We start from the raw sequence: 57,575 nt of genomic DNA, 5'->3' as shown, positions 1-57,575 counted from the left end.
TCTCTCGTAAGAGGAGCCGCCATTCAATCGAGCTACTGCATAAAGACCCTCAACGGCCATTGAGGGTGGGCCTCCAATTTACCCTAAAATGGAACAGGATTAACCATACAATCTGTTTAAGATTGATTCGCAACGTGTGGCATTTTTACTATGCGTTGCGTTTAGTTTAGTGTTTAAGGTGGTATGCAGGGGCTTCGATATTGCGTTGCTCTCACCTTAATGCTGCGTTAGCACATAGAAATATTAACCCTAGCTAATATAGAGAGCTAAAGTTCTAATCCGGAAATATCCAAAAAAACTGGTGCATCCATACACTGCACCTGCCGCCAAGCAATTAAAAACTATAAAGCATTGGTCTTCAGCAAGCTTGACTCTATCACAACTCAAATACCTATGCTTACCAAACGCGGGGAAATCGAAGAGAGATAATAACCCAGTGTAGATATGGCTGAGGATATCGAAAACATGGATGTTTTCGTTAAGCGGCCATGGATGGCGCAAAGCGTCCCGAAGCCGTATCTGCACATAAGCGAGCCGCAGGCTATTCATAACAATGAGGGTTAAAGCTTCAAACACACCAAATCAATGACAATTCAGCCAAACGCTACAACCAAAAAATATTACCCAATTTGTTATTCGACAAATCCCCTCCCCCTCTGGTTTAACGCCCCCTTTTAGGTGTAGAATTCTCTCTTTCGTCAACGCCTAGCCATACTCGAGCAACATAGAGCCAGATAATGCCTAACGCCTTGTTTTATTTGATGCCACAAGCAGCTTCTGCCGCAACCGATGTTGCAAAGGCAGAGCGAGAGAATGTCTATCTGTTTGCCTGTCGGCTCGCCGAGCAGGCATATCGCGATCAACAACTGGTCTATATCCACTGTAATGATCAACAGCAGGCCTATGAGATTGACGAAATATTATGGCAATTTGAACCCACAGCATTTGTGCCCCACAACCTCAAAGGTGAAGGGCCAACGGGTGGTGCGCCAGTAGAGATAGGCTTTGATAAACTGGGCCCCAATAAAAATCGTCATCTTCTGATTAATCTTGCAGACCAAGCGCCGCAATTTGCGGTAAACTTTGGCCAGATTATCGACTTCGTTGCCAACGATGCTGCTATGAAAGCGACCGCGCGCGATCGCTATCGCCAGTATCGCGAGTTAGGGATCCCCCTGACGACCCAACAACCAATTAATTAGTTTGAGAAGCACACGCTCCTATGGAAAAGACATACAACCCACAGTCAATCGAACAGGCTCTGTACCAGAACTGGGAAGAGAAAGGTTACTTTAAGCCGCACGGCGATGAGTCGAAGGGCAATTACTGCATCATGATCCCGCCGCCAAACGTGACTGGTAGCCTGCACATGGGTCATGCCTTCCAAGACACCATCATGGATACCCTGACCCGTTACCACCGCATGAAGGGTAAGAACACCCTGTGGCAAGTGGGTACCGACCACGCGGGTATCGCCACTCAGATGTTGGTGGAGCGCAAAGTCGAAGCCGAAGAGGGCAAGAGCCGTCACGACCTGGGCCGTGAGACCTTTATCGACCGTATCTGGGATTGGAAAAACCAATCTGGTGGCACCATCACCAAGCAGCTGCGTCGCCTAGGCGCCTCGGTCGATTGGGATCGTGAGCGTTTCACCATGGACGAAGGCATGTCTGCCGCGGTGCAAGAGGTGTTTGTGCGTCTGTACAACGACGAGCTCATCTACCGTGGTAAGCGCCTGGTTAACTGGGATCCTAAGCTACACACAGCCATCTCTGATCTCGAAGTCGAAAACAAAGAGAAGCAGGGCAGCATGTGGCACTTCCGCTACCCGCTGGCCGACGGCGAACTGACCGCCGACGGTAAAGACTATCTGGAAGTGGCGACGACTCGTCCCGAGACCATGCTGGGCGACAGCGCGGTTGCGGTGCACCCAGACGATGAGCGCTATCAGTCGCTGATCGGCAAGTTCATCCTGCTGCCTATCGTTAACCGTCGCATCCCTATCGTGGCCGACGACTATGTGGACATGGAGTTCGGTACCGGCTGCGTGAAGATCACCCCGGCCCACGACTTCAACGACTATGAGGTAGGTAAGCGTCACAGCCTGCCTATGTTCAACATTCTGACCATAGATGCGGCCATCCGCAGCCAGGCAGAGGTGGTTAATTCAGATGGCACCGCCAACGACGAGCTAGACGGTAGCCTACCAGAGCGCTTCGCCGGCATGGACCGTTTCAAGGCGCGCACCGCCATCGTCGAAGAGTTCGAGTCACTCGGCCTGCTGGGCAAGATTGACCCACACGCCCTCAAGGTGCCTTACGGCGACCGCTCTGGCGTGGTGATCGAGCCGCTACTGACAGACCAATGGTATGTGGCCGTGGCCCCTATGGCCAAGACCGCCATCGAAGCGGTTGAGAACGGCGACATCAAGTTTGTGCCGCAGCAGTATGAAAACATGTACTTCTCTTGGATGCGCGACATTCAAGACTGGTGTATCTCGCGTCAGCTGTGGTGGGGTCACCGTATCCCAGCCTGGTACGACGAAGCCGGTAAGGTATATGTAGGCCGCGACGAAGCCGAAGTACGCGCCAAGCATAACCTGGATGATTCTGTCGTGCTGCGCCAAGACCCAGACGTACTGGATACCTGGTTCAGCTCGGCGCTGTGGACCTTCTCAACCCTAGGCTGGCCAGACGATACCGAGGCGCTCAAGACCTTCCACCCAACCGATGTGTTGGTGACAGGTTTCGACATCATCTTCTTCTGGGTGGCGCGCATGATCATGATGACCATGCACTTCATCAAGGATGAAGATGGCAAGCCGCAGGTGCCGTTCAAGACGGTTTATGTAACCGGTCTTATCCGTGACGAGCAGGGCAACAAGATGTCCAAGTCTAAGGGTAACGTACTGGATCCGCTGGATATGATCGACGGTATCGATCTCGAGGCCCTGGTTGAGAAGCGCACCGGCAACATGATGCAGCCTCAGCTGGCCGCCAAAATTGAGAAGAGCACTCGCAAAGAGTTTAGCGAAGGCATCGAGGCCCACGGCACCGACGCCCTGCGTTTCACCCTGGCTGCCATGGCCTCTACCGGCCGTGACATCAACTGGGACATGAAGCGTCTGGACGGTTACCGCAGCTTCTGTAACAAGATCTGGAACGCGTCGCGCTATGTGCTGATGAACACAGAAGATCAAGATTGTGGTCCTCAGTCGCCTAAGGGCGCAGCCTATGGCGAGATGCAGCTGTCGCTGGCGGATCGCTGGATTATCGGCCTGTTCAACCAGACGGTTAAGGCCTTTGACGAGCACATGGAGAACTACCGTTTCGACCTGGCTGCCAACACCCTGTACGAGTTCACCTGGAACCAGTTCTGTGACTGGTATCTGGAGCTGACCAAGCCGGTACTGCAAAACGGCTCCGAAGCCGAGCAGCGCGGTACCCGTCATACTCTGGTTACCGTACTGGAAGCCATGCAACGTCTGCTGCATCCTATGATGCCATACCTGACAGAGACCATCTGGCAGCGCGTTAAGCCGCTGGCGGGCGTCGAGGGTGACACCCTGATGTTGATGCCTTTCCCTGAATATCAGGCAGACAAGGTAGACGAAGCCGCCATGGCGGATCTGGAGTGGGTCAAGCAGGTGATCGTTGCCGTGCGTAACATCCGCGCCGAGCTGAATATCGCGCCGAGCAAGCCGCTTAACGCCCTGCTACGCAGCGTCAGCGAGCAAGACAAGGCCCGCGTCGAAGCCAACCAGACCTTCTTCGCGACCCTGGCCAAGCTGGAATCTATGACGATTCTTGCCGACGATGAGACGGCGCCTATGTCGACCACCCAACTGGTGGGCGAGATGGAGCTGCTGATCCCTATGGCGGGTCTTATCGATGTGGCCGCCGAGATGGCCCGTATCGACAAGCAGCTGGAGAAGCTTGCGGGTGAAGCCAAGCGTATCGAAGGCAAGCTCAATAACCAGGGCTTCGTCGCCAAGGCGCCAGAAGCGGTTATCGAGAAGGAGCGCGCCAAGCTGGCCGAGTTCCAACGGGATATGGACAAGCTAGGCGAGCAGAAGGCCGAGCTGGCCAAGCTGGAAGGCTAAAGCTAGAAGGCTAAGCTAGAAGGCTAAGCTAGAAGGCTAAGCTAGAAGCGTAAGTGCTTATCTAGAAAAATGAAAAAGGCAGTCAATCGACTGCCTTTTTTATTGCCTCATTTTATTAGGCTGGGACTACACCTTATAGTGGGCGATATCTGCCTCCATGGACTCCGCCAGCCTGGCGAGATCTTCGGTGGCATCGCTGCTCTGTCTGGCGCCCTCGGCGGTCTGATCAGAGATCTCGCTGATGTTGGTGATATTGATGTTGATCTCCTCGGTCACCGAACTCTGCTCCTCAGAGGCGGTGGCGATCTGCGCGTTAAGCGCGTTGATCTCCTCGATGCTGTTTAAGATCTGCTGCAGGGCATCGCGCACCATCAAGGATTTATCCACGCTCAGTTGTACCTGATCTGTGCCGCTCTGCATCATCTGCATCGAGTCTCGCGCCCCCTGCTGCAGGCGTTGAATCGTCTTCTGGATCTCCTCGGTCGAATCCTGAGTACGTTTGGCCAAGGAGCGCACCTCATCGGCCACCACCGCAAAGCCTCTGCCCTGTTCGCCCGCCCGCGCCGCCTCGATGGCCGCGTTGAGCGCCAGCAGGTTAGTCTGCTCCGAGATCCCCTGGATCACATCCACCACAGTGCCTATCTCATTTGAGTGCTGCGCCAGCAGGGTCATCGCATCACTGGCACGGCTTAGTTCCTGCGCCAGCGCCTGGATAACGGTGATACTCTCATCCACTACATCCTGAGCACCGTGGGCGGCACCGTTGGCATCCTCTGAGGCACTGGCCGCGGCCGCGGCGCTCTGGGCGACCTCGCGCACCGTCGCGGTAAACTCATGAATGGCGGTGGCAATCAGCTGGGTCTGCTGCTGTTGATCCAGCACGTTACGCTGGGTCTGGGTCGACACCACTGCATTCTCTTCGGCCGCGCTGGCCAGGCGTGAGGTAGACGCATGGGTGTTGGTCACCGCCTGCTGGAAATCCGCCGCGATGCGATTCACATGCTCGGCGATATGGGCAAACTCGTCATGGCCGCCGAGACGAATGCGTTTGGTGAGATCGCCCGCGGCAATATCCACCGCCGTCTCTTCGAGCTGCACAACTGACAGGCTCACCCGGCGAATGATAAATACCGAGCTGACACTGATGCCAAGCATGGCGACGCCGGAGAAGATGGCCACCAGCCAGATATAGAGAGAGACGGTTTCCTGGGAGGCCTCATAGCTCTCCTTGGCCTCACCTATCTGCATATCCAGGAAGGCCTGGGCCTGGCTGGTAATATCCTTAAACAGCGGGTTGATCTTCTCCAGCAAGAGCTGGTTAGAGCGCTTGTATTCCCCCTGACTCAAGGCATCAATGGCAGGGTTAAAGCCTTGCTCTGTCACCTTATCCAGCAGCGACACTAGACGGTCGACCTGAGCACGCTCATCATCGGCAAGGTCTGATGCCAGGATCTGATTGTCGATGATCTCATGCAGCGCCTTTATTGAGGCACGACTGGCATCGATGTGGAAACTCAAGGGATGATTGTGCATATCGGCGAAGGCGTTGGCGGGGTCATGCTGAAACCCGAGCAAGAGGCCGCTTCTGGCTTTTTCGAGCTCGTTGAGCACCTTACCGGCCCTGATGCTATGCTGCATCCCCTGTCCGTAGAGTTCACCTATGGCATCTCCCGCATCCAGCATGCCAGTGATCCCCTTGTAGCCGAGGAAGATAAAGGCAAAGATGATCAGAAACACGTTGAGTCTTAGTTGAAATCGTACCGACTTGATCCGCTCCATCAAGCCCGCCTCCTGCTCGGATGCTCCCGTCATCGCCAGTACCTCCTGGCGGTTTTGTTCAGACATATTCGCTTCCTTTTATGGCCAATTCACTAGATCCGGGTCGACAGGCATCAAAGCACCTGGATTAAAGCACCCAGATAAAAATCCTGAACCAATTTGGGCTCAGGTAAAATCAGTTAAGCTGATAATACTTAAACTAATAACCCTTAATACACCAGAGTGCCATCAGATATGATTACCTATTTAGTAGTAGATCACAATTAACCAATCTTTTTAACCGATCTTCACGTTAACGCCTCGCCCAAGAGCTCAGAAATAGCTGGTAATCGGCATTAGCAAGCTACCATGGCTCGAAATGTTACTTCTAGGTCGATTTCCTGGCGTTAAATCGCTTGGTCATCTCACCGTCAAAAAGTTGCAGGCGTCAAAATACCGTCTTAACCATTGTTTTTATTGAATAATTTTTTTATTTTCATTTGCATTCGGCGACGATTGCTATCAGAATGTCGCAAAATGGAAATGAGGTGTTAACAATGAAACCATGGATACTCCCCGCCTGTATCGCCCTAGGGCTCACGGCCTGCGGCGGTTCAGAGGATAACAATACGGATACGGGTAACGGCGGCACCGTTACGCCCCCCTTGGCCCAAGCCCCGAGTGTCGAACTCGGTCCGGATCAGCAAACCTGGAATCATGAAACCCTCTCCCTCAAGGCAAGCGTTACCCTGTTTAACCCGGGCGATGCCAGCTACCAGTGGCAACAGACCAGTGGGCCGAGCGTTAAACTCAGCGGTTTGAGCAGTGATACCATCACCCTGGATGCCAGTGAACTGCTGCAGGATGAAGAGGTCGTCCTCTCCCTCAAGGTCACCGACGGCGCCGGCCTGAGCAGCGAGGACAGCCTCACCCTCAAGCTGAAGGATAAGATCAGCGCCGCCAGCCAGAGCGGCGATGTCAGCCTGATTAAGGACCTGGAGCCTCAAGTGATCGCCCGTGGCCTCACGCTTATCCAAGACTATCGCAGCGCGCAGAAGAGCTTCTTAAACACCATCTATCAGGCAGACAGAGTCAGCTACGACTCGGGTCAACACTCACAGATGATCCAGATGCCCCTGGCCAGCAAGGGCTTCCCACTCAACCAGAGTTTCGAGCTGGTGCGAGGCAACCAGGGCCGCTTGTTTGCCGCGGCGAGTGACCTGCAGGGCCAGCGCAATGCCGCCTTCGGCACCGACATCATCGCCAGCATGCAGAGCGGCAATAACCTGGCCTTCGAGCCTAGCATGATGCGCCTGCTAGCCTGGCTGACGGGTGAAGCACAAGAAAACCTGGCGGCGACCAAGCAGGTCCGCCTCTTCCTTATCAGCGACTGGAGCAAGAGTCGGGTCACCGACTGGCTCACCGGCCACTACCCCAACTGGCAGGTGAGTCGCTGTGATGTCGCCAGCGAATTGGCGAGCTGCCTGGATGAGGCCGAGCTGGTGATCGCCGGCTCCATCGAGGCCTTCGATGACGCCGAGGTCGCGGCAAGGTTGGCGGCGCTTAAGCAAACCAAGACCCCACTGCTCTATCTTCACAGCCATAGCTGGAACAGCGTACCGCTCACTCAAACCGTACTGGGGACCATGGGCTTTGCCATGCAGGGCCCAGGTGGCCCGGGCAATTACTTCAGCCCGGATAAGGCGGATTGGAGCGACTACCTCGCCATGCAGGCGGCTAACCCGGCGCTGAGCCACGAGGCGCTCTGGCTGGAACTGCTGCAAAGCGAAAGCCCAAGCTTTGATCTGGCCAAGTGTAGCGATACCTGTGATCCCGTCTTTAGCGAGGAATACCGCAGCGCCCTGGCGCATATTCGCAGCAGCATCAACCGTCTGGACACAGAGAAGACGGCCATCTTCGACAGCGCCGAGTATCAGCTATATAAGTATCTGATTTTGCTTGGCGATAACTATCGCAGAGAGATCCAATACCCCATGGATGTCAGCAGCACGGCGCCGATGAGCTACCTCAAGGCGCTCTTCGCCGACAGCAGCGTGTATAACACCCGGTCCATCAACCCTGTGCCTGTCGATCTCGGCAATTTCAGCCGCACCGATTTTTCCCATGTCACTCCGGTAGACAAGACGATATCACTCAGCAGCAAGGCGCCGTTTCGCGCCGCAGGCGTCTATGCCCTGCCGGGACAGACCTTTAGCGTGAAACGCACCGACAGCAGCGCGGTGGAGACCAAGGTGTTTATCAATACCCAGCGCTCTGGCTCGACTCACGAGTATGCCAGCCAGGGCTATAACCGGCCTAAGTACCTGCAATCACCCGCCATAGCGATAAAACCGGGGGAAACTATCACCCTCACCTCTCCCTATGGTGGCCCGGTGCAGATAAGATTTAGCGCCAACGATCAGCCGGTGGAGTTCGCCTTTAGTAAGGTTGGCCTGCACCCCTTCTGGCGCAGCGACAAGGATGACCAAAGCTTTACCCAGGCACTAGCCAAGGGAGATTATGACTGGGCCGAGCTGGCGACCGAACACTTTGAGGTGCACTCCAGGCTCACCAAGATGCGAGAGACCATGAGCCACGAGCCCAGATGGGACACGCCGCAGAAGATGAGCCAGGCCATTAGCCAGTATGTACACAATTATCCGCACCTCTTGGCTGGCTTTCAGGGGCCGGAGATCGACAGCGTCGATGAGATCACCAACTTTGCCGCCAGTAAGGGCTGGCAGCTGGATCAACTCGACATGGTCAAACATATGAACGCCGACCAACCCACCTGTGGGTCGGGCTGCTCGGGCAACCCTTACGACGCCTCCTGGTCATTTAGCCCAACCGGCCACGGCGACATCCACGAGCTGGGCCATGGCCTGGAGCGGGGACGCCTGAGATTCGACGGCCACGAGGGACACGCCTCCACCAATCCTTACTCCTATTACACTAAGTCGCGCGCCTACATAGAGACGGGCAAGCTGCCTCAGTGTCAGGGCCTGTCGATTCAAGATGAGTTTGAGGTATTACAGGCCAGTCAGCGCCAGGCCGATCCCTTTGCCTACGTGCAGGCCGCCAACCTGACCAGCTGGTCGAGCGGCATGGCCACCATGTTACAGACCATGGTGGCCGCCCAGAAACAGGGGGCGCTGCAAAACGGCTGGCATCTTCTGGCCAGGCTGCACATCTTACTGCGCGAATTCGAGCGCGCCCAGGCCGACGAGGCCAGCTGGCTGGCCAAGCGCGACCAACTGGGCTTTGGCCGCTTCGATTTAGCCTCGGCCAAGGCGATGAGCAACAACGATTTTCTGATGATCGCCATGAGCTTCTCCACAGGGCTCGACTATCGCGACTTCTACCAGATGTGGGGACTGGCAACCTCAGATGCCGCCAAGGCACAGGTCGCCAGTTTCGCCTACCCCGCCGTGCCTAAGGCGATTTATGTCTATGCCCCTGGGGATTACTGTTTTGGTTTAGATCTGCAATCGGTTGCCGTCGACGGCGAGCAGGCCTGGCCACTATAACCCTGAAAAAAACATTGTTGTCACACCCTTTTTGGCGGGCCGGAGTGCTCGCTTTTTTTTACCTGCTGATCACACCAGTGCCACCCAATGTGAATGGTTTTGGTCTTTAGGGTCATTTTTAGGTAAAGTGTGCTGTCAAATGACGAGCTATCACCCCTATAGCGAGCGCTTGTCACTAACCAAGACGAGATGTTGCCAATAAGCAGCACAACAAAAAGATAAAATTAAGGAAGGGTATGAGCGACGCCAATGATGCTTACGCAGAAAATGATCTGCGTGAAGTTAAGCAGCTGGGAATGTGGGCCTCCATTGCTAGCCTAAGTTATATTTTCTGGATCGTCGGCGGCATGGAGCTGGTCGAACGTATCGCCTACTACGGCGTGAAAGCCAGTGCCGGCCTCTACGCCAAGGCGCCTGTATCACAGGGCGGCCTGGGGATCAGCCTGCACGACTATGGCATTATCATCTCCGTCTGGGCCTTGATGCAGACCTTTATCCCTGTATTTACCGGCGGCATCTCAGACCGTGTCGGCTACAAGGAGACCATCTTCGCCTCGACGATCATCAAGATCTCCGGTTACCTGATAATGGCCTTCTTCCCCAACTTCTGGGGTTTCCTCTTCGGCGCCATCCTGCTGGCGGGCGGCACGGGTATCTTCAAACCTGGGATCCAGGGTACGCTGGTGCTCTCCACCGGCCGTCAAAATACCTCTATGGCCTGGGGGATCTTCTATCAGGTGGTCAACATAGGTGGCTTCCTCGGTCCACTGGTCGCCGTGCATATGCGTCAGCTCTCCTGGGACAACGTCTTCTACGCGTGCGCCGCCATCATCTCGCTCAACTTCCTCTTCCTGCTGGCCTACAAGGAGCCGGGCAAGGAGGAACGTATCGAACGTAACCGTAAGATCAAGAGCGGCGAGCTCACCCAGGAAGCCCTGTGGAAAGATGCCCTGCATGAGCTGAAGAAGCCTGTGGTGATCTACTACATGCTGGTGTTCGCCGGCTTCTGGTTCCTGTTTAACTCATTGTTCGATGTCTTGCCGATCCATATCGCCGAGTGGGTCGATACCAGCGTGATCGTCACCAGCCTGTTCGGCCCGGAAGGCACCTCCAACGGCATCTTGCAGTTCTGGCTCGGCCTGGATAATTCGGGCACTAAGGTGATGCCAGAGGGGATGCTAAACCTCAACGCCGGCATGATCATGACCAGCTGCTTCCTGGTGGCGGCGCTGACCGCCAAATACCGCATCACCACCGCCATGCTGGCGGGCTGTCTACTGAGTATCATCGCCTTCGTCCTCATCGGCGCCACCAACGCAGCCTGGATGATAGTGTTGGCGATTGCCATGTTCTCCTTCGGCGAGATGATGATCAGCCCCAAGAAGAATGAGTTCATGGGTAACATCGCCCCTAAGGGCAAGAAGGCCATGTACCTGGGCTTCGTGATGCTGCCTCAAGGGATAGGCTGGGGACTGGAAGGCTACTTTGGTCCTAAGCTGTATGAGATGTTTGCCTCGAAAGAGATCTTCTCGCGCGAGCTATTGCTTGAGCGCGGCATGAGCGCCAGCGATATCGCCGCTATTCCCCAGGGGGAAGCCTTTACTACCCTGGTAAGCTTCACCGGCGAGTCGGCGCAGTCGCTAACCACCCTGCTCTATAACAGCCACAACATAGGCATGGCCTGGTATATCATCGCGGCCATAGGCACCATCTCTGCCGTGGGGATCTTCATCTACGGCAAGTGGTTGCTGACCCTGCAACGGGCGCGCGCCTAATAGTGACAGAGGGAGCCTATGGCTCCCTTTTCATTTCCGCCTCGCCAGCCTCTTGGCTAGCGCGCCCTTGTAACAGGGCATACTGTCTGGCCTCATCGGCAGGCAATGCCTTGGCATATAGCCAGCCCTGTACCGTCGATACCCCAGCCGAGGCAACGAAGGCCTCCTCCTCTGGGGTTTCTACCCCTTCGGCCACCAGATTAAAACCTAGGCTGCGACACAGCATGCAGGTATGGCGATAAAGCACCTGCCCCTTACGATACTTGATGTTCTCCAAGATAGATCTGTCTAGCTTGACCCCCTCTATGGTGATCTTACTCAGCAGGCTAATACTGGAAAACCCGGTACCGAAATCATCGAGCACGAAGGAGAAACCAAACTGGCGAAGGTGAGCCATGCTCGCCTCGACGGCGTTAAGGTCTGCCACAAACATAGACTCGAGCACCTCGATATCGACTCTGTCGGCTATATCCCCCAAATGTTCGATCAACATAGACTGAATATCCTGGCTCAGGACGCTGTTGGGATTGAGGTTAATGCTGACCCTGGGCCGGAAACCTTGTCGGGCCCAGGCCTGCATATCGTCTCGTACACGTTTAATCACGAAGGTATCGATGAGATTGAAGTAACCCGCCTGATCGAAGGCTGGAATAAAATAGGGGCCTTCCAGCTGACCACGCTCATTTCTCAGCCTCAGCAACGCCTCAAAACCCACCACCTGTCGGTCACTCAGGCGCACCTTAGGTTGATAGTGAAGTAGTAACTCGCCATTGAGCACCTCCTTGATGGTCTTCTCCAGGTTGAGGTTGGCCGCCAGATCCTCAGACTGCTGGCGGGCATAGTTTCGCTCGCTGATCTTGTCGATATCCTGCTGCAGCTGCACCCGTTTAATCAGATCTCGCTCGAAGCCCTTATTGCCCACCAACAGGCTGTAGCGTCTAACGAAGGGAAGATAGACAAATACCCCAAGGCAGACCAGCAAGAGTTGCACCAGGGGCAGTGCCAGGCTACCACCCGCCACGTAGCCGTTGAGAAAGATGGGGGTGATCCAGGGAAAGTCATTGCCACTGAAACTGACCCAGCCGCTAACGATCAACAAGGTGCCTATCATGGTATTTAGCAGGGGCACCAACACGAAGGGCAGTATCAGCCTGGGATTAAAGATGATCGGCAGGCCGTAGATGAGGATCTCATTGATATTAAACAGAGCGAAGGGCAAGGCGAGCTTGGCCACATTGACGGCATTCTTATCTTTCGAGGCGATAAACAGGGCGAACAATAGCGAGTGTGTAGCCCCGCTGCCACCAAGTAACACAAAGAGATCGGTAAACTGCGACAGCGTCAGGTTAAGTGCCACCGGCTGCAGCCCGTTATCGACGCCAAGCACCAGCATATAGGCGATATCACCATGAACACCGAAACACCAAAGCAGATGGGTGGCCAACACCCTGACAAATAGCTGAAACAGGGGACTGCTCGCGGCTAAGGAGTCGATCAGCGGGCTCAGCACTAGCCCCAGGAGCTCGCCAACCCAATAGATGCCAGTGGTGACCAGAAAGAAGCATAAGATCAATGGAATAAGCAGGTTAAGGTGCAGTTTGAGGTAGCTGCTCAGGCTGCTACTCTGCAGCAGATTAAGCGCCTTAATCGCCATCAGGCGTTGCAGCAGGTAGGCAACCAGGATCGGCGTGATGATGGCCCTGGCATCGCCAAACAGAAAATCGAAGCCATGGCTGAGATCGATAGCCTCACTCCCATGAATATGCAGGGCAATTTGACTGCCGATAGAGAGGGACGCCACCACGACCGCCGACACATGGAGATACTTGGCAAAATGAAAGGATAGCGAGAGCAGTGCCAACAGGGGAAAGAAGCTGAACAACAGGCGGCTAAACTGACTCAGCCAGCCATAGGCCTCACTGCCATGCCAGCTGGGTTGCCACACATCGACCAGGGCAACAACCAGAGCCAGCAAGGAGTTAACGAAAATAAAGGGCAGGAGGGCAATAAAAGACTCTTTTATCGCAATGAGAAACAGGCTGGATGAGGTGTCTTTAACCGCCAACTTATGGCCCCAATGTTTGCAGATTGAATCTATTTAACTTAGACCAAGATACTGAAAACGGACAATGAACTGCGGGAGTCTGGGCAAACTCCGCCCATAAAAAAGGGGAACCTGGTCAGGTTCCCCAAGATTATTGCTATCTCAATGGGCATTTAGCAGGGGTATGCCCACTTAGCGAGAGTTATTATTGTTGGCGTCTAGTGACCACCACCGGCGTGAACTTTATCAACACCGTATGTCTTGCCTTCGGCGTGACAGGTTGCACAAGACTCGACAGGTAGGTCTGCAGTTGTATCAGGATTACCGTTCACGGTCGCACCATTGCTCTCGAAGTGAGCGAGTGCAGAGGCGCTGATGTGACATGAGCGGCAAGTTTCGGCTACAGGTGAGATGAACTCAGTTGCAGAAACTTGAACTGAACGCTTACCAGAAGTCAAACCACCATCGGCTGCGAAGAAGGTCGCACCATCTTTGTGACAAGCTTCACAGTCAGTCGCTAGCGCTGGGTAACCTACAGTTTCCAGGTTCTTATCTAGATAGATACCACCACCGTAAGTACCAGAGTGGAAACGGTGAGCCGCAGTCATCAGATCTTTGTGCGCGAAGGTTACACCTTCTATTGGCGCAGTGATTGGAGCACCGCTTTCGTCAACTTCACCAGTTTGATACTTGGCTTGTGGGTAGTAAGTACCAGGATTTTTATCGTTGTGACAATCCATACACTGAGTAAACTCGGTCACACCATGGTGTCCTTCCTTAGGATAAGTCAGGCTACCGTGACAGCTGTTACACTTAGCTTCGCTCACAGTGACACGAGCAGGGTCGCTCATGCGGGCTTGCATTGGTGCAACCGCAGGGTCATCCAGGTTGAAGTACTTAATAGGTGAGCTTACGGCCACTTTCGAAGGTCGATCTTCGTCAGCACACTTAATAACCTCACCACTAGCCGCACAAACCAACATATCAGCGGTTACGTAGATAGAACCTGTCAGACGTGCAGAGTCGAAGCTCTTAGTCGTGGTCAGGATACCGCCTGTAATTGCCACACCTTTAACCGACATACCTAATCCAGTAATCGGAGCTCCTTTACTATCAACATTACCAATTAACAACTTGCCAGCCATAGTAATATATGGATCTAACATAGTACCATCGACAGGTGCTGCACCGTTGATAGTGACCTTAGTCTTCACTGTCAATGCGCTAGTACCATCGCCATTGTCAGTCACAGTCACACCTTGGAATTCAAATACAAGCTGTTCCTGTTCAATCGCTCTGTTACCTACCTTATGCACTATTTCTGGGCTCAGGTTACCTATGTGACAGTTCATACATTGTGAATCGTCAGCCTGTGGCAACTGGAAGTCAGAGTGACCTTCACCAGTTTCGAAATTAACCGTTACGTGACAACCTACACAGGCCTCACGATAAACGTTCTCTTTCCACTGATTGCCATTGTCGTGACAGGTCTTACACTCGTTGAGCTCAGCTGGGAAGTGAACGCCAGCAAACTCTTCTAATGCTTCACCTTTCAGCACACCCCACTCTGCAAGATGACCACCCGCGTGAATGGTATGGATCATAGCGTTGAAGTTAGGGTTAAAGCCTTTTTCAGGATCATTTTGATCGGCGGCATAAGCAGGGTTATGACACGCGATACAGTTTTCCACTTTCTGATAGTTGTGGTGAGCACCGATATTAGCAATACGCTTATCGTCATCACCATAGCCCATCAACTCGCTGTGACACTGAATACATGCGGCGCTTGATACCGAATCTTTGGCCGATACGGCCATCTCACCCGTTGCAGGAATGAAATCGAGCGGAGTAGAGAGTAATTTATCGGAAATCGATTCACCGTTGGCATCGGTCACGTTGTAGGTACGCACCATGACGCGGAACATGCTGTTAGGATCACCAGCCGCGGCCACTACAGGGGCATTACCGTCATGCTCCCAAGTACCTGTGTATGTACCTGGATTTTCAGGATCTTCCACCAGAGTACAGGCATTAACTTCGGCGCCGCCACGGGCAGTTGCCTTACCGGTAGGTGTACAGTACATGCTAGAGCCAAACTCGTTTGCGATCGCATTGTTTGACCAGAGCATAGGTGCGCCACTGTCAGTAGCGTTAGCGACCTGGTTGGTAACATAGAGGGCAACCTTGTCCAGGCCAGTGAACGGAACATCATCTCCTTTACTATTTTTACCTGTCGCGGTGAACTTAATAGAGAAGTCATCAGCTCCTACTACTACGATATCGGCAGGTTGTAGAGTCAGTTTGAAGTCTGCGGCTGTGGCTACAGCATCAACAGTCGATCCCGCGGGTGCACCAGGTGTACCAGGAGTACCAGGAACGCCAGGTTCACCTGGCGCGCCATCTTTACCATCATCACCATCACCACACGCACTCACACCAATGGCACAAAAGAGTGCCATGGCTAATAAGGTAATTTTATTTTTTTTCATCGCCATATCCCTTTGTAGGTATTTTCTGCTATTGCAGTACCTCAAATATAAGGGAGTAACGACAAAATGTTAGATAATTGAGTCCAAGTTGTGACTGCAATTTAAAGATTCGTTAACAGAAATTTCAAAATCTGAAAGTGTAAATTTCAATTTGTGGAATTAACATTTAACCAGTAGCTGTTTGATAAGCTGGATAATTAATTCTCTCTGCTCCATCGAGTAACGGCGATACTCGGCAGGATTCTCCAGCAGCAGGTATTGGGGCGACATGCTTTCACCATGAAGCCGAGCCACCTCCTCGTCAGACAGGCGTACCACACGGATCCCGGGCAAGGCACCGCAGATCTCGGCCTCGGAACAAGGCAGGAAAGCCACCGAGTTCATGGTCAACAGATGGCTATACCATTCATCTCGCGAACTGACTCTCTCTATACAATCTATGTCGGCACCGTTTTGGCGAGCGAACACCTCTAGTGGGTCGATCTTGTCGTTAAACCCCTTACCATCCAGGCAGAGAAAGGGGTGACGACAGATAGTCTCTAGGGTCAAAGGCTCACTCTGAGTCCAGATGGCATGCTCCTCATTAGCCGCCAGACAGACACTGCTCAGACAGCCTAAGGTCTCGACCGATAATGAATGCTCGTTGCAGGCATCGAAAGTCACCCCCATATCCAGCTCACCGTTATGGATCTGATCGGCTGAGTCATCCCCCCAGATCACAAACTGAAGTTGACTAAAGGCGGTCTTGGCATCGCTACGGGCAAAAGCCAGGGAGAGGCTGGCCATGATACTCGAGGTGACAGCGATTCTCAGGCGATCGCTGGCCAACTCACTACTCTTTTCGCTGATAGACTGTTCTATTTTTAAGACGGCTTCACAGAACTGACATACGGGCTCGTAGAGAAACTCCGCCATAGGGGTGGGCTTGAGCCCGAGTTGGCGACGATAAAAGAGCTCATCGTCGAAGGTGGCGCGTAACATATTCAAACAACGGCTAATTTTAGGTGCAGATACATTAAGCTGCTTTGCCGCTATGTTGGCATGTCCAGTTTGAAAAATGACTTTAAACACCATCAAACAAAACACATCGAGTTCGCTGATTTTCTTAAGTGTTTGATTGCTCATCGATACTATTGTTTATGTGAGTAATCTAATATTTATAACACAAGAAATATAGAAAACGATATAGCCATTAGTCACACAATTATGCTTGGCTTGTCGAAGTCAGAAATAAGTGCTAGACGGGGGCAATGCAGGCATGTCCCCTACTAACCGGAAATGCTCGCCACCTCGGATGGCGTTAGCGGGCGATATTGGCCAACGGGCAGGGTCTCATCCAGAGTTAGCTCCCCCACGGAGAGCCTGTGTAGTGCCATCACCTGATTACGAAAACGGCCAAACATCCGCTTAATTTGATGGTAACGTCCCTCATACAGGGTGACGCGTGCCAGATGAGCGTCGAGGATCTCCAGCTGTGCCGGCTGAGTGGTAATGTTCTCATAGGCAAAATAGAACCCCTCGGCGAAGGCTTTCACATAAGCCTGGGTGAGTGGCGCCTTCAGGCTAACCAGGTACTGCTTGGCCACCTTGTGCTCGGGTGACATGATGCGTTTCGACCAGCGACTGTCATTCGTCAGTAACAGCAATCCCGAGGTGTTGAGATCCAGCCGCCCTACGATATGCAGCCCCTTTTCCTGATAGTCAGGCAAGAGATCCAACACCGTCTTGTGCTCGCTATCCTTGGTCGCGCTCACCACGCCCACAGGCTTATGCAGCATCAGATAGATGGCCTCCTCCTGCCTGAGCGACTGACCGTCAAGCATCACATGGGAGAACTGATCTATCTGACAGTCGGCGTCTCGCACCAGCTGACCGTCGACGCTCACCCTGCCCTTGGCCAAAATCAGCCTCACCTGTTTGCGCGGGATCTGACACTGCTGACTGATAAACCTGTCCAATCTGGCTCGCTTAGCGGACATTGTCATCCGCCATAGCTTGCTCGGCCTTTTCAACTTCAGTGCAAGGCACCAGCTTATAGGCGCAGCGCCTAGCTCCCTCTATGATATGCTCCTCTCGGCTAACCTTAGCCAGTCCGGCAAACAGCTCCTGGAAGAGTTGTAACTCGGAGCGGCAAAAATTGGCGCAACGAGTCGCAGCCGCGCAAATGGGGCAGTGATTTTCCAGCAGCCAATAGACACCATCTTGCGCCTCGACGGAGGCGACATAGCCCTCCTGTGTTCTGAGCCTTGCCAGCACCGCGAGCTTGTCCGCCAGGCCGGCGGCTGGCGACAGCGCCTCTTGGTACAGGCGCCGACTCGCCTGCTCTCTATGTTCGATCAACTGATCCAGCCCTTGGTCGCCAAAGATCACCCGCACCGAGTCGATCAGCTGACTGGTGAGTTCATCGTGACGATCGGGAAACAGCTTATAGCTCTTCTCGGTAAGTCCCCAGTACCGGGTAGGGCGACCGCGACTGGCCTTTCTATCTTCGATACTCAAGATCCCCTCATCCTCCAGGGCCTGCAGATGCTGTCTGACCCCCATGGTGGTCAGCGCAAATTGCTCGGCCAATACCTTGGCGGTACTAGGCCCCTGGGTCTTGATATAGTCGATGATCTTTTCGCTGGTCTTCTTACTCACCCGCCGTCTCCTCTGAACTCACATGCGCCCATTATTACCTATTCAGAGATTAAGTAAACTTTTTTATTTACTTTAGTCTTTACAAAATTAAATAAAGCAACTAGTGTATAAAACATTAAATAAATAAAAAGGTTTACATAATGAAACTTCTTATCGTCAGTGCCAGCCAACGTCTAGGTTCTCAGAGCGCCAGAGTCGCCGGATATCTTAGCGAACAAGCCAGTCAATTCAGTGAGATACAGCATGTCGAATTGTGTCGCTACGATCTGCCCTTCTGGGACGGCGACAGAAATGGGGCCGCACTCCAGGCGAGCGACTGGCACAAGCTCGACCCTCTGGTAAAGCAGGCCGATGCATTGGTGCTGATCACCCCTGAATGGGGCGGCATGGCCTCGCCAATGCTGAAAAACTTCCTACTGCTTTGCGACAACCAGGCTACGGCCCACAAGCCCGCCCTACTGGTCGCGGTCACCAGCGGGATCAGCGGCGCCTACCCTATCGCCGAGTTAAAGATGAATGCCCTGAAGAACAACAAGCTGGTACCTATCCCTGATCATCTGATCATTCGTAATGTCGAGCAGGTGTTAGGCGACGGTGAAATCGATGCCAGAGAACAGGGACTGAGAGAGCGTATCGATTACAGCCTGCATATGCTCGGTCAATACGCCGACGCCCTCGGCGCCATACGCCGGCGTCACAGGGAACAAGCCTACCCCAAACAGCAAGAGTATCAGTACGGCATGTAGCAGGCCGCGAGCGCTAAAGCCAGCGCGCTAAATCCAGAGCGCTAAATCCAGAGCGCTAAAGCTGCACAAATTTAATGGAATACCACCAAGCTAACAGAGAAGGAATTTAATCATGATCCAGCTAGAACATATCAATCTCGTGGTCACAGACTTAGACGCCAGTCTCAACTTCTACCGCGCCGCCTTCCCTCACTGGTCGGTGCGTGGCGGCGGTAAGGGCAGCTGGTATGGCAAGCCACGCAACTGGGTTCACTTCGGTGACGACTATCAGTATCTGGCCTTCAACGATGACGGTGAAGGGGAAAACCGCGATCTCAAGGGCCATCGGGTCGGCCTAGCGCACTTCGCCTTCACCACCCAAGATCTCGAAGGCGTGATAGCCAGGCTGAGTCGAGCGGGTTTCGAGGTCGACAAGGTGGGACAGGACGATCCCTTCCGTCGCAACGTCTATTTTATCGATCCCGACGGCTATGAGGTGGAGTTTGTGCAATATTTAACTGACCTGCCAGCGCAACGCAATCGCTACGACGCCTGATCACAGCCTCGAACTTTAAGTCAACTGGGTATGATAGGCCGCAATATTTTGCAGCGAAAGGCCTATCCCCAGTAAACGACTAGGGTGAACAGCAGAAGATAGAAGAAAAAGCCTGCCAGGTAGACGGCATAAAAATCGTTTTTCGCTAGGCGTTTCTCCCGATGGAACAGCGCCGGCCAATACAAGGGCTTCTGTACCCGGCCAAGGGTCAGCAGCGCGATCACCACGGCACCGGTAGTATAGAGAACAAATGAGAGGCATATCTCCCAGACAAACCAGATAAAGAGCTCGGTAAGACTCGCAGCTAACATAATGCCTCCTAGTATTGCGCCGCCATCTTGAGAAGAAACAGCGCAAACCCGGCCCCTGCGAGCAGAAAGATGATCACCATGATAGTGAGCGTCTTGGAGCGCATCATGGACTGCAGCAGGGCAAATCCGGTATCCATCTCAAAATAGTCTTGCATGAAAGAGGAGCCGGTCTGTGGCGCAGTAGCTATATTAGGCTCGGTTGCGGCAGCCTTATCTGGCGCTGCCATCGATGCCTTATCTGTCGTTGCCATCGATGCCTGATGTTTCGAGGCCTGATGTTTCAAGAAATTGTTTGGGGAGGTTTTCATCGGCTTTCCTTAGCGAGAAATATCATTGGACTCTATTACTTAACCTGGGGAAAGTCAGGTTAACTTTTATTCACTTCTCGCTTGTGAAGTGCCAATTTATCGCTATCGCGGCTCGAAAAGAGCTGTTGTTAGAAACAGTTGATAAGAGTCCTCAAAATACATGCTTAAGCCTGATCGACCGGCCCATCGGGTTTGATGAAGAAATGAATTTCGAAACGGGTATCAGGGGTAAGGGGCTTGATACTGTGCCAGTAACCGGGATGGGAAATCGCCGTTTCGTTAGCCAACAGGCGCACCTCGCGATTGACCTCTCCCTGTTTGTCTAGGTTGCCGAAAAACATCAGCTCCCCCTGGATCACATGGATCTGCTCATACACGCCGTGACGGGTAAAATGCCGCTCACGGTAGATGGCTGGCATATCCTGCTCGCTATACACAGGGGTCTTCTTACACTTCACATATCCTTTAGGCACAAATGACATTATAAAGCTCTCTTATCACGGCCGGTTGCCGTCTATCCGAAAGCTAAACTTAGTCTAAATTTTGCCAAAGATCTAAGACAAGCTAACGGCAAGATTGCACTTCATCCATAAGGGATTACACTGTGTCCAAAATTCAGCTATCTCAATGACCATGACAGCTTCATCTGACTCTTCGTTTCACTACAGCACACACTTTATTCTGGACAAAGCCTATTATGGCGAGTGCTTCGATGCCTCTGTGACCCAAGATGCCCCCCGCACCGCATATGCTAAGACACTGGGTTTCCTGCTCGTCGGCCTGGCGCTGCTATTAACGGGGGTCAACGCCTACGCCTCCTGGTTTATCATCGCCCTCGGCGTGCTGGAGGCCTTGAGTATCAAGTTTAAGCGTCCCTGGTACCTCGCCCGCCAGATGATGAGTAAGGCCGCCGGTAACGAAGCCTGCCTCACCCTGGACGAGCAAGGAGTCAAAACAGAATCTCTCTATGTTAAACAACTCCTGCTGTGGGACGATATCGACACCATTCAGGAGACCACCACAGGTTTTCTGCTACTGTCTAGCGGCCAAAAACACTATCTCTCGAAACGCTTTCTCGATGAAGCCAGCCGCGAGTTTGTGCGCAACAAAGGAGCCTAGCAGGGCTAAATTTGACGCAGTTATATTAAAATTTGTATAGATTCCGATAAAAACGCCTCGCTTTGTTATTATGCAAGCAAAATGCGACAATAGCGCACATAACAACAAGCCCTAAGGACGGTCTCCGCCCCAGGGCAAACCAAATATGGAGTAACGATGATCAGTAATCAGAAACTCGTCGCGGCAATCTTAGCCGGCTCGACACTTTTTATTTCGGCTTGTCAAACAACCAACCCGTATACCAACGAGACCCAAAACGCCAAGGCGACTAACGGCGCCATCATAGGTGCCATTGCCGGTGCGGCGATCGGTGTAGCCTCTTCGAGCAAGAGCGACCGGGGTAAAGGTGCCCTTATCGGTGCAGCCTCAGGCGCCGCGGTCGGTGGTGGTATCGGCTACTACATGGATGTGCAGGAAGCCGAGCTGCGTAAACAGCTACAATCGACAGGCGTAAGCGTCACCCGCAACGGCGACAACATCATCTTGAACATGCCAAATGAAGTGACCTTCGGCGTCGATCAGTCGGTGCTAAGCAGCCGCGCCAAGAACGTGCTGGACAGCGTCGCCCTGGTGGCCAAGGAATATGACGAAACCATGCTGAATATCATGGGCTTCACCGACAGTTCGGGCAGCGAGTCATACAACCTGCGCCTGTCTCAGGTACGTGCCGCTGAAGTGGCTAACTACCTCATGTCTCGTGAAATCGAGAACCAGCGCATCAGCTCTATAGGCATGGGCGAATCTCGTCCGATTGCCGACAACTCGACGCAACAAGGCCGCGCACAAAACCGCCGTGTCGAAATCGTACTGAGCCCAATGCCAAAGGCCTAACCCGCTAGTATTTTAGCGTCCCTCGCTCTCTGCAGCCGAGGGACGCTCCTTCCAAAGCTTTCCCGCAAAAAAGATTCACAAATCCATTCCCCAAAATTGCTCACATAGGTCTAGACTTATTCTTAAGCAATAACAAGGATGTGGATGCCATGGCGCCTACAGGGAAAAGCATTGACCACTCACCATTTGCGCAGCTTATCTGCGATGAGCAAGGACTGATCATCGAGGCCAACGACGCCCTTTGCGCCTTGTTTAAGCTTAATGATGCGGCCATCATCGAGCACCCACTCGATCAGCTATTGACCCTTAATCAAATCGATTCAAGCACCTCACTCATTGATGCCATCGCCCATGCATTAACAGAGGAACGATCCCTCGACGTACGCCTCCACCGCCAGTCTCAGACTCCTTGGTACCAACTGCTCCCCCACCGTCTAGACGACAGTCACTACCAGCTGCTGTTTGTCGCGCAGAGAGATGATCCCAATATTCAGCAGGCCTACCTCAAGCGTTTCGAGGATTTTCTCTGCTCGGCAAATATCGGCATCTGGCATTATGACTCAGCCACAGGCCAGACGCGTTTCTCCAGCAGGATGAAGGAGTTGCTGCAGCTGAGCCATCACAGTCCCCTAGACTGGCAGGTGCTACAGCAGATGGTCAGGATGAAAGACCGCCATAAGTTCGATAGCTTTCTCGCCCCTTCGCCCTCGGGCAAACATAAGACTCAATTTCGTTTTCGTATCGACTCAAAAGATATGGAGAGGGTCTATGAGCTGTTCGCCGAGCATATCTTCCTGGACAATGGCCACTTTAAGCTGCTCGGCCTCATCAAAGATCAGACAGAATCCAACGCCATGCTCGACGCCCTTAACGAGGCTAACGAGTCGAAGAAGCTGGCGCTCGAGGCCGGTAACATAGGTAACTGGCGGGCACAAATAGATGAACGGGGACGATGGATCTGGCAGTGGGATCAAAGAGCCAACGAGATGTTTTGCCTCAACTTTGAAGATATTGGCGTATTAGAGAAGTGGGCCGAACGGATCCATCCAGAAGACTTACCCACGGTAATGACGGCCGTCGAGGACTCCCTGGCCAACGGCACCCCCTTTCATCAGGAGTATCGCGCCATTCTGCCCAACCAGGAGACCATCTACATACTTGCTAAAGGCAAGGTGAGCCAGGGACAGAACAATCAAAATAGCCGCATCGACGGCATCTGCATCGATCAGACCCCCATCTATCAGGCCCGTCTGGCGCTGCAGGAAAGCTACAAATCGTTGGAGAGCCGGGTCAAGCAGCGCACCACAGAACTGCAGCTTGCCAAGGAGCGAGCCGAAATCGCCAGCCAGGCCAAGAGTGAGTTTCTCTCGATGATCAGCCACGAGCTTCGCACGCCGATGAATGCGGTGATCGGTGCGCTGGAGCTGCTGTCACTGGCTGATAAGTCGAGCGAAGAAAGAGATCTTATCGAAACCGCCTCGACCTCGGCCAATAACCTCATCTATATCCTTAACGACATACTAGATATCAACAAGATAGAGTCGGGCAAGATGCAACTTGAGCAGCAAGACTTCCACCTCACCGGAGTCATCGCCGATCTGATCAAGAGTTTCTCGCCTGTTGCCAGCCGCCAGGGGTTGAGGTTCGCCGTAGAGGAAGCCCTGGATCTGCCCGAATGGGTCGAAGGAGATATCGTCAAGGTGCGACAGATTCTCAGTAACCTACTCAGCAACGCGATGAAGTTCACCCACAGCACAGAGGAACAGACGGGCTGTGTCTCGCTAAACATCGCCGTGAGCGAGCAGAATGATATCGTGACCCGGGTGCGTTTCACTGTGACAGACAACGGCATAGGCATAGACAAGGCGACCCAGAAACGTCTCTTTACCCCCTTCGTACAGGCGCAGCGCTCTACCACGCGTAACTATGGCGGCACGGGACTCGGGCTGGCTATCTGCGGCAAACTCACCAACCTGATGGGCGGTAGTGTCAATCTCGAAAGCGAGCTGGGTCAGGGCGCCCAATTCTGTGTCGAGCTTCCCTTCTGGCGCGCCCATCGCCATGAGCAGAATCATACGCTTTCCCAACACACCATAGGGATAGTGAACCTGGGACAGCCCCAGAGTAAGATGGACTGGATTAAACAGTGTTTGACCGACAAGGGTGGCAGGGTCAAATGCTACCAGGCCGAGCACCTGGGTTTCGACACCCAAAGCCTGCAGCTGGTGATTATCCTCGCCACAGGCGAGGCAGACGAGCTGAGTTTTCTGGTCAATCAGGCGGCGAGCCCCAAGGGGCATAGTAACTGGCTCGTGGCCCTGCCCCAACACCAACGCAAGGCGCTAAAGCAGGCCATTCCCCAGATAGACACCCTGGATATCTATCTGTTATCCAAGGCATTGCTGCTCAAGGCGGTGCAGAAACGTCTCGACACCGACCTCGCCATCGATCTCGAGGAGATGGAGTTAGAGCTCTTTGACTCCTTAACTCAGGAGCCAGAACCTCGACTCAAGGGGGATGCCGACATACTGGTCGTTGAGGATAACCCGTTAAATCAGAAGCTTATTCTTAAACAACTCGACATGCTTGGCTATCGTTGCAACCTCGCCGAAGATGGCCTCGCCGGTGTACACCTGTGGCAATCGGCGAATTACAAACTGATCCTCACCGACTGCCATATGCCCAATCTAGACGGTTATGACATGTCCAAACAGATCCGCCAGATAGAAACCAGCACCCAACGTAAGTCGGTGCCCATTGTCGCCATCACAGGCGCCGCCATGGCAACCGAACTCGACGACTGCTATCGCTCGGGCATGAACGACTTTGTCAGCAAGCCCGTACAGCTGAGAGACCTGAAGAAGGTCATACAAAAATGGTATCGCCATGAAGAATAGTCCCCAGATCCTCAACCCTAAGATCATGCGCGATCTCATCGGCAATGATCCTACCCTCATCGCCCAGTTCAAACAGGACTTCGTCAGCCAGGCGCGCTCCAGCCTGCGCGAACTCGCTACCCACTACAACAACCGCGAATTCAAGGGGCTCAAGCAGGGGGCGCACTTTCTCAAGACCTCTGCCAAGGCGATTGGTGCCGAAGAGGTTACCGACAAACTACAGCAACTGGAGTTCGCCGCCATCGAGCAAGATATGGCTCAGTGCAAGCAGCTCATCATCCAGCTCAAGAACGCCCTGCAATCCCTGATAGAGGTGATCAACTCATGACCCGAAAACCTAGCGTCGCCAGCCGTCACCCCGAAGTGATCATGCTCTATGAAAAGGAGGAGGATATCTCAGGCGCGGCTAACATCATTGCCGAACAGGTCGACGAATACCGCACTGTGCCTGTCACTAGGCTGGTGGGCGAGCAGATAAAAGAGCATAAACCCTCGGTGATCCTCTTTGCCATGAGCACGGTGAAACTCAGCATAGAGCTCTATACCAAGCTCTTGAAGAATCAGCAGATCGTCCACAGGCATTACGCCATTGTGCTGTGTAAGAACAAGGAATCTGGTTTGGCCTTTCGCAGCTGCATCAAGGGGGTATTCGACAACTACTTCGTCTATCTCCCCCTGTATGAGAAGTTTCGCCTGAAGATGATAGTCCACAACGGACTGAGACAGAGTCAGGGGGATGACCATTACGCCGGTCTGGATGACGACCAGCTAGAGCGGATAGACACTAACCTCGCCTCGCTGATCGAACTCAGCAGTCAGTGTAAGCGTCAACTATTGGATTCAGTCGACTCCTGCAAGGCCTCCATGGAGCAGTCGACCGAGCAACTCCCCCATGGCGACGAGGGCATGGGTCACGACAAGGCACTGGTCAAATCGCTGGCGAAGCAGCATATCGAGCCCCTACTGACCCAGCTTGAGGTGGAGATCAAAGATGGTCTGGATCTCATCCTGGCGCAGCTCACCAGTCGCCACAGCGAGATCAAAGATATCAAGCAGAAGGTACAGGCTAAACAGAAAAGCAGGCTCCCCAGTCAGGCCCTGGTTTCCTCCCTGTTTGATGAGCATGACGCCAAGCCGCCCAAGAAGAAGATCTTAGTGGTGGAAGACAATCAGATATACCGCGAGATGATCGTCAAGGTGCTGGAGCAGGATGAATATGACACAGAGCAGGCCTGCGACGGCCTGACCGCCCTCAAGATGATCAAGGGGAACGATTACTCGTTGATTCTCATGGATCTCTATATGCCCCACCTAGATGGCATCAACACCACCAAGCAACTCAAGGTCCATAACGACGGTAAGGACATTCCCGTGGTGGCGCTGACCAGCAACAACAACCGTGAGCTGATCAAGCGCTGGGCTCAGGTGGGACTGAAGGGGTACATTCTTAAGCCCTCCAATCGCACCGAGATCCTACAGGCGGTCAAGACCGCCATCGAATATGGCTAAGCTTTAGCCTCACCGATAGGCAGGATCACCCGGCCATATTCCTGATTAAGCACCTGGGCCATGGCAAAGTAGATGGCGCTGGCGCCGCAGAATATCCCTTCGAATCCGGCGATCAATCCAATCGACTCGCTACCAGTAAAGTCGCGGGCCGCCAGCAGGAAAAACAGCAGGGTCAAGGAGCCAAATACCACTTGCTTGGCGCGAGGGTAACGCAAAGAACCGACAAACATGAAGGCGGTAAACACACCCCAAAGGCTTAGGTACCAGCCCATGAAATGACTCGGACTGGCGGCGGCAAGTCCAAGCTTAGGCAGCATAATGAGTCCCACTAAGGTCAACCAGAACAGGCCATATGAGGTAAATGCCGTGGTGCCGAAGGTGTCCCCCCGTTTAAAGCACATCATGCCCACCAGCACCTGGCCCAGACCACCGTAGAAGATCCCCATCGCCAAGATCATGGCATCGATGTCAAAGAAGCCCGCATTGTGTATGTTCAACAGCACAGTCGTCATACCAAACCCCATCAGACCCAGAGGCGCAGGATTGGCCAATTTTGTCGACATTTAATTCCCCTCGTTATCGCTCGCAGTAAATGCGCCACCATGGCGCGGTCAAAATCGCGGCGGATTCTAGAGCAGTCTTAAGGACACTACAATGCCTGCCCGAGTCGGCGACGCGTCATAACAAAAATAGATACAAAACAATAAGATAAGAGGTAAAGTCGAGTGATGATATTAACGGAGCGTAAAAATATCCAATAAATTCATTGAGATAAATATCTCCCCACCGCCAAGACGATCAAGATCACGTTAACTCACTTTTTGAGGGTTGCGTCACAAAGCTTGTTTCGGGTCATCTCAGGCGAGCGCTCCTACAACAAGTAAAACCCGGGTAGACAGGACAAGCCTCACATTTTACGGCTTTACGTGATCGACCTATCAAAAAAATCAGCAGAAGATCTTAGTTAACCATCTGCTGATCTAGATCAGTTTTGCGTCTCAGATAGCGCCTGTGCCTGGGCGCTTAGAGAGCATTCATAGCTTATGCGTAAAGCTAATGTTTAAAGCTAATGTTTAAAGCTAATGTTTAAAGCTAATGTTTAAAGCTAATGTTTAAAGCTAATGTTTAAAGCTATGACTCAAGCCCAGACCTTAAAGGCAGGGCTCTAAGTCAGGGCTTAGCTGCACCTGGCCATCAGGAAGGCATTCACATAGCCGCCATCCCGAAAGGCGTAATCTTTGGCCTCGCCTTCTATCACAAAACCATGGGACTTGTAGAGCGTAACCGCGGCCTCGTTATCGGTATAGACCTCAAGTTCGATACGACGCACCGCCAGCCAGTTGGTCGCCAGATCTATCATTGCTGCCAGCAAAGCACTGCCGATCCCCTGCCCACGCGCCGACTCACACACCGCCATGCCAAAGTTGGCAACATGCTTGCGCCTGGCATTGCTGTAGACCTCCATGCCAAGCTGCCCCACTATCTGCCCATCACGAACGGCCACCAGGCTGTAACAGTTCTCCGGCAGATCCTTCAGGCGTTTCTGCCAGAAGGCCAGCGACGGATAGGGACGCTGCAGTGTACCGGCATAACAGCTAGGCTGACCGTACAAGGCGAAAATCCCCTCTATGTCGCCATCTGTGCTGTGACGAATAGTGATATCCGGGGCTTGGGGGGAATCAAACTCTTGCTCTGCCATAAACGTCCTATATTTCCTTATAAAAGAAGGCAATATGCCATAGGTACAATAAGCATAGCAACGCCCTTATTCTCCCGTGGCAATGGGTCGCTGCGCGGGGTTGCCCATGGCGATCAGCTTAGGCGCCAACTTCTGCGCCTCGCTGAAATCCTGCTTACTCTGCCAACCGAACCATTGGTTGGCGATCAGCGTCTGCGCCACGGGCCCGCCTAAGGTGTTACCCGGCCCCAGCACTATCACGCAATCAGGGGCAAACTCCTTGACCGCTACGGCCATCGCCTGACTAAAGTCATAGGGCGCCACCACCTGATGATCTAAGGTGTAGCTGTGCAGTCGTGCCAAATCAGTGGAGAAAGGATTCCACACATGCCCTCGGCCATCGACCATGGGCAATCTGGGACGATGAAACAGCGACTCGGGCAGAGCCTGCTCCCCCCGGCGCGCAATATCCATCAGCAGTGGCGAGTGAAAGGCGCCATGGTTATACAGTCGCATTGGGTAGCGCTCTTCAAGCCTTGGCAGCAAAACCTCAGCCTGAGTCAGCCCCGCCTCGTTACCCGCCAGCACCCTATATCCCCCCAGATGAATAGAGGTATAGAGCTCACAGCCGGCCTGCTCATTCACCTCGGCGATCACCCTGTCCAGCAGTGCTGTCTTGGTCTTGTCCCGGCGCCAGTTATCGTCCATCTCTGGATAGATCATCTGTCCGCCAATCAGGCCATCACTCATCATGCTGCCCATGGTGTTGATCACCTCAATCGCGCCGCGCTCATCCAGGGCGCCGGCCAGCGCCAGGGCGATATACCAGCCCATGGAGTTACCCGTGACCGCCACGATATCGAAGCGCTCACGGTCGATATCCATAAAGTCGGCCATGGCGCAGGCATAGATTAAGGCCGAGGCATTTTCCCCCGGGGTGTGCAGCTTAAAGGAGTATTTACCCTGAGCATCGAGCTCGGCGACGGGCTTCTGCCCCAAATCACGCCGATAGGCATCGATCGCCTCGATAAAGGCAAGCTTGTCGCTATGGTACCTGGCGAGATAACCGAGCTCCTCCTTGTTGTAGCACCCTCTTCCCGGCGCGACCACCAGCGCTCTTAGCTTGCCTGTCGCCGCCGTTTCGCCTGTCTTCATCATCTTAGCTTCCTGTGTCATAAGGCTTGTCTCACTCCTGTGCGCTGGATGGTTTCACTCCCCTCGTCGTCCTTTGCCTGCTCACCAATCAGGGCCAGGGCGGCCTCGACTATCTGCGAGCGCCCAGGCAGCGGCAGGGTCGCCGCCTCCGCCAGTGGAATAAAGCAATCCTCGGCGGTCAGCCTGGCCATCTGCGGCGCAAGATCCCCCAAACGCTCATGCACACAGGTGACTATCGCCTCGCTTACCGAGCCACTGCGGCGGCATTCATCGACGATCAACAGGTGTTCACACTCGCTGACCGCAGCGATGATCGCCTCCTCGTTAAGCGGGATGAGGTAGCGCAGATCGATAACCCGGCAATCTATCCCCTGCTCGGCCAACTCACGCTCGGCCTGACGGCTGAGGTAATAGCCGTTGCCATAGCTGAGAATGGCCAGGGTCTTGCCCTTACCGTAGACACCCAGCTCACCGTAGGGCAGCGCCTTGGCCTGCTCCTGAGGACAATAGGCATGACTCCAGAGGCCGTCGCCCTCCTGGTGCAGATCCCGCGTCATGTAGAGGGCGATCGGCTCAAGGAAGATCACCAGTCGCTGCTCCTGCTCGGCCAGCCGCACGCATTCACGTAGCATCCCCATGGCATCGGCGCCGTTGGAGGGACAGGCCAGGATGAGGCCAGGTATATCGCGAAACACCGCCAGAGAGTTGTCGTTATGGAAGTGGCCGCCGAAGCCCTTCTGATAACCCAGACCGGCGATGCGGATCACCATGGGATTAGTAAATTGGCCGTTAGAGAAGAACGGCAGGGTCGCCGCCTCGCCGCGGATCTGATCCTCGGCGTTGTGCACATAGGCGAGGAACTGGATCTCGGGAATCGGGAGCAGGCCGTTGTGGGCCATGCCGATGGCCAGCCCCAATATGGAGGTCTCATCGAGCAGGGTATTGATCACCCGGTTAGGCCCGAAGCGCTCCACCAGGCGCGAGGTGACATGATACACCCCGCCCTTCTTGCCCACATCCTCGCCGCAGACCACTATGTTCTGCTGACGTGCCATCAACTCTGTGAGGGTCATGTTGATCAGCTTGCCCATGTGCAGCGGTTTACCCAGGGAGTTCTTGTCTGCGCTGAATAGCCGCGCAAAGGCTTCTTTGGACAGATCTTGGTGTGACTGAACCTGGTCATTTACAGGCGGGACCACCGCCGCCATCGCCGTCTTGGCACTGGTCAGTTTTGGCCGCTCGACCGCGACCTTGGCAATGGCCGCGATGCGCGATTTGAGGCTTTGGTACTGCTCGACGATTTCATCCGGGCTCATCAGCTTGGCCTCGATGATCTGCTTGGCCGTGAGCAGCAGTGGATCCTGCGCCTCGTTGTCTAAAATCTTCTGTTTGTTCAGATAGGCAATCTCGGCGTCGCTGCCAGCATGCCCCATCAGGCGAACCGTTCTGACATGTAAGAAGACGGGACGGCGCTTGACTCTGGCATACTCAGCCGCCTGGCGACTGACCCGGTAGCAGTCCAGTAGATCCCGACCGTCACAATAGAAATACTTGATGCCGGCGCGATCTTTAAAGTTGGCTGCGATCCAGCCGCTTGGGGTGGCGGTGGAGATGCCGATACCATTGTCTTCGCAGACAAACAGCAGCGGCAGTGGCACCTGCTGATAGGCGGCCCAGCCCGCGGCATTGATCGCCGTCTGGGCGCTGGCGTGGTTCGCCGAGGCATCACCAAAGTTGCAGAACACCAGGCTGTCCTCGGGCAGGGCACTGTCGATATCCAGCCTCTGAGTCAGGGGAATACTCAGGGCTGCCCCCACCGCCTTAGGCAGGTGAGAGGCGATGGTGGAGGTCTGCGGCGGTATCATCAAGCGCTTACTGCCAAGTACCTTATGGCGTCCGCCCGAGATGGGATCTTCGCTGGAGGCGGCGAAGGAGAGCAGCATGTCCCACAGAGACGTCTCGCCGGGCACCTGGCGCGCCCTCTCTATCATGAAGGCCGCGCTGCGATAGTGCAGAAACGCCATATCGGTCGGGCGCAGGGCCGCGGCGCAGGCGGCGTTGCCTTCGTGGCCCGAGCTGCCTATGGTATAGAAGCCCTGATTACGGGCTCGCATCTTACGGGACTCGAGATCCAGCAGCCGGCTCTTCATCTGAGACTCAAACATGCCAACAAAATCGGCATCGCTGAGCCCCAGGCGAGTGTGGCACCAGCCCTGCTCTATCTCCAGGAAATCTTGCTGAGATACACGTTCGACAAATTGCCTGTCGAGGGCAATAGCTCTATCTTCCAAGTTGATCTACCTCAATTGGGCGCAACAAGGCCTATACCACGGGCGTTCAACAGGCCGCTGCGACGAGAAGGCGGAGCGACGCCGTCGCTCCGAGCTGAAGGAGAGGAATTAGCCGAAGGCCTGGATACCGGTCTGCGCACGACCCAGGATGAGCGCATGAATATCATGGGTGCCCTCGTAGGTGTTGACGGCCTCAAGGTTCATCACGTGACGGATGACATGGAACTCGTCGCTGATGCCGTTGCCGCCATGCATGTCGCGGGAGATACGGGCGATCTCCAACGCCTTACCGCAGGAGTTACGCTTGATGAGTGAGATGGCCTCGACGGGCAAGGCGTCCTGATCCATCAGGCGACCGGCCTGCAGACAGGCAAATAAACCAGTTGTGATCTCTGTCTGCATGTCGGCCAGCTTCTTCTGAATCAGCTGAGTGGCCGCCAGCGGACGGTTAAACTGGATACGGTCTAGGCTATATTGACGCGCCGCGTGCCAACAGAATTCGGCGGCGCCAAGCGCCCCCCAGGCGATGCCGTAGCGAGCCTTGTTGAGGCAGCCAAATGGGCCCTTGAGTCCCTCGACGTTAGGCAATAGCGCCTCTTCACCCACCTCGACATTGTCCATCACTATCTCGCCGGTGATCGATGCCCGGAGGCTGAACTTACCCTCAATCTTAGGCGCACTCAGCCCCTTCATCCCCTTCTCTAGGATGAAGCCGCGGATCACCCCATCGAGCTTGGCCCACACCACAAACACATCGGCGATAGGCGAGTTGGTGATCCACATCTTGGCGCCGTTGAGACGGTACCCCCCCTCGATGCGCTCGGCGCGGGTCTTCATCCCACCGGGATCTGAGCCCACATCCGGCTCGGTCAGACCAAAACAGCCTACCCACTCGCCGGTAGCCAGCTTAGGCAGGTACTTCTGACGCTGCTGCTCGCTGCCATAGGTATAGATGGGGTGCATCACCAATGAAGACTGCACGCTCATGGCGCTACGATAGCCGCTATCGACCCGCTCAATTTCACGGGCCACCAGGCCATAACTGACATAGTTGGCATTGGCACAGCCATAGGCCTCGGGCAGGGTCGCCCCCAGGAGCCCCAGCTCGCCAAGTTCGTTCATGATCTCACGGTCGAAATGCTCCTCGCGATTGGCCATCAATACCCGGGTCATCAACTTCTCTTGCGCATAGTCGTGCACCATGTCGCGGATCATGCGTTCATCTTCGCTAAGTAGCGCATCGAATTGCAGTGGATCTTGCCAATCAAATTTCACTCGAGCCATGAGTCTGTTCCTTGCTGTCGTTATTGTTGTGGTTGTCGCTGGTGACTAATTCATCACTTGCTAATTCGACTAGCATAGGCATAATTTATCCGTAGGAAAAATATTCTTTTTGTTTAGCTTACATAGTTATTTTCTATATCTTACGTAAGGGTAAAGATGAACCTGAGAGCCCTGAGCTACTTCGTCGCCGTCTACGATAAGGGCACCATCAGCGCCGCCGCTAAGCAGTGCTATATCGCCCAGCCGTCGATCTCCTCGGCCATCAGTCAACTCGAAGACGAGCTCAACACTCAGCTGTTCCAGCGTCACGGCAGAGGTGTGAGCCCCACAGAGTCGGCAGAGCGCCTCTATCCCTTGGCCCAGCGGCTGCTAAACGAGTCCAAGGCGATCGCCTCGCTGTTTAATACGCCAGAGCAGCGCCAACCCTTCAAGCTTGGGCTGATCAACTCCCTCGGGGTACAACGCATGAGCATGCTGCTCAAAGACTTCAGCCAGGCCTGCCATGATATGGAGCTTACCCTGGTCGAGGCCAACGAGCCCTGCGACGCCCGCATCATCACCACCAGTCAGCTAAAGTCGGACGAAGTGTTTCAGCCCATCTGGCATGACGACTACCTACTGGCGATCCCCTCGACCATGAGCCTGGCCCTGAAAAAGGAGATCCGCCTGCAGGATCTCAGCGGCCAGCCCTTCATCCACCGCGCCCCCTGCGAGGCCCTGGCAGATCTGCAGCAGCTGATGGACCTCGAGGGGATAAAGATGCAGATCCGCGCACGGATCCAGACGGTGGAATATGCCGTGGGTTTAGTGGCCGCCGGCGTGGGTATCGCCCTGGTGCCAGCCCTGCCGGTACTGATGGAGCAGAACAACATCATCTATAAGGCGATTGGCGACTTGCAGCTCAGGCGCACCGTCGGCCTGGCCATGCCCAGAGAGGGGGAGCGCACCGAGCAGCAGAGGCAGTTGCAACAAGTCAGTAAACTCTATAGCTAAAAGGGATCACAGGCTCCCTGTTGCTGCGCAACATTTCGCCAAAATGCAACCAACACAAGGCATCAAGCTGTATCATTTTGCATCAGGAATAGCGAAAACGCTGTGCATATATGACGTAAATGGTAATCTTTGTTCAGACTCCTGTTTGATCCAATTTAGTGTATCTATACCCATGAAAAACAAGCTGCTGACAGGCCTACTTACGACTCTGCTGTTCTCCTTTGCCATCCAGGCCGAAGAGCAGAAGGTTCGTCATATGGATGATGAATGCATCGAGGTTGGCCAGTGGCAACTCGGCCTGGCGTTAGGCTATGGTGAGCGCAGTAACCCCATCCGCGACTACGACGATATCCCCATCTACCTGGCACCGACCCTAGCCTACTATGGCGACAGCTGGTTTTTCGACAATGGCAATCTGGGCTACACCCTGGCGGACGAGGAGCTGTTCAGCCTCAACCTGACCACCAGCTTCAGCAGCGACAGTGCTTACTTCTACCGTTGGGATCCGTCGAACATCTTTATCTCTGGTACCAGCCAGCTCAGCTCGACACCGGCGCTTACCTCGCGATTTCAAGCTTTTGGCGCCGAGCCCGAGCCGTTTTTCAACGAACTCGAAGACAGAAAATTTACACTTCTTGGCGGAGCCGAAGCGTTTATTTACACTCCGGTGGGTATAATCAACCTCGCCTTGGCCCACGACCTTTTCGATGTCCACTCCGGCATGGAAGGCAAAGTCAAATGGCTCTACAACCTGTCGCTGACCGACTGGAAATTTGAAGTCGCCGCGGTGGCCAACTGGAAGAGCGAAGAGATCATCAACTACTATTACGGCGTACGTCCAAGCGAGAATGCATATTGGAGTGAACGCTATCGTGCCGGTTCTGGCACTAATTTAGGATTAGAATTGACGACACAATACATAATGAATGAGCACTGGGAGTTGCTCTTCCTGGTACGCTATACCGACTTGGCCGATGCGATCACCGACAGCCCGCTCGTCACCGAAAGTTACGCCAACACTTACTTTATCGGCACAGCCTATAGGTTTTAAGGTTTGTGTTTTCAATGACTTTCAGGCTGATACAGGCAATTCTTGCCATTATTTTACTGTGTAACATTACCTATGCCGCGGGCCAAGAGTCTACGGCCAGCTTGTCATTGTCACCCCAATTTTGCATCACGGCCGATGTCGAACAGAGCTGTGAAATTGAGTTGGTACTGAATTGGGAAACCACCTATCCCCAGGTGGTTTGTATCATGTCGGATCATAGCGACCTGGAAAAGTGGTGCGCCGATTCCCCCAATACCCACTCGCTCACCGTGAAGGTTGAGACACAAAAAGATATTCAATTTGTCATGATAGACAAAGAAAGCCACCAAACATTGGCCGGCGTAAAATTAAAAGTTACCCCTACTTCGTCGCCTCAGGTGAGGCGTCGTTATCGCAACCCCTGGAGTCTATTCTAATGACAGAATCTCAATCGACCCATAGAGTCTTGCTCGTCGAAGACGATATTCGTCTGGCAAACCTGATTGTGGATTATTTAAAGTCGCATGGAATGCACGTGGAAGTTGAGCGTCGTGGTGACACAGTACTGACCCGACTGATCAACTACAAACCAGATATCATCTTGCTCGATATCATGCTGCCAGGGATGGATGGCCTTACTCTTTGTGAAAAACTGCCCGACTACTTTGCCGGCCCTATCCTGCTGATGAGCGCCCTGGGTTCCAACGAGGATCAGATCAAAGGGTTAGAGCTGGGCGCCGACGACTATGTGGTAAAGCCAGTCGACCCTGCGCTGCTTATCGCCCGCATCAATAATTTGCTGCGCCGCACCGCCAAGCCACCGCAGGCCGAGTCTCACTGCCTCAGCTTCGGGAAACTCAGCATAGATCCCCACACTCAGGCGATTCGCCTTGGCGATCTCGAGGTGGATCTCACCAGCCATGAGTTCGAGCTTCTCTGGCTGCTGGCATCGCAGGCGGGCCAGGTACTGAGCCGCCAATATATCTATCAATACCTGCTCAACATAGATTTCGACGGTAAAGACAGGAAGATCGACGTGCGTATCTCACGGCTACGCAAGAAGTTAGGTGACAATATCGAAACCCCATTTAGAATTAAGACGGTATGGGGTCAGGGATATCTATTCGCCCCAGAAGCCTGGAACAACTAACGGAGCTGCGTTGAAACGACTCTTCATCAGCCTATACCTGCTACTGAGCCTCAGTTTTCTCGGTATCGGCTGGACCCTGGACAGCATCTGGCAAAACAATGTCGACGACGGCGGCGCCCAAGACGCGCCGCTCATCGCCTTGGCTCAGCTGATCGGCAAGCTGCCCAAGGCCCAGCGCGAGGCGTTTCTCTCCCAGCTCAGCACCCAACACAGCTACCCACTCAGGCTACTGCCTAAGGCCCAGGTGGCCATCAACCAAGATGAATCCCTCAGCCGCGACAGCGTCTTGGTGACCGCCCCGGACGAGCAACACGAGCTGCATTTTATCGAGATCGATGACCAGGAGATCCTCATGGCAGGGCCCATAGAGATAGATCCCAGGGAGCAGCTGCGCGGCCTGTTTACCCTCTTCTTCTATCTTTCCCTGGCATTGGTCGCGCTGATCTGGGTCTGGCCCCTGTCACGGGATCTCAAGACGCTGCGACTGGCGACCAAGGCATTTGGCCAGGCCAAGTGGGACACCCAGATCCAACTCTCCAGCCGCTCCCAGGTACAGCCCCTGGCGTCAACCTTCAACGAGATGGCACGCCACATCAGCGCGCTGATCGAGAACCAGAAGCATCTCTCTAACGCCGTCTCCCACGAGATCAGAACCCCCCTGGCCCGGCTCAAGTTTGCCCTGGCCCTGGTGCCTCAATATTGTGCCCCCGACTCAGATCCCGAGCGGCGCCAGGAATTTCTCGACGAGATGCAGCAAGATGTGAAGGAGATGGAGACCCTACTGCAGGAACTGCTCACCTATGCCAGCCTGGAGTCACAACAGCAGGATTTAGAGTTTGAATGCTGTGAGCTTACTCGGCTTACCCAGCAGACCATCAGCCGCCTGCAAAACCGCCACAGCATTCCAATTTATTTTGACGAGCAGACACCCGAGCTGAAGGTGATGGGCGATCCTTCGCTTATCGAACGGGCACTGCAAAACCTGATCATCAATGCCCAGCGTTTTGCCAAGAGCCATATCACCATCGCCATCCGCCAGGAAAACAAGTCGGTGCAGCTCAAGGTGATCGACGATGGCCCGGGTATCGCCGCCGTGGATCAAGAGAAGATCTTCGAACCTTTCTATCGCAGCAAGGTGGTACAGAATGGCAACAAGGGTCATGGACTGGGGCTGGCCATCATCAAGCGGATCATGCACAAGCACAATGGCCGGGTGTCACTGGCAAGCGAGCCGGGCAATACGGTATTTACCCTGAGCTGGCCCAGGGTGAGCGCGAACAGACAAAGAAAATAGCAGACGGAAAACGGGCTTAAACGAGTAAGTGGTATGTTGATGCGGCCGAACTCGACATTGGGTTAACGCCAGCCGAGATCATTCGGCATCGATGTCGAAGTCCAGTGATTGGGTCGCGGCGGCGCGCTCTTCCAAGATGGCCGTCTTCTTCGCCTTTAGCAGGGCCAGGCGACGACGGCGATGACGCTGTTTACATAGGCGAATCACCTCATTTTTTTGCGCATCGGAGAAGTGCAGCCAGTTGAAGCGCTCCTCTCTGCTTCGCAGGCAGCCCTTGCAATAGCCCCGAGCGTCTGTCTGGCAGACACCGATACAGGGACTGGGGATCTCGAAAAACTCTAACTGTTCCATGGGGGCTAGCTACACCTAATTGTCTGCGACATCTTGAATATGGGCTCACTTAAGGGGTCGCTAAATGAGCCTATAGTTAAAACATAACCTAAATCTCGGCAACAGGCTAAACTTTATTCATACACTAAAACTGAAAACTCTTGTATAAATAAGCTGATAGCATCAAATTATGATTATTAAGGAGTCTCATGAGTTCACTACGCCTGCTCATCCTAACAATGGCCGCCTTACTCGTAGGCGCCTGTGCCAGCAAACCTACCACAGATTACGATACCCAGTATGACTTCGATACGCTTAAGCGCTTCACCCTGCAGAGTCCTGCCAATATCGGCGACCCCCTCAGCACGGCGCGAATAGACCAGGCCATCGTCGATAGCCTGACTCAGAGAGGCTACAGCCAGGTCGCCGACCAGCCCCAGTTTATGGTGACCTACGGCTTCAAGGTGGTAGACAAGCCCAAGAGCTCCGGGCTCTCCATCGGCCTGGGAACCGGCAGCTGGGGCAGCTCAGGCAGTGTCGGAGTCGGCACCAGCGTCGGTGTGCCACTGGGCAGCGACAGCGCCAAGATGCAGCTCATCCAGATAGACATAGTCGACAGCGCCAGCAACAAGCTTGTCTGGCGCGGCAGCGATAAGTTTGATTACGATGATGGCGGCGAGAAAAAGGCCAGAGAGACCAGGGAAACCGTGAACAAGATTCTCTCTCAGTTCCCCCCTAAGCCCGAGTAGACTCGCACCCGCTATTGATGGGCGTTGACGGTACGCCCTTGCGCCCAGTGACGCAGCGCGGCCAGTTTTTCCCGCATCACCACAGACAGGGGGCGGGTCTTCATCAACTCGCCCAATAAGAGCGCCTGAGACACGCTTTGCTCAGCCGCTCGCGCCGTATAACGCGCGGAGATGATCGCCTGCTCTATCTCGGCGCCGGAGAAGCCCTGGCTGGCCTGTGACAGCTTAACCAGGTCAAAATTGAGCGGGTCGAGCCGACGACGCTGCAGATGGATCAGGAAGATCGCCTGGCGCACGCTATCGTCGGGCAGATCCACAAAGAAGATCTCATCCATCCTGCCCTTACGCATCAGCTCGGGTGGTAGGGCACTGATATCGTTGGCCGTAGCCACCAAGAACACCTCAGATTTTCGCTCTGCCATCCAGGTCAGCAGCGCTCCCAGGATCCGCTTAGAGGTGCCATCGTCGCTGCTACCACTACTGAGCCCCTTCTCTATCTCGTCTATCCACAATACGCAAGGCGCCATAAGATCGGCCAGCGCCAGGGCGTTACGCAAATTCTTCTCCGTCTCGCCGATATACTTGTTATACAGGGCCGACATATCCAGGCGCAGTAAGGGACGCTGCCACATGCCCGCCACGGCCTTGGCCGCCAGGCTCTTACCACTGCCCTGTACCCCCAGCAGCAAGATCCCCTTGGGATGATCGACCCGCCCTTCTGCACTCGATACCGGACTGCGATGGGAGAGCCATTTCTTCAGGTTATGCAGGCCAGCCACCTGAGAGAAGTCGCTGGTGTCATATTCAAATTGCAACACACCTTCCATATCCAGCAGCTTAAACTTGCCCTGGTTGATCCTGTCCACGTCCGAGTGAGTGATGGCCCCATCATCCACTATCGCCTTATGGGCCAGACGGCGGGCATCGTCGAAGGTCAGCCCCCTGAGATTCTCGGCCAGCTTAGCCACGGCATCATCATCGACACTCTGCAGCAGACCTTCGCCACGAGCCTTGTCTATCTGTTCATAGATAAGGTTTTGCAGCTGCACGGTATCGGGCAGCGAGATGGAGAAATGGGCGCAGTAGCGTTTGATCTCGGGCGGAATATCGAAGGCATGGCTCACCAGGACTATAGTATGTTTCAGCGCCTCATACTCTAGGGCGATCTCCTTGAGCAGACGCACATTCTTGGGGGCATTGTCGACGAAGGGATGAAAGTCGCACAGCACATAGATCCCCTGCTGACTGGTGGACTTGATCTGCCCCAGGATCTCTGTGGGATCTGTGTTGAATTTCTGAGTCCCCATCTTCACATCGGCACGCGCCAGCCCTTGGGTGATGCTCCAGGTAAACAGCGGCTGATATAGGATGGTCGATACCCTTTTTAGCAGCTCGATCACCCGATACTCTTCATAGGTTTCGATCACGACGATCGGGGTATTGGAGCGCAGCACGGCGGTGAGATCGCGAATATCTTGCATAGTCATCCTTAAACAGAGCCGCTAGCGATATAAGATTAGTCACTAGCGATAGAAGCATTAGCCACCAGGGCTGGCCCTGGTTCGCCAACCCAAGCGCTATTGATACCCCAGTATCTCAACAAATTCAATTGTTCACGCCATGAATTACCCCACAAAAAAGCCCGCAACGCGGGCTTATCTATTGGCGGGACTCTATATGACTCGCCAGGCTGGCAGGCTATCAGTTAATGAAATAGATAGTTCAACCAGCCCTGCATGCGCAGCAACACCTTGCGCATCACGGCCACGTGGGAGAAATGCTCGGTATAGACGGCCGCCTGACCCGATACCCCGGCGGGAAAGTTACGTTTCGCCTCGTGATCGTCCAGCTCAATCAAGACTATGGCACGCCCCCTTGGTAGTAGCACTCTGGAAGAGACCAATGCCCCCTGAGACTGAAACTCGCCCTCGGCCATGGCTGGCAACACCTTGGCCACCCGTCCCTTAAACACCTGACCCGGCGCGGCGTCCAAGATCATCTCGGCTTCATCTCCCTCCTTGAGGCGCAGCAGGGAGTTTTGCCAGAAGGCTCCGGCAAAGTAGCGCTCCTCGTCGGGAATAAAACTCACCAGGGAGCGTAGCGGCATAGGTACTGCAATCACCCCGGGACGCAGCGCCATCTGAGTGACTATGCCATCGGCCGGCGCCCGCACCACAGTTTGCTCGAGATCGTACATCGCCTTATCCAGTTCGGCTCGGATCCCGGCCACTTTGGTATTAACGCCATCGACATTGGACTCATAGGCGAGCCTGACTCTCAACTCTTCAGAGCGCGCCGCGGCGAGCTGCGCCTCGGAGGCCATGTAGAGCTGGCGTTTGTTATCCAGCTCCAGCTCGGTAAAGGGTGAGTTGGCACCGCCACGCTTGCGCCCCTTCTCGTATCGCTCGAACGCCGACTTGCTTCTGTCTCTGTCGGCCGTGGCCCGTTCCACACTGGCCTGAGCCGTTTGCCAGGCCGCCTCTAACTGGGGCACCTCGAGTTCGGCCGCCGCCAGTGCCGCGCGCTTTTGCATCACCACCGCCTCGAAGGGCTTAGGATCGATGCGAAACAGCACATCCCCCTTCTTCAGGGGCACATTGGGTTTGGCCTCGACGCTGGTCACCAGGCCGCGCACCGCGGGGTTGATGGGAACCGTGGCAAACACCTGACGCGCATAGGGCGTGTAGGGGTGGTTATAGTTCATCAGCAGCACCAGGGCGCCGACGATCACTATGCCGCCGAGAATCGCCGTGGGCACTGTCCATTTGTTTAAGGGTATCTTGAAGATCTTAAAGATGGCGATACAGATGGCGGTGTAGGTCAGAATGAGTAATAGATCCATCTTATGACTCCTTCTCTTGGGAATCTGACTGTGTCTCGACCACATGCAAGGCCGTTTGCCCGCCCTCGACGGCGCTCAGACGCTGCTCAAGCTTAGCTATGGTTTGATTGAGCTGTTTGACCTCATCTTCCAACGCCAGCTCTCGCTCGACCACCTTGTTGAAGCCCCAGCCTCTGTCCTCGCGATACAGGGTCGCCCAGATCCACAGGAAGGGCCAGATAGCGTGCAGGGTAAACAGGCTCACCCAACCGGCAACATGCAGGGCATCTTGCTGGGGATGATTACGCTTCTTGGCTATCTCATAAGGAATATCGTGGATCACGATCACCCCATAAAACAGGAAAACGGCGACAAAGATGATGACACCTAATGCAAAGTAATCCAAAAACACGGCTCACTCCTTATTGTTATTGAACCTATTTAACCACAACACGCCGCGCCATCGAGATTGGCGCAAACAAACAGATCTCGCAGTTTTACTTTATCCATACTAGCCATAAATTGCTGATAATGCTTTCCTAATTCGCGTCATAATCTTGATCCAGTACACACTTGTCTGCGTAAGGGGTCTGCATATTCCTTGCTAAGAGGTAAGATAGTCGCCAAATAATCGAAGCTGGGCGCACGACCCACTCAAGATAAAAGGTACCCACACCATGATAGGCACACCCTATTCAAAAGGCGCTAGACGCGCCATGCTGCTAGGCTGCGGCGAACTCGGCAAAGAAGTTGCCATCGAACTACAACGCCTGGGCGTCGAGGTCATTGGCGTCGACCGCTACCCCAACGCGCCAGCCATGCAGGTCAGCCACAGGTTTCATGTGATCAACATGCTGGACGGTGAGGCCCTGCGCGCCATCATAGAGCAGGAACAGCCCCACCTGGTGATCCCAGAGATCGAGGCGATCGCCACTCAGACCCTGGTCGAGCTGGAAGCGCAAGGAGTGAATGTCGTTCCCACCGCTAAGGCAACCCAGCTCACCATGGATCGCGAAGGTATTCGTCGCCTCGCCGCCGAGACATTGGGCCTCCCCACCTCTCCCTATTTCTTCTGCGACACCCAGAGCCAGTTTGAGCAGGCAGTCGCCGACATCGGCCTCCCCTGTGTCGTCAAACCTGTGATGAGCTCATCGGGCAAGGGCCAGAGCATCATACGCAGCGAGGAGGATATTCTCTCGGCCTGGCGTTATGCCCAGGAGGGCGGCCGCGCCGGTGGTGGCAAGGTGATCGTCGAGGGCTTCGTGCCCTTCGACTATGAGATCACCCTGCTTACCATCAGTGCCGTCAACGGCATCCACTTCTGCGACCCCATAGGTCATCGCCAAGAGGATGGCGACTACCGCGAGTCTTGGCAGCCCCAGGCCATGTCTGATGCCGTGCTCGCCAAGGCGCAGGCGATCGGTCGTAAGGTAGTCGAGGCACTTGGCGGCTATGGTCTGTTCGGCGTCGAGCTGTTTATCAAGGGCGAGGAGGTCTATTTCTCCGAGGTGTCGCCTCGCCCACACGATACCGGCCTGGTCACCCTTATCAGCCAAGACCTGTCGGAGTTCGCCCTGCATGTGCGAGCCATCTTAGGCCTGCCTATCGCCAACATAATGCAACACGGCCCATCGGCATCGGCGGTGATCCTGGCCGAGGGCACGAGCCATAACATCAGCTACCGCGGCATGGCGCAGGCACTCGTTGAGCCAAACACTCAGCTGCGCTTGTTTGGCAAGCCGGATATCGACGGCCGTCGCCGTCTCGGCGTAGGCCTGGCTCGTGGGGAAAGCATTGATAACGCCATCGACAAGGCGCTCAAGGTTGCCGCTCAGGTCGAAGTGTTGCTGGATTAAATCCTCCGCAAGTGAGATCAACAAAAAGGGCGCCTCTTCTCAAGAATCAGGCGCCCTTTTCTTTTCGACCAGATGACCTTGGCTTAATTCACCTGATTAATCGGCTGCCCCGCCAGATAGCCCCTGAGGTTATCGATGGCAATGGTCAGCAGATTCTGCCTCGCCTCCCTGGTCGCCCAGGCATTATGCGGGCTGATGCTGATATGAGGTGCGCTCAGCAGCGGATTGTCAGCCTGTGGCGGCTCGCTCGAGAGCACATCCACTCCGGCGGCGGCAATCTCCCCGCGACTTAAGGCATCGGCCAGGGCCTGCTCGTCCACCAGACCGCCTCTGGCTGTGTTGATTAAGATGGCACTTGGCTTCATGGCGCTGAGCCGCTCTCGGTTAATCAACTTCTCGGTGTCCGGCGTTAGCGGACAGTGCAGTGAGATGATATCGGCGCAGGCAAAGAGCGCCTCACGCTCGCACCAGCAGACCCCCTCTGGGAGGTCATGCTTAATGGATGGCGTGTTGACCAGCACCCGCATCTGAAACGCCTTGGCAATAGTGGCCACCTGCCGACCTATGTCACCAAACCCCACCAGCCCCAGCGTCTTGCCCTTGAGGGATTGTAGCGGCGCCAGGGTAAAGCAGAAATCTGGCGCCTGAGACCAGGCCCCAGCCACCACGGCATTGTGATGATCAGACAATCTCTGGGTGTGGTGCAGTATATGGGCAAATACCATCTGCGCCACGGCGTCAGGGCCATAGCCGGGCACATTGGTCACCTTGATCCCTAGCTCACTGGCAGCCTTGAGATCCACCACATTGGTACCAGTGGCGAGCACGCCGACATACTCGAGCCCAGGCAAGGCCTTAAGACCCTCGCCATCGAGAACAGTCTTATTGGTCAGCAACACCTGGGCACCTTGAGCACGATCGATAAGCTCGGCCGGAGCGGTTCTGTCAAAGCAGTGAAACTCGCCCAGCGCTGTCAGCGGCTGCCAATCGAGATCGCCAGGGTTGAGGGTGTAGCCATCGAGTACGACTATCTTCATGAAGACTGCTCTCTTAAGGGTTAAAAAGTGTATTTAAAACCGGCATTCACCTGGCCCTGCCAGATGACATCGGCGCGGATATTCCAGATACAGCGGTTAGCATCGCAAAACAGCTCGTTGTCACTGTTGATGAAGGTGGCATAGCCGCGACCATCGGCAAACAGGCTGAAGTTATCCCCGAGCTGGTATTCCACGCCTCCCCCTATGCCCATGGAGAAGCGTGACTCGTCGGAGAAATCCCCGGACGGACGCATCTGTGTCATGCCGACGCTGACGGTAACATAGGGGCGCAGATCTCCCTTGGGAAAATAGAGCGAGCCGCCGAGGTGGGCGTAATCCAGCTCAAGCTTTGCCAAGCGGTTGGGATTAAACATGCCACCAGCGTGCATATCAGTGCTCTGGTGGCTGTAGAGTAGGTAGACATCGCCAGGATCCCGGGTCTTCATCCCCACTATGATGCCGTAGTGGCTGGAGTCCTTGATACTGATACTGCCTTGGGTGCTAGTGTCGATATCTGTGGCATCGAGTTCACTGGTGCCAAAGCTATAACCACCGAAGGGAGCGACAAAGATGTCCGACTTTGCCCAGGCAGCCTGGGCCGTCATCCATGCTAAGAGTCCCGTCAGTAAGATCAGTCTTATTCCCTTCATCGCCCTCTCCTTTACTTGTTTATGATTATCTCATGGCGCGGTCTTGCTTTACCCTGTCATAGGCGGCCTGAATATCCTGCGCCTTCTGTTTGGCCAGTTCCATCATCTCGGCGGGTAGCCCCTTGGCAACTAACTTGTCGGGGTGATGCTCATTCATCAACTTACGATAGGCACGCTTTACCTGTTGATCCGAGGCCTGCTCGTTGAGGCCTAACATCTCGTAGGCATCGTTAATGGAGGTCTGCTGGCGGCCATGGCGCTGGAAGTTCACTTCCGCCTGCCAGCGCTTGAGTAGCTCATCGAGTTGCTCGCGGCTAAAGCCCAGCTCCTTCGCCACGGTTAAGAGTATGGCATGTTCTTTGGCATCTAGCTCGGCGTCCGACAGAGCCGTCTGGATCTGGATCTCCAGAAACATCTGTAGTAGTTCACGTCGCCCCATGGAGATCAGCCTGAAGGTGCGCAGTGACGCCTTAAGGTCGAAATCGGCGGCCTTGCCCTGAGTAAAGGCCGCCTGAGCCTCGCGGCGGGCATCGCCGCTGAGCCGCAACTGATCCATCAGCGCCGTCGCCAGGCGGATATCATTCTCGGTCACCTGACCCGAGGCCTTGGCCACATGGCCCATGACGGCGAAGGCGGTATTGAAAAACAGCGCCTGTCGATCGCTGCCCTTACCCATCAATTGCTCCACCTCGCCGCGCTTCTTGTCATAGAGGTGGCCCAGCCAGAGACCTATGATGCCGCCTATGATGCGGCCAAACATAAAACCTATGGCAAACCCAAAAAACTTTCCCCAAATCTTCATCTAACAACCTTTATTGTGTTTTTTTGCCGTGCGCAGTTCGGCGTCCAGTGACTGCAATCGCTCCAGGGTGCCCACGTCGCACCAGAGGTGAGAATAGTGCTCACCAGCTATCAGTCCCTGCTGCATCTTATCCCTCAACATCGGCGCCAGGGCGAAACGCCCGCTGGGCGCGTCATCGAAAAAGCGCGGATGATAAATGGCCATGCCGGAGAAGGTCAGCCTGGGCTCGCCGCTGTCATTAACCTTGCCCGCCTCCAGGGCAAAATCTCCCTCTGGATGCTGCTTAGGGTTATCCACCAACCAAAGGTAGGCCTGGTGCTCGCCCATCAACTCGGCGACTCTTGCCTTATCGAGCGCCGCTTCGAGGGACAAGCCCTTCACCCTGGGCAGGCTGTCGATGTAGACATCGCCATTGAGCACCACAAAGGGCTCATCCCCAAGCAGTGGTAAGGCCTGCTTAATGCCGCCGCCTGTCTCTAACGCCTCTGTCTCAGGGCTGTAGCTGATGCTGACGCCCCAGGCGCTGCCATTGCCCAGATAGGCTTCGAGCTTATGCCCTAACCAGGCGTGGTTGATCACTATCTCTGTTATGCCTATCTTCGCCAGACGCTCTATGTGATAGACGATCAGCGGCTTGCCCGCGACCTCTGCCAGAGGTTTAGGCAAGCTATCTGTCAACGGGCGCAGGCGCTCGCCGCGACCGGCGGCGAGTATCATGGCCTTCATCGCTGTACCTCCACATGACTTGTCAGCTGAGACAATTTTTTGCAGGTCATGTGCGGCATCACCTCACGCCTTAACCAGGCGATGAAAGGCGCAAACTCAGGATATTGCTCCCCTATGTCGCACACGTAGCTCAAGGTCAAGGGAATATCTTTCAGATAACCCGGCTTGGCATCGCGATAGTTGAGGCGGCAGAAGATACCCGCAGCTTTCAGGTGACGCTGCATCCCCATGAGATCGAACCAGCGGCGATACTGGCTCAAGTTCACCTCATCGCCTAGGCGGCCCAGGACGCGCATCTGATTATAGTGCTGCTCGAGTAAAGCCTCGACCACGTCGAGCGGCCAGCGCACATAGCAGTCCCGCAGCAGGGAGACGGCGTCATAGGTGATAGGGCCGATAACCGCGTCCTGAAAATCGATCACCGCCAGCTCGTCATCGCAGAGCATCAGATTACGACTATGGTAATCCCTGTGCATACCCACTTTGGGCTGCTGGGCAACGTTTTCTATAAGTAGGCTAAAACACCCATCTATCATCTGCCGCGTCTGACTATCTAGGGTCAGCTTCAGGTGATGCTCGACCAGCCACTCGATGAAGATAGTAAGCTCCCGCAGCACGAAGGCGTCGTCATAATCGGGCAAGGGCTGCCCAGCCGCCGAGGTAATGGTCTGCAGCGCCTCAAGCAAGCCAAGGGCCTTGCCATAGTATTGCTCGACATTCTCAGGCGTCAGCACCTCGAGCAGCTGGATATCGCCGAGATCGGAGAGCAGCAGAAAGCCCTGCGTCAGCTCGGCGGCCTTAACTTCTGGCGCTAGGATACCATGATCATGATAGGCGTTTGCGAGGGCAATAAAGGGGGCGACGGGCACCAGATCCGGCGGCGAGTCCATGGCGATAAAAGTCTGGCTTAGATACCGAACACGATAGTAGCGACGAAAACTGGCGTCACCGGAAATTAAGGCTAGCTGCGCCTCATCGCCTAAAGTTCGCGCTATCCATGAATTAAGGGCAAGAAATCTTGGATCTGACAAGGGCACCTCATGGCTCTTAGAAGAAAATTGCTTTATTATAAAGCAAAATAGAAACAGCAATTAAGATGATTCTATCTCTTTTGCTAAGTTGCTTCCTAAGGGGGATGCAACTATTCTCACCGATAACTTGTCTAGACGAAGAAATCACAAAAACGATAAAAGATGCATATCCGTTACTTATTGGCATTGGCGCTACTCCCGCAGCTAGTCTTGGCAGACGAATCGGAAACCACTCCCGCGCCCGGTGCCCAGTGCCTGGTACTTCCGCCCGTACCTATTCCAGAACCCAGCACAGACGAACGCCCTCTGGATCTGCAGCAGATTAAGATCGTTTCCGACTCATCCAACGCCAAGATGGGTGACAAGGCCACTTTCCAGGGAGATGTGACTTTCAGTCAAGGCGGCCGTCATATCGCCGCAGACAGTGCCGTGCTGGATCAGGCCAACGAGCGCCTGGATGCTAACGGCAACCTGGTGTTCCAAGACAATATGTTTACCGTCACGGCAGACTCCCTGAGCGCCGAGATGCGCAGCAACAGCGCCCAACTTAAGGGTGCCCAATATTGGCTCCACGGCCAGCAGATCCACGGCGACGCGGAAAACCTGGAGATCACCCAGGACAACAACCTGCACCTGTCTAATACCAGCTTCACCACCTGTCCGCCGGGCGATACCTCCTGGCTGCTTGAAGCCGAGACCATCAAGATAGACAGCAGTGAAGAATGGGGCGAGCTCTGGGACGCCAAACTGAAAATCGGCGATGTACCAGTCTTCTATCTGCCCTATATGACGATTCCCGTGTCGGAGAAGCGTAAGTCGGGCTTTCTGTTCCCGTTTTTCAGCACCAGTACCACAAATGGTGTCGAGGTGGCGACGCCCTACTACTGGAACATAGCACCAGAGTATGATCTCACCTTTACCCCGCACTATATGTCGGCCCGCGGCCTGTTCCTCAAGTCCGAGTTTCGCTATCTTGCCGGCGAGGCGCAGCAGGGACAGTTAAATGTCGAATACCTAGGCAAAGACGATCTGGTGCCCAACCGCGCCGACCGTTACCTCTACAACTGGCAGCATCAAGGGGCCATCGCCGACAACTGGCGGGTACTGGCCAACTTTACTGATGTGTCAGATAACAACTACTTCAACGATCTGCCCTCTGACGTGCTGCGTGCCACGGACAATCAGATCTCGCGCATAGGCGAAATCGCCTATTTCGACGATAACTGGGACATGTCGGCCAGAGTGCAGGACATCAAGGTACTGGGTGAGGAAGAATCTCCCTACCAGGTGATGCCGCAGATTGGCTTTAACTATCGCGCGCCAGGATTGTGGCAAGGCATAGACTTCAACCTCATGGGGGAAGCGAGCAACTTCCGCCACAAGGAAGATCAATATGCCACCGCCAGCCGTCTGCACTTCGAGCCAAGCGTATCCCTGCCGATCCACGGGCCTGCGGGCTCGCTGACCAGTGAACTCAAGCTGTTACAGACCAACTATTGGCAGGACACCAAGAACTACACGGGTACAGAGCCGCTGGACAGCACTGTGAGCCGCACCCTGCCCCAGGTACGTATTCACGGTCAGATCAACTTCGAGCGTTTCACCGATTACTTCGATACTAACTACCGCCAGACCCTGGAGCCACAGTTCCAGTACCTGTATGTAGGCTATGAAGATCAGTCCAACATCGGCATCTATGACACTGCGCTATTACAGGATGACTACTACGGCCTCTTCAGGGATCGCCGCTTCTCGGGTCTCGATCGTATCGCAGACGCCAACCAGATGACGCTGGGTTTGACCACCCGCCTGTTTGACGATCATAACCTGGAGCGTTTCAAGTTCAGCCTAGGTCAGATCTACTACTTTGAAGACAGCGAGGTCGGCATCACAGATCCCTCCCGCCCGAACGAGATCTTCAAGCAGGAAAACACCTCCAACTCGGTGCTGGCGGCGGAACTCAACACCCAACTCTACAGCGACTGGTTCTTGAGCGGTGCCATTCAATATGACACCAAAAACAAGAACAACAAGAAGAGTGAGGTCACCCTGGATTTCCGCCCCGGGGTCAACAAGCTGTTGCAGCTCAGCTATCGTTACGTGCCCGATTTAGTTAACAGCAACACCAACGAATCTGTTAATGTGTCGCAAACCGGCTTGCGCACGGCCTGGCCGATCAGCGACAACTGGTATATCGTGGGCAACTGGTATTACGATCTCAACGAGAATCGTAGCGTCGAGACCTACACAGGATTTCAATACGAATCTTGTTGCTGGGCGGTGCGCTTAAGTTATCATTACCGCATTAAAACCAACTACGATGACAATTTAGATCCAACGTTCAACGACAGGGAGCTGTTCGAAAGCGGCTTCTACCTGAACTTTGTGATCAAGGGACTAGGTGGCTCCGGCCCGCTTGGGGTGTCGGACATGCTTAACGATGGCCTGTTTAACTATCGCAAGCCGCTCTACCTGAAAAACTAGTTTTAATATTTTAATCGGCTCCGCGCTGAACCTAGATACGGACTTGTAGTCCAATCAGAATAGTCGAATTAGATACTCGGTCGACGCCTAAGTTGACCGACCTGAATATGCCAAGGATTTTTGTGGATGAAACCCTGTAAACAACTGATTTTTGCTTTACTTACACTGGCGATGAGCCACGGCGCGATGGCCGAGAACGTTCCCCTGGATAGGGTAACGGTTCAGATCAACGAAGGCATAGTGCTGGAAAGCGAAATCGTCAACATGTTGAAGACAGTCAAAGCCAACGCAAAAGCCGCCGGCCAGTCATTACCTTCTGACAAGGCGCTACGCACTCAGGTGATCGAGCGTCTGATCGTCACCCGCCTGCAACTGCAGATGGCCGACCGCATCGGCCTGCATATCGGTGACCTGCAACTGGATCAGACCATAGAAAACATCGCCAAGGAGCAGAAGCTGACGCCTGAGATGATGCGTGAAAAGGTTGAGGCCGAGGGCATGAGCTGGAGCCAATACCGTGAGCAGCTGCGCGAAGAGATCACCCTGGGCGAGATCCAGCGTATTCAGGTTCAGCGTCGTATCCAGGTGTCTCCACAGGAGATCAACAGCCTAGTTAAACTTATCGAAGAACAAGGGATGCAGCAGGTAGAATACCAGATCGGCCATATTCTGATCGAAGTGCCTAGCAACCCCAACAGCGAACAACTTGAAGCCGCCAGCAGCCGCGCCAATGCGGTGCTCAAGCGCCTGCAAAACGATGGCGACTTCAAACAGACCGCCATCGCCTCCTCTTCAGGCCCTAAGGCGCTGGAAGGCGGTATCTGGGATTACATGAACGTCAATGAGATGCCAACCCTGTTTGCCGAACTACTGGTCGGCGCCAAGACGGGCGACATCATAGGCCCTGTGCGCAGCGGCGCCGGTTTCCACATCATCAAGGTAATGGATGCCCGCGGTCTGCAGACCAAAGAAATTGACGAAGTACGTTCACGTCATATACTGATCAAGCCGTCGCCTATCCTGTCGGAAGAGCGTGCCAAGGCGATGCTCGACAAGTTTGCCGACCAGCTAAGAAGCGGTGAAGCAGACTTTGCTACCCTGGCCCGTCAATACAGCGAAGACCCAGGTTCGGCGGCCAAGGGCGGTGAATTAGGCTGGGCGGATCCCACCGTCTATGTGCCAGCCTTTGCACAAACACTGGGCGCACTGAAGATTAACGAAATCAGTGAGCCTTTCCGTTCTAGCCACGGCTGGCACATAGTGCAGCTGGAGGAGCGACGTAAGACGGATGCGACAGATAAATTTAACACTAATCGGGCACACCAGCTCATCTTCCGCCGTAAGTTTAATGAAGAATTACAGAACTGGCTGGATGAAATGCGAGCAGAGGCTTACATTGAAGTATTCGATGCCGATTTCAATCGAGGTTAACCATATTGACGACTAAACGCATCGCCATCACACCGGGAGAACCTGCCGGTGTGGGCCCAGACTTAGTCATTCAACTTGCTCAGCGCGCTTGGCCCGCTGAGCTTGTTGTTTGTGCCGATCCCACTTTGCTGACCAGTCGCGCCAAGCAGATCGGTCTGCCGATCCAGCTGCGTCCCTTCCAGCCCAACCAGCCACCTAAGCCACAGGAAGCCGGCACACTGACCATAGTGCCCTTTCCGCTGGTCAACGATGCAGTTTGCGGCAAACTCGACGAACAGAACAGCAGCTATGTAATCGATACCCTGGCCTATGCAGGTGAGAAGAACATGAATGGCGAGTTCGACGCAGTGGTAACTGGCCCGGTGCACAAAGGGATCATCAACCAGGCGGGCATCCCCTTTAGCGGTCATACCGAATTTTTTGCCCACCAGGCCAATTGTCAGGATGTGGTGATGCTCCTCGCGGCGCCAGGCCTGCAGGTGGCACTGGTGACCACGCATATTCCGCTGGCCTATGTGTCTAAGGCAATCACCCGTGACCGTCTGCACCAGATCATCAAGATCTTGCACAAGGATCTGGTAACTAAGTTTGCCCTAGACGATCCTAAGATCTATGTCTGTGGCCTCAATCCCCATGCGGGTGAAGATGGCCACCTGGGGCGCGAAGAGATCGATGTGATCATTCCCGCTCTCAACGAGCTGCGCGAACAGAACATGAATATCGTCGGGCCACTGCCCGCCGACACCCTGTTCCAACCTAAATACCTGGAAGATGCCGACGTGATCCTCGCCATGTATCACGATCAGGGCCTGCCGGTATTAAAGTCACAAGGGTTTGGCAGCTCGGTCAATATCACCTTAGGCCTGCCCTATATCCGCACCTCGGTCGACCATGGTACGGCGCTGGAGCTGGCGGGCACAGGCAAGGCTGACATCGGCAGTTTTGTCTGCGCGCTAAACAAGGCTATCGAACTAGCCACCAAGAATGAGTCACTTAAAGAGTAGTAATGAGTAATAAAGTACATTTAGGCCACACGGCGAGAAAACGTTTCGGACAAAACTTTTTGACCGACAGCAATGTGATCAATCGTATCGTCGGCGCCATCTCGCCCGATAACGATCACGTGATGGTCGAAATTGGCCCAGGCCTGGCGGCGCTTACCGAGCCGGTTGCCGAAAGCATCGACAAGCTGACCGTAGTCGAGCTGGATAAAGATCTGGTGGAGCGCCTGCAGACCCACCCCTTCCTCAAGGATAAGCTGGAGATCCACCAGGGCGACGCGCTGAAGTTCGACTTCATGCAACTGGTGGAAGAAGGCAAGCAGATGAAGGTGTTTGGCAACCTACCCTACAACATCTCCACGCCACTGATGTTCCATCTGTTCGAATTTGCCGAGCATATCGAGAATATGCACTTCATGCTGCAAAAAGAGGTGGTACTGAGACTGTCTGCGGCCCCCGGCACCAAGGCCTATGGCCGTTTGACCGTGATGGCGCAATATTTCTGCCAGGTGATGCCTGTGCTCGAAGTGCCCCCTGGCTGCTTCACGCCACCACCTAAGGTCGACTCTGCCGTCATAAGGCTAGTGCCCTACAAAGAGAAGCCCTACCCCTGCAAAGATGTGGATCTGCTAAGGCATCTGTGTACCACGGCCTTTAACATGCGCCGTAAGACACTGCGTAACAACCTCAAGCAGTTGTTAAGCGACGATGATTTCGGCGCGTTAGGCATCGATGCCAGCATGCGCCCAGAGCAGATCACAGTGCAGCAATATGTCGCCATGGCCAACCATCTGGCCGACAAACGCCAAGCCTAATCATGAAGGAGGCGCATAGCGCCTCCCACTCGTTAACCTTTTAGGGATCCGAATGAAACAACTCGAATCCTCAATCAGGATTGAGGTCAAAACCGACTATATCGAAGAGCAATCTTCACCGGAAGAAGAGAGATACCTGTTCAGCTACACCATCACCATCATCAACTTAGGGGACGAGCCGGTCACCCTTAAGAGCCGCATGTGGTGCATCACAGACGCCAATGGCCATGAGAGCAAGGTCGAGGGTGCCGGTGTGGTTGGCGAGACGCCCACTATCGCGCCCAATACCGCTTATCAATACACCAGCGGCACGGTATGCGAGACGCCCTTTGCCGTCATGCAGGGCTACTATGTGATGGTGACCGAGCAGGGCGAGACCTTCAAGGCCCCCATCGCCCCCTTCCGTCTAGCGGCCCCCGGCCTGCTGCACTAATTCGAAACAGCGATCCGAGAGCATCTATGGCAACATACTTCGTGGGCGACATTCAGGGCTGTTTCGATGAACTTCAGGCCCTGCTGGCCAAGGTAGCCTTTAACCCTTCCAAAGATGAGCTCTGGGTCGTCGGCGACATGGTGGCCAGGGGGACCCAATCGCTGGAGACACTGCGTTACCTCAAGGGGCTAGAAGGCTCGGTAAAGCCTGTTCTGGGCAATCACGACCTGCACCTCATGGCGCTGCACGGCAAGGTGAAACGGGTCAACCCCAAGGATAATCTCGACGCTTTACTCGACGCGCCAGATCTCAACCAACTCATCGATTGGCTCAGGCTGCAGCCCCTGGCTCGTGAGCACAAGAACCATTCCATCTTGATGGCCCATGCCGGCATTCCCCCTCAGTGGGACGCCGAGACCGCCCTCAAAGAATCCTACGAGGTGCAACAGGCGCTAGCAGAGGATGGCTACATAGAACACCTCATCGCCAAGATGTACACCAACTCGGTCAGTGAGTGGTCACCAGAGATTCAGGGGCTCGAGCGCCTCGTCTATACCATCAACGCCCTCACCCGAATGCGCTTTCTTTACAGCAATGGTCGATTAGACTTCGATTGCAAGCTGCCGCCAGCGAATGGTGAAAAGGAAGGCTTGATCCCTTGGTTTAAACAGCCAGGACGAGCCATGAAGCACCATACATTAGTCTTTGGGCATTGGGCTGCCTTAATGGGCGAGGTCGACCAACCGGGTCTACAAGCCCTGGATACGGGATGCTGTTGGGGACACTATTTAACCCTCTGGCACCTTGAATCGAATCAAAAAATTACCCAAAATAAGTTAAAAAAGAGTTAAACTAGCCCTTAGCTTGGCCGATAAAAAAATAAGCGGATTTCACCGCCCAGCCCTGAGAATGTGTTATGTAATTAGGGATATAACAACAAAAACCGGAGTGCCCTATGAAATTGAACGTCGCCACTCGAGTCATCGGTGGATTTAGTGTCGTCACCTTACTGCTTATCGTCTTAGGTGTGGCGTCCCTGGTCACCAATGACAACATCAAGAGCAGCACCCTCGTTTTGCAAGACCTGAGCCTTCCAGCCCTAAAGAGCAGCAATGGCCTGACTCAAAATCTTGCACTACAGGAAAAACAGCTACTGGTGGCCTTCCATAGCAAGCAATCTAAAGAACTGCCTCAGGTTCGTACTCAATTCTCCAACCTAAGCAAGGGCTTTATATCCGAGCTGGATCAACTTAATCACATCATTCAGGGCCATGGCGACAACCTGGGCGGCCAGATCAAGTCCCTCAGAGCCAACTACCAGTCCTTCAACGACAACAGCCTCAAGATGATGCAGGCCAGAGAGCAGTCACTACTGACGCAAGAGTCCTTAATCGACAACCTGGAGAGCCTAGAGGTCGCGGCTGACGATACCGCCTCTCTGCTGCTGGACCTTATCGATCTAGAGGTCAGTGAAGATCCCACCGAGCGCGAAATTGCCGCCACCGCCAGCAACATAGACAACAGCTTCAGCAACCTGATCACCAGCAGCTATGACCTGGTCAATACCAAGGAGAAATCCAAGTACGAGACCATCCTCAAGGAGCTGGACTACATCATCAGCGAAGCGCAAAACAAGCTGGAATATGTGGGCCGCCACTGGGAAGGTGTCATCGACCAAGAGATGTTAGACAACATCAACGCAGAGGCAGGCAAGGTCTTTACCATGCTCAACGGCCCTGACTCGATTCTCAAGCGTAAGGGCCAACAGCTTGACTTCAATTTCCAGGCAGGTGAACTGCTTAACACGGTCGAAGCAAATGCCACCGCGGTAAATCAGAGCATGGGCAGCCTGAACAAGGCGATTGAATCTACCTCACAGGCCGTTAGTGTCAAGGCGATCGATGAGGTCGACAGTGCCAGCTATAAGACACTAGCACTGGTCCTGATTGCCATAGTGGTGGCCGTGCTGGTGAGCATCGCCGTGATCCGCCCACTCAAGCATTCACTGGATAAGGTCAACAACGCCCTCAATATCCTGGCCTCTGGCAATCTGACCCATAAGCTGGACGATAGCGGCCATGACGAATTTGCCGAGCTGTCTCGCAACTGTAACCGACTTGTAGACAGCCTGCGCACCCTGATCCAGGGGATCCTGGATCGCTCAAACCAATTGGCCGCCGCGGCCGAAGAGACTTCTGCCATTACCGCACAAACCACCGCAGGCATCCAGGAGCAGAAGAACCAGGTCGATCAGGTGGCAACCGCCACGACACAGCTCAGCTCTAGCGCAATGCAGGTGAGTACCAGTGCCGACGAAGCCCTGAATCAGATCAGGCAGGCCGATGAAGAAGCGCAACATATGCGCGCCATCGCCGATGAGAACAAGCGCACCATACTCGCGCTGGCCGATGAAGTAGCCAAGGCGAGTCAGGTGATCAACAAGGTTCACTCCGACAGCGCCTCTATCGGCTCGATTCTGGACGTTATCCGCGGCATCGCCGAACAGACTAACCTGCTGGCGCTGAACGCCGCCATCGAGGCCGCCAGGGCCGGTGAACAAGGCCGAGGCTTTGCCGTGGTGGCCGACGAGGTTCGCAGCCTGGCATCGCGCACTCAAGATTCGACCCAAGAGATCCAGCAGATGATTCAGGTGTTACAACAGGGCACCCAGGAAGCCGTTTCCGTGATGGAGCTGGGCCGTGAACAGGCAAGCAGCTGTGTCGAGAAGACAGAGCAGGCCAACGTCGCCCTGGAGAGCATCAGCAATGCGGTCCACTACGCCCATGACTCGGGCACCCATATTGCCAATGCCGCCCAGGAACAGAACCTAGTGAGCCAGCAGGTGTCTGAGAAGCTTGAGCATATTGCGGCTATCTCCGAAGAGACGGCCACGGGTGCCGATCAAACGGCGCAGTCGAGCCATCAGGTTGCCCAGCTCGCCGAAGAGTTACAGGCCTCGGTGGGTGAGTTTAAGGTGTAACGGCCGCGCCCTATAGGTTTATCTATCGCGGTTTATCTACTGTGGTTTATGCACCATAGTTTAAGAACCGCCTTTAAATAGACACAAAAAACCGGACTTAGGGTCCGGTTTTTTAATGCTCGGCTAAAAGCGCTTTAATAGATTAGTTACCCGCGAGGCGATCCTTGACTGCAGCAGTAATAGGACTGCCGCCGTGACCATTACCCTCGGCCCACTCAACGACGGTCAAACCATCGGCTTCCTTCACGCTCAACTCTTCGGTGGACAGACGCTTAGTCATAAACTCACCCACGTCGTTGGCGCCGCTCTTCATGGCAAAACGCAGCAGGCTGTCACCGTTACAGCTCACCCCTTGATACACGTTACGTAGCTTAACGCGCGCTTCCTTCAATTTCTTACGTAAACGGTTTTTATCATCGGCCTGAACATAGTTGCAGATGTTGGCAACGAGTTGATCGTTGGCTTGAACCGGTGCAGGAACAGTATAAACAGAGGCTGCAATTACCACAGCTAACGTAGTCGGTAAAAAACGCATCGGGTACTCCTATAATATTTATTATTTTTTTCAGTAAGCTATCACTAAAGTGATGCCTAAAGACAACTCGGGGTAACACCATAAGTTAACATTTTTTTGCCAAATTGATAAAGCGATATTCCAAACCTTTATCATTTATGTGAGATTCACTGTCGAGCAGCTGCCAACTGCCATCGTCCCACTCAGGGAAATGGGTATCTCCCTCGACATCAAGATTGATCTCGGTCAGATACAAGCGATCCGCCTGGGGTAAGAGCTCGGCGTACAGCTGACCGCCACCGATAACCACCAACTCCTCACAGCCTTGCACCACTTCCTTGGCATGTTCGAATGAGGTCACGCAGGTCACGCCCTCGATAACCAGATCTTTTTGTCGACTCACCACCAGGTTGTGGCGCCCAGGTAGGGGTCTGCCAATGGATTCGAAT

General features: G+C 54.3%; 50 protein-coding genes (1 of these 50 running past the window's edge). 25 read left to right on the top strand and 25 right to left on the bottom strand.

What is annotated here, in order from left to right:
* Positions 1 to 737: 737 nt before the first annotated feature.
* A complete protein-coding gene (locus L2731_RS07405; protein WP_248976743.1) occupies positions 738 to 1,202 on the top strand; it encodes a DNA polymerase III subunit chi in 465 nt (154 codons plus the stop codon).
* Between the two features lie 20 nt (positions 1,203 to 1,222).
* Entirely contained in the window at positions 1,223 to 4,102 is a 2,880-nt protein-coding gene (locus L2731_RS07400) for a valine--tRNA ligase (protein ID WP_249252494.1), read from the top strand.
* Between the two features lie 126 nt (positions 4,103 to 4,228).
* Here L2731_RS07400 and L2731_RS07395 read toward each other — a convergent pair whose 3' ends face one another.
* On the bottom strand, positions 4,229 to 5,947 hold the full coding sequence (locus tag L2731_RS07395; protein ID WP_249252493.1) for a methyl-accepting chemotaxis protein: 1,719 nt from the start codon (positions 5,945 to 5,947) through the stop codon (positions 4,229 to 4,231).
* Positions 5,948 to 6,417: 470 nt separating this feature from the next.
* Here L2731_RS07395 and L2731_RS07390 point away from each other — a divergent pair, with 470 nt between their 5' ends.
* Both L2731_RS07390 and L2731_RS07385 read left to right on the top strand, forming a co-directional pair.
* Positions 6,418 to 9,387 carry an ImpA family metalloprotease gene (locus L2731_RS07390; protein WP_249252492.1) on the top strand — a complete coding sequence of 990 codons (2,970 nt, stop codon included), beginning with the start codon at positions 6,418 to 6,420 and terminating at the stop codon, positions 9,385 to 9,387.
* 236 nt (positions 9,388 to 9,623) lie between these two features.
* Complete coding sequence (locus L2731_RS07385) at positions 9,624 to 11,162, top strand: MFS transporter (RefSeq protein WP_041510244.1); 1,539 nt, start codon at positions 9,624 to 9,626, stop codon at positions 11,160 to 11,162.
* Between the two features lie 16 nt (positions 11,163 to 11,178).
* Here L2731_RS07385 and L2731_RS07380 read toward each other — a convergent pair whose 3' ends face one another.
* The 5 genes from L2731_RS07380 to L2731_RS07360 form a co-directional block, all read right to left on the bottom strand.
* The gene (locus L2731_RS07380; RefSeq protein WP_249252491.1) at positions 11,179 to 13,227 is read right to left on the bottom strand and encodes an EAL domain-containing protein; all 2,049 of its coding nucleotides are present in this window, start codon (positions 13,225 to 13,227) and stop codon (positions 11,179 to 11,181) included.
* A 197-nt stretch (positions 13,228 to 13,424) separates the two neighbouring features.
* The gene (locus L2731_RS07375; protein WP_249252489.1) at positions 13,425 to 15,695 is read right to left on the bottom strand and encodes an OmcA/MtrC family decaheme c-type cytochrome; all 2,271 of its coding nucleotides are present in this window, start codon (positions 15,693 to 15,695) and stop codon (positions 13,425 to 13,427) included.
* A gap of 159 nt (positions 15,696 to 15,854) precedes the next feature.
* The gene (locus L2731_RS07370) at positions 15,855 to 16,769 is read right to left on the bottom strand and encodes a LysR family transcriptional regulator (protein ID WP_239851012.1); all 915 of its coding nucleotides are present in this window, start codon (positions 16,767 to 16,769) and stop codon (positions 15,855 to 15,857) included.
* Positions 16,770 to 16,963: 194 nt separating this feature from the next.
* Positions 16,964 to 17,674, bottom strand: a complete 711-nt coding sequence (locus L2731_RS07365; protein ID WP_249252488.1) for a pseudouridine synthase — start codon at positions 17,672 to 17,674, stop codon at positions 16,964 to 16,966.
* A complete protein-coding gene (locus L2731_RS07360; RefSeq protein ID WP_249252487.1) occupies positions 17,664 to 18,335 on the bottom strand; it encodes a helix-turn-helix transcriptional regulator in 672 nt (223 codons plus the stop codon). The genes L2731_RS07365 and L2731_RS07360 overlap by 11 nt, the downstream gene beginning before the upstream one ends.
* 140 nt (positions 18,336 to 18,475) lie before the next feature.
* On the opposite strand from L2731_RS07360, the gene L2731_RS07355 reads away from it, so the two are divergent.
* Together L2731_RS07355 and L2731_RS07350 are read left to right on the top strand one after the other, a co-directional pair.
* A complete protein-coding gene (locus tag L2731_RS07355; RefSeq protein WP_249252486.1) occupies positions 18,476 to 19,081 on the top strand; it encodes an NAD(P)H-dependent oxidoreductase in 606 nt (201 codons plus the stop codon).
* A gap of 112 nt (positions 19,082 to 19,193) precedes the next feature.
* Positions 19,194 to 19,616: a VOC family protein gene (locus tag L2731_RS07350; RefSeq protein ID WP_239849754.1), complete on the top strand. Its 423-nt coding sequence runs from the start codon at positions 19,194 to 19,196 to the stop codon at positions 19,614 to 19,616.
* A gap of 62 nt (positions 19,617 to 19,678) precedes the next feature.
* On the opposite strand, the gene L2731_RS07345 is transcribed toward L2731_RS07350, so the two are convergent.
* The 3 genes from L2731_RS07345 to L2731_RS07335 form a co-directional block, all read right to left on the bottom strand.
* On the bottom strand, positions 19,679 to 19,927 hold the full coding sequence (locus tag L2731_RS07345; RefSeq protein WP_239849753.1) for a hypothetical protein: 249 nt from the start codon (positions 19,925 to 19,927) through the stop codon (positions 19,679 to 19,681).
* Between the two features lie 8 nt (positions 19,928 to 19,935).
* A complete protein-coding gene (locus L2731_RS07340; protein ID WP_249252485.1) occupies positions 19,936 to 20,235 on the bottom strand; it encodes a hypothetical protein in 300 nt (99 codons plus the stop codon).
* A 164-nt stretch (positions 20,236 to 20,399) separates the two neighbouring features.
* A complete protein-coding gene (locus L2731_RS07335; RefSeq protein WP_249252484.1) occupies positions 20,400 to 20,717 on the bottom strand; it encodes a TehB-like domain-containing protein in 318 nt (105 codons plus the stop codon).
* A gap of 151 nt (positions 20,718 to 20,868) precedes the next feature.
* Here L2731_RS07335 and L2731_RS07330 point away from each other — a divergent pair, with 151 nt between their 5' ends.
* From L2731_RS07330 to L2731_RS07310, 5 genes are all read left to right on the top strand, one after another.
* Positions 20,869 to 21,354, top strand: coding sequence for a YcxB family protein (locus L2731_RS07330; protein WP_239849751.1), 486 nt, complete (start codon positions 20,869 to 20,871; stop codon positions 21,352 to 21,354).
* A 156-nt stretch (positions 21,355 to 21,510) separates the two neighbouring features.
* Positions 21,511 to 22,185 carry a YiaD family glycine zipper/OmpA-like lipoprotein gene (locus tag L2731_RS07325; protein ID WP_249252483.1) on the top strand — a complete coding sequence of 225 codons (675 nt, stop codon included), beginning with the start codon at positions 21,511 to 21,513 and terminating at the stop codon, positions 22,183 to 22,185.
* A 149-nt stretch (positions 22,186 to 22,334) separates the two neighbouring features.
* On the top strand, positions 22,335 to 25,082 hold the full coding sequence (locus L2731_RS07320; RefSeq protein WP_249252482.1) for an ATP-binding protein: 2,748 nt from the start codon (positions 22,335 to 22,337) through the stop codon (positions 25,080 to 25,082).
* Positions 25,072 to 25,410 carry an Hpt domain-containing protein gene (locus tag L2731_RS07315; RefSeq protein ID WP_249252480.1) on the top strand — a complete coding sequence of 113 codons (339 nt, stop codon included), beginning with the start codon at positions 25,072 to 25,074 and terminating at the stop codon, positions 25,408 to 25,410. The genes L2731_RS07320 and L2731_RS07315 overlap by 11 nt, the downstream gene beginning before the upstream one ends.
* On the top strand, positions 25,407 to 26,591 hold the full coding sequence (locus L2731_RS07310; RefSeq protein WP_239883886.1) for a response regulator: 1,185 nt from the start codon (positions 25,407 to 25,409) through the stop codon (positions 26,589 to 26,591). Before L2731_RS07315 ends, L2731_RS07310 begins: the two co-directional genes overlap by 4 nt.
* Here the strand turns inward: L2731_RS07310 and L2731_RS07305 are convergent.
* From L2731_RS07305 to L2731_RS07285, 5 genes are all read right to left on the bottom strand, one after another.
* On the bottom strand, positions 26,588 to 27,154 hold the full coding sequence (locus L2731_RS07305; protein ID WP_041510231.1) for an acetate uptake transporter: 567 nt from the start codon (positions 27,152 to 27,154) through the stop codon (positions 26,588 to 26,590). The two genes, L2731_RS07310 and L2731_RS07305, sit on opposite strands and share 4 nt — an antisense overlap.
* A 614-nt stretch (positions 27,155 to 27,768) precedes the next feature.
* The gene (locus L2731_RS07300; RefSeq protein ID WP_249252478.1) at positions 27,769 to 28,290 is read right to left on the bottom strand and encodes a GNAT family N-acetyltransferase; all 522 of its coding nucleotides are present in this window, start codon (positions 28,288 to 28,290) and stop codon (positions 27,769 to 27,771) included.
* Positions 28,291 to 28,356: 66 nt separating this feature from the next.
* Complete coding sequence (locus L2731_RS07295; RefSeq protein ID WP_249252476.1) at positions 28,357 to 29,427, bottom strand: ACP S-malonyltransferase; 1,071 nt, start codon at positions 29,425 to 29,427, stop codon at positions 28,357 to 28,359.
* A 14-nt stretch (positions 29,428 to 29,441) separates the two neighbouring features.
* The gene (locus L2731_RS07290; protein WP_239849745.1) at positions 29,442 to 31,715 is read right to left on the bottom strand and encodes a dehydrogenase E1 component subunit alpha/beta; all 2,274 of its coding nucleotides are present in this window, start codon (positions 31,713 to 31,715) and stop codon (positions 29,442 to 29,444) included.
* A gap of 108 nt (positions 31,716 to 31,823) precedes the next feature.
* Positions 31,824 to 32,999, bottom strand: a complete 1,176-nt coding sequence (locus tag L2731_RS07285) for an acyl-CoA dehydrogenase (RefSeq protein ID WP_239849744.1) — start codon at positions 32,997 to 32,999, stop codon at positions 31,824 to 31,826.
* Positions 33,000 to 33,155: 156 nt separating this feature from the next.
* On the opposite strand from L2731_RS07285, the gene L2731_RS07280 reads away from it, so the two are divergent.
* The 5 genes from L2731_RS07280 (at position 33,156) to L2731_RS07260 (ending at position 37,466) form a co-directional block, all read left to right on the top strand.
* Positions 33,156 to 33,992: a LysR family transcriptional regulator gene (locus L2731_RS07280; RefSeq protein WP_249252475.1), complete on the top strand. Its 837-nt coding sequence runs from the start codon at positions 33,156 to 33,158 to the stop codon at positions 33,990 to 33,992.
* Positions 33,993 to 34,164: 172 nt separating this feature from the next.
* Positions 34,165 to 35,043 carry a MipA/OmpV family protein gene (locus L2731_RS07275; RefSeq protein WP_249252474.1) on the top strand — a complete coding sequence of 293 codons (879 nt, stop codon included), beginning with the start codon at positions 34,165 to 34,167 and terminating at the stop codon, positions 35,041 to 35,043.
* A gap of 107 nt (positions 35,044 to 35,150) precedes the next feature.
* Entirely contained in the window at positions 35,151 to 35,459 is a 309-nt protein-coding gene (locus L2731_RS07270; protein WP_239849741.1) for a DUF3019 domain-containing protein, read from the top strand.
* Positions 35,459 to 36,172 carry a response regulator gene (locus L2731_RS07265; RefSeq protein WP_011864701.1) on the top strand — a complete coding sequence of 238 codons (714 nt, stop codon included), beginning with the start codon at positions 35,459 to 35,461 and terminating at the stop codon, positions 36,170 to 36,172. The genes L2731_RS07270 and L2731_RS07265 overlap by 1 nt, the downstream gene beginning before the upstream one ends.
* Positions 36,173 to 36,182: 10 nt before the next feature.
* The gene (locus L2731_RS07260; RefSeq protein ID WP_249252473.1) at positions 36,183 to 37,466 is read left to right on the top strand and encodes a sensor histidine kinase; all 1,284 of its coding nucleotides are present in this window, start codon (positions 36,183 to 36,185) and stop codon (positions 37,464 to 37,466) included.
* A gap of 78 nt (positions 37,467 to 37,544) precedes the next feature.
* On the opposite strand, the gene L2731_RS07255 is transcribed toward L2731_RS07260, so the two are convergent.
* A complete protein-coding gene (locus tag L2731_RS07255) occupies positions 37,545 to 37,817 on the bottom strand; it encodes a DUF1289 domain-containing protein (protein ID WP_239849739.1) in 273 nt (90 codons plus the stop codon).
* 188 nt (positions 37,818 to 38,005) lie between these two features.
* Here L2731_RS07255 and L2731_RS07250 point away from each other — a divergent pair, with 188 nt between their 5' ends.
* Positions 38,006 to 38,545: a DUF4136 domain-containing protein gene (locus tag L2731_RS07250; protein WP_249252472.1), complete on the top strand. Its 540-nt coding sequence runs from the start codon at positions 38,006 to 38,008 to the stop codon at positions 38,543 to 38,545.
* 11 nt (positions 38,546 to 38,556) lie between these two features.
* Here the strand turns inward: L2731_RS07250 and L2731_RS07245 are convergent, their stop codons facing one another.
* The 3 genes from L2731_RS07245 to L2731_RS07235 form a co-directional block, all read right to left on the bottom strand.
* Positions 38,557 to 40,026 carry an AAA family ATPase gene (locus tag L2731_RS07245; RefSeq protein ID WP_249252471.1) on the bottom strand — a complete coding sequence of 490 codons (1,470 nt, stop codon included), beginning with the start codon at positions 40,024 to 40,026 and terminating at the stop codon, positions 38,557 to 38,559.
* Positions 40,027 to 40,250: 224 nt separating this feature from the next.
* Positions 40,251 to 41,387 (bottom strand): HlyD family secretion protein, encoded by a 1,137-nt coding sequence (locus L2731_RS07240; RefSeq protein WP_249252470.1) that lies wholly within the window; start codon positions 41,385 to 41,387, stop codon positions 40,251 to 40,253.
* A gap of 1 nt (position 41,388) precedes the next feature.
* A complete protein-coding gene (locus L2731_RS07235; protein WP_249252469.1) occupies positions 41,389 to 41,778 on the bottom strand; it encodes a DUF3302 domain-containing protein in 390 nt (129 codons plus the stop codon).
* 265 nt (positions 41,779 to 42,043) lie between these two features.
* On the opposite strand from L2731_RS07235, the gene purT reads away from it, so the two are divergent.
* The gene (gene purT, locus L2731_RS07230; protein WP_249252468.1) at positions 42,044 to 43,222 is read left to right on the top strand and encodes a formate-dependent phosphoribosylglycinamide formyltransferase; all 1,179 of its coding nucleotides are present in this window, start codon (positions 42,044 to 42,046) and stop codon (positions 43,220 to 43,222) included.
* Between the two features lie 83 nt (positions 43,223 to 43,305).
* On the opposite strand, the gene L2731_RS07225 is transcribed toward purT, so the two are convergent.
* From L2731_RS07225 to L2731_RS07205, 5 genes are read right to left on the bottom strand one after another with little or no spacing between them, the layout of a single operon-like run.
* On the bottom strand, positions 43,306 to 44,259 hold the full coding sequence (locus L2731_RS07225) for a D-2-hydroxyacid dehydrogenase (RefSeq protein ID WP_249252467.1): 954 nt from the start codon (positions 44,257 to 44,259) through the stop codon (positions 43,306 to 43,308).
* Between the two features lie 20 nt (positions 44,260 to 44,279).
* On the bottom strand, positions 44,280 to 44,909 hold the full coding sequence (locus L2731_RS07220) for an outer membrane beta-barrel protein (RefSeq protein ID WP_249252465.1): 630 nt from the start codon (positions 44,907 to 44,909) through the stop codon (positions 44,280 to 44,282).
* 25 nt (positions 44,910 to 44,934) lie between these two features.
* Positions 44,935 to 45,711 (bottom strand): co-chaperone DjlA, encoded by a 777-nt coding sequence (gene djlA / locus L2731_RS07215; RefSeq protein WP_249252463.1) that lies wholly within the window; start codon positions 45,709 to 45,711, stop codon positions 44,935 to 44,937.
* Positions 45,712 to 46,437, bottom strand: coding sequence for an N-acetylmuramate alpha-1-phosphate uridylyltransferase MurU (gene murU, locus L2731_RS07210; RefSeq protein WP_249252461.1), 726 nt, complete (start codon positions 46,435 to 46,437; stop codon positions 45,712 to 45,714).
* Positions 46,434 to 47,474 (bottom strand): aminoglycoside phosphotransferase family protein, encoded by a 1,041-nt coding sequence (locus tag L2731_RS07205; RefSeq protein WP_249252460.1) that lies wholly within the window; start codon positions 47,472 to 47,474, stop codon positions 46,434 to 46,436. The genes murU and L2731_RS07205 overlap by 4 nt, the downstream gene beginning before the upstream one ends.
* Positions 47,475 to 47,630: 156 nt before the next feature.
* On the opposite strand from L2731_RS07205, the gene lptD reads away from it, so the two are divergent.
* The 7 genes from lptD to L2731_RS07170 all read left to right on the top strand — a co-directional run bounded on the left by lptD (position 47,631) and on the right by L2731_RS07170 (position 56,612).
* The gene (lptD, locus tag L2731_RS07200) at positions 47,631 to 49,952 is read left to right on the top strand and encodes an LPS assembly protein LptD (protein ID WP_249252459.1); all 2,322 of its coding nucleotides are present in this window, start codon (positions 47,631 to 47,633) and stop codon (positions 49,950 to 49,952) included.
* 126 nt (positions 49,953 to 50,078) lie between these two features.
* Positions 50,079 to 51,383, top strand: coding sequence for a peptidylprolyl isomerase SurA (gene surA, locus L2731_RS07195; protein ID WP_041510214.1), 1,305 nt, complete (start codon positions 50,079 to 50,081; stop codon positions 51,381 to 51,383).
* 5 nt (positions 51,384 to 51,388) lie between these two features.
* Positions 51,389 to 52,387: a 4-hydroxythreonine-4-phosphate dehydrogenase PdxA gene (pdxA, locus tag L2731_RS07190; protein WP_041510213.1), complete on the top strand. Its 999-nt coding sequence runs from the start codon at positions 51,389 to 51,391 to the stop codon at positions 52,385 to 52,387.
* Positions 52,388 to 52,389: 2 nt separating this feature from the next.
* A complete protein-coding gene (gene rsmA / locus L2731_RS07185) occupies positions 52,390 to 53,199 on the top strand; it encodes a 16S rRNA (adenine(1518)-N(6)/adenine(1519)-N(6))-dimethyltransferase RsmA (RefSeq protein WP_249252458.1) in 810 nt (269 codons plus the stop codon).
* Positions 53,200 to 53,251: 52 nt separating this feature from the next.
* On the top strand, positions 53,252 to 53,632 hold the full coding sequence (apaG, locus tag L2731_RS07180; RefSeq protein WP_239849728.1) for a Co2+/Mg2+ efflux protein ApaG: 381 nt from the start codon (positions 53,252 to 53,254) through the stop codon (positions 53,630 to 53,632).
* A gap of 26 nt (positions 53,633 to 53,658) precedes the next feature.
* Positions 53,659 to 54,483 carry a symmetrical bis(5'-nucleosyl)-tetraphosphatase gene (locus tag L2731_RS07175; protein ID WP_249252457.1) on the top strand — a complete coding sequence of 275 codons (825 nt, stop codon included), beginning with the start codon at positions 53,659 to 53,661 and terminating at the stop codon, positions 54,481 to 54,483.
* Between the two features lie 104 nt (positions 54,484 to 54,587).
* The gene (locus L2731_RS07170) at positions 54,588 to 56,612 is read left to right on the top strand and encodes a methyl-accepting chemotaxis protein (protein WP_249252456.1); all 2,025 of its coding nucleotides are present in this window, start codon (positions 54,588 to 54,590) and stop codon (positions 56,610 to 56,612) included.
* Positions 56,613 to 56,754: 142 nt separating this feature from the next.
* Here L2731_RS07170 and L2731_RS07165 read toward each other — a convergent pair whose 3' ends face one another.
* On the bottom strand, positions 56,755 to 57,147 hold the full coding sequence (locus L2731_RS07165) for a DUF3718 domain-containing protein (RefSeq protein ID WP_041510208.1): 393 nt from the start codon (positions 57,145 to 57,147) through the stop codon (positions 56,755 to 56,757).
* 85 nt (positions 57,148 to 57,232) lie between these two features.
* On the bottom strand, positions 57,233 to 57,575 hold the 3' portion of the coding sequence (folA, locus tag L2731_RS07160; RefSeq protein ID WP_249252455.1) for a type 3 dihydrofolate reductase. It continues 140 nt past the right edge of the window; the window shows 343 of its 483 coding nt (coding positions 141-483); its start codon lies off the right edge, out of view; its stop codon occupies positions 57,233 to 57,235.

Origin of the sequence: Shewanella aquimarina, assembly GCF_023349185.1 — a bacterium.
GTDB lineage: Bacteria > Pseudomonadota > Gammaproteobacteria > Enterobacterales > Shewanellaceae > Shewanella > Shewanella aquimarina.
Note: the sequence above shows the minus strand (reverse complement) of the source record. Positions and strands in the feature narration are given on the sequence as shown.

Coding starts and splice junctions, on each gene's coding strand:
- L2731_RS07240 (WP_249252470.1), bottom strand. CDS start 41,387: ATGGATCTATTACTCATTCTGACCTACACCGCCATCTGTATCGCCATC.
- L2731_RS07175 (WP_249252457.1), top strand. CDS start 53,659: ATGGCAACATACTTCGTGGGCGACATTCAGGGCTGTTTCGATGAACTT.
- L2731_RS07225 (WP_249252467.1), bottom strand. CDS start 44,259: ATGAAGATAGTCGTACTCGATGGCTACACCCTCAACCCTGGCGATCTC.
- L2731_RS07265 (WP_011864701.1), top strand. CDS start 35,459: ATGACAGAATCTCAATCGACCCATAGAGTCTTGCTCGTCGAAGACGAT.
- L2731_RS07275 (WP_249252474.1), top strand. CDS start 34,165: ATGAAAAACAAGCTGCTGACAGGCCTACTTACGACTCTGCTGTTCTCC.
- lptD (WP_249252459.1), top strand. CDS start 47,631: ATGCATATCCGTTACTTATTGGCATTGGCGCTACTCCCGCAGCTAGTC.
- purT (WP_249252468.1), top strand. CDS start 42,044: ATGATAGGCACACCCTATTCAAAAGGCGCTAGACGCGCCATGCTGCTA.
- surA (WP_041510214.1), top strand. CDS start 50,079: ATGAAACCCTGTAAACAACTGATTTTTGCTTTACTTACACTGGCGATG.
- L2731_RS07375 (WP_249252489.1), bottom strand. CDS start 15,695: ATGAAAAAAAATAAAATTACCTTATTAGCCATGGCACTCTTTTGTGCC.
- L2731_RS07385 (WP_041510244.1), top strand. CDS start 9,624: ATGAGCGACGCCAATGATGCTTACGCAGAAAATGATCTGCGTGAAGTT.
- L2731_RS07250 (WP_249252472.1), top strand. CDS start 38,006: ATGAGTTCACTACGCCTGCTCATCCTAACAATGGCCGCCTTACTCGTA.
- L2731_RS07400 (WP_249252494.1), top strand. CDS start 1,223: ATGGAAAAGACATACAACCCACAGTCAATCGAACAGGCTCTGTACCAG.
- L2731_RS07285 (WP_239849744.1), bottom strand. CDS start 32,999: ATGGCTCGAGTGAAATTTGATTGGCAAGATCCACTGCAATTCGATGCG.
- L2731_RS07295 (WP_249252476.1), bottom strand. CDS start 29,427: ATGATGAAGACAGGCGAAACGGCGGCGACAGGCAAGCTAAGAGCGCTG.
- L2731_RS07245 (WP_249252471.1), bottom strand. CDS start 40,026: ATGCAAGATATTCGCGATCTCACCGCCGTGCTGCGCTCCAATACCCCG.
- djlA (WP_249252463.1), bottom strand. CDS start 45,711: ATGAAGATTTGGGGAAAGTTTTTTGGGTTTGCCATAGGTTTTATGTTT.
- L2731_RS07325 (WP_249252483.1), top strand. CDS start 21,511: ATGATCAGTAATCAGAAACTCGTCGCGGCAATCTTAGCCGGCTCGACA.
- L2731_RS07355 (WP_249252486.1), top strand. CDS start 18,476: ATGAAACTTCTTATCGTCAGTGCCAGCCAACGTCTAGGTTCTCAGAGC.
- L2731_RS07320 (WP_249252482.1), top strand. CDS start 22,335: ATGGCGCCTACAGGGAAAAGCATTGACCACTCACCATTTGCGCAGCTT.
- apaG (WP_239849728.1), top strand. CDS start 53,252: ATGAAACAACTCGAATCCTCAATCAGGATTGAGGTCAAAACCGACTAT.
- L2731_RS07340 (WP_249252485.1), bottom strand. CDS start 20,235: ATGAAAACCTCCCCAAACAATTTCTTGAAACATCAGGCCTCGAAACAT.
- L2731_RS07300 (WP_249252478.1), bottom strand. CDS start 28,290: ATGGCAGAGCAAGAGTTTGATTCCCCCCAAGCCCCGGATATCACTATT.
- L2731_RS07255 (WP_239849739.1), bottom strand. CDS start 37,817: ATGGAACAGTTAGAGTTTTTCGAGATCCCCAGTCCCTGTATCGGTGTC.
- L2731_RS07220 (WP_249252465.1), bottom strand. CDS start 44,909: ATGAAGGGAATAAGACTGATCTTACTGACGGGACTCTTAGCATGGATG.
- rsmA (WP_249252458.1), top strand. CDS start 52,390: ATGAGTAATAAAGTACATTTAGGCCACACGGCGAGAAAACGTTTCGGA.
- L2731_RS07330 (WP_239849751.1), top strand. CDS start 20,869: ATGACAGCTTCATCTGACTCTTCGTTTCACTACAGCACACACTTTATT.
- L2731_RS07365 (WP_249252488.1), bottom strand. CDS start 17,674: ATGTCCGCTAAGCGAGCCAGATTGGACAGGTTTATCAGTCAGCAGTGT.
- L2731_RS07350 (WP_239849754.1), top strand. CDS start 19,194: ATGATCCAGCTAGAACATATCAATCTCGTGGTCACAGACTTAGACGCC.
- L2731_RS07335 (WP_249252484.1), bottom strand. CDS start 20,717: ATGTCATTTGTGCCTAAAGGATATGTGAAGTGTAAGAAGACCCCTGTG.
- murU (WP_249252461.1), bottom strand. CDS start 46,437: ATGAAGGCCATGATACTCGCCGCCGGTCGCGGCGAGCGCCTGCGCCCG.
- L2731_RS07370 (WP_239851012.1), bottom strand. CDS start 16,769: ATGGTGTTTAAAGTCATTTTTCAAACTGGACATGCCAACATAGCGGCA.
- L2731_RS07170 (WP_249252456.1), top strand. CDS start 54,588: ATGAAATTGAACGTCGCCACTCGAGTCATCGGTGGATTTAGTGTCGTC.
- L2731_RS07405 (WP_248976743.1), top strand. CDS start 738: ATGCCTAACGCCTTGTTTTATTTGATGCCACAAGCAGCTTCTGCCGCA.
- L2731_RS07315 (WP_249252480.1), top strand. CDS start 25,072: ATGAAGAATAGTCCCCAGATCCTCAACCCTAAGATCATGCGCGATCTC.
- L2731_RS07280 (WP_249252475.1), top strand. CDS start 33,156: ATGAACCTGAGAGCCCTGAGCTACTTCGTCGCCGTCTACGATAAGGGC.
- L2731_RS07390 (WP_249252492.1), top strand. CDS start 6,418: ATGAAACCATGGATACTCCCCGCCTGTATCGCCCTAGGGCTCACGGCC.
- L2731_RS07310 (WP_239883886.1), top strand. CDS start 25,407: ATGACCCGAAAACCTAGCGTCGCCAGCCGTCACCCCGAAGTGATCATG.
- L2731_RS07305 (WP_041510231.1), bottom strand. CDS start 27,154: ATGTCGACAAAATTGGCCAATCCTGCGCCTCTGGGTCTGATGGGGTTT.
- L2731_RS07345 (WP_239849753.1), bottom strand. CDS start 19,927: ATGTTAGCTGCGAGTCTTACCGAGCTCTTTATCTGGTTTGTCTGGGAG.
- L2731_RS07165 (WP_041510208.1), bottom strand. CDS start 57,147: ATGCGTTTTTTACCGACTACGTTAGCTGTGGTAATTGCAGCCTCTGTT.
- L2731_RS07395 (WP_249252493.1), bottom strand. CDS start 5,947: ATGTCTGAACAAAACCGCCAGGAGGTACTGGCGATGACGGGAGCATCC.